Annotated in this window: 57 protein-coding genes (1 of these 57 running past the window's edge); 39 read left to right on the forward strand and 18 right to left on the reverse strand. The window is 37.9% G+C overall.

The genetic code is table 11. The features are described from left to right. The first annotated feature begins 109 nt into the window (after positions 1-109). From A3O17_RS01305 to A3O17_RS01315, 3 genes are all read left to right on the forward strand, one after another. Positions 110-424: a carboxymuconolactone decarboxylase family protein gene (locus A3O17_RS01305; RefSeq protein WP_064212776.1), complete on the forward strand. Its 315-nt coding sequence runs from the start codon at positions 110-112 to the stop codon at positions 422-424. A 221-nt stretch (positions 425-645) separates the two neighbouring features. Next, positions 646-2,094 (forward strand): MFS transporter, encoded by a 1,449-nt coding sequence (locus tag A3O17_RS01310; RefSeq protein ID WP_064212777.1) that lies wholly within the window; start codon positions 646-648, stop codon positions 2,092-2,094. Positions 2,095-2,187: 93 nt separating this feature from the next. Continuing rightward, complete coding sequence (locus A3O17_RS01315; protein WP_064212778.1) at positions 2,188-3,525, forward strand: amino acid permease; 1,338 nt, start codon at positions 2,188-2,190, stop codon at positions 3,523-3,525. Positions 3,526-3,556: 31 nt separating this feature from the next. On the opposite strand, the gene A3O17_RS01320 is transcribed toward A3O17_RS01315, so the two are convergent. Continuing rightward, a complete protein-coding gene (locus tag A3O17_RS01320) occupies positions 3,557-4,123 on the reverse strand; it encodes a sugar O-acetyltransferase (protein WP_064212779.1) in 567 nt (188 codons plus the stop codon). Between the two features lie 60 nt (positions 4,124-4,183). On the opposite strand from A3O17_RS01320, the gene A3O17_RS01325 reads away from it, so the two are divergent. The 8 genes from A3O17_RS01325 (at position 4,184) to A3O17_RS01360 (ending at position 13,141) form a co-directional block, all read left to right on the forward strand. Then, on the forward strand, positions 4,184-4,792 hold the full coding sequence (locus A3O17_RS01325) for a sugar O-acetyltransferase (protein ID WP_064212780.1): 609 nt from the start codon (positions 4,184-4,186) through the stop codon (positions 4,790-4,792). Positions 4,793-4,859: 67 nt separating this feature from the next. Further along, positions 4,860-6,206 (forward strand): FAD-dependent oxidoreductase, encoded by a 1,347-nt coding sequence (locus A3O17_RS01330; protein ID WP_064212781.1) that lies wholly within the window; start codon positions 4,860-4,862, stop codon positions 6,204-6,206. 203 nt (positions 6,207-6,409) lie between these two features. Then, on the forward strand, positions 6,410-7,258 hold the full coding sequence (locus A3O17_RS01335) for a PRD domain-containing protein (protein WP_064212782.1): 849 nt from the start codon (positions 6,410-6,412) through the stop codon (positions 7,256-7,258). A gap of 126 nt (positions 7,259-7,384) precedes the next feature. Continuing rightward, complete coding sequence (locus A3O17_RS01340) at positions 7,385-9,358, forward strand: beta-glucoside-specific PTS transporter subunit IIABC (protein ID WP_064212783.1); 1,974 nt, start codon at positions 7,385-7,387, stop codon at positions 9,356-9,358. 12 nt (positions 9,359-9,370) lie between these two features. Then, on the forward strand, positions 9,371-10,828 hold the full coding sequence (locus A3O17_RS01345) for a glycoside hydrolase family 1 protein (RefSeq protein ID WP_064212784.1): 1,458 nt from the start codon (positions 9,371-9,373) through the stop codon (positions 10,826-10,828). A gap of 81 nt (positions 10,829-10,909) precedes the next feature. Continuing rightward, entirely contained in the window at positions 10,910-11,257 is a 348-nt protein-coding gene (locus tag A3O17_RS01350) for an MmcQ/YjbR family DNA-binding protein (protein WP_064212785.1), read from the forward strand. A gap of 64 nt (positions 11,258-11,321) precedes the next feature. Continuing rightward, positions 11,322-12,161, forward strand: coding sequence for a metallophosphoesterase family protein (locus A3O17_RS01355; protein WP_064212786.1), 840 nt, complete (start codon positions 11,322-11,324; stop codon positions 12,159-12,161). Beyond that, positions 12,155-13,141 carry a cation diffusion facilitator family transporter gene (locus tag A3O17_RS01360; RefSeq protein ID WP_064212787.1) on the forward strand — a complete coding sequence of 329 codons (987 nt, stop codon included), beginning with the start codon at positions 12,155-12,157 and terminating at the stop codon, positions 13,139-13,141. Before A3O17_RS01355 ends, A3O17_RS01360 begins: the two co-directional genes overlap by 7 nt. 53 nt (positions 13,142-13,194) lie before the next feature. Here A3O17_RS01360 and A3O17_RS01365 read toward each other — a convergent pair whose 3' ends face one another. Both A3O17_RS01365 and A3O17_RS01370 read right to left on the reverse strand, forming a co-directional pair. Beyond that, entirely contained in the window at positions 13,195-14,202 is a 1,008-nt protein-coding gene (locus tag A3O17_RS01365; protein ID WP_064207615.1) for an NAD-dependent epimerase/dehydratase family protein, read from the reverse strand. Positions 14,203-14,223: 21 nt separating this feature from the next. Beyond that, a complete protein-coding gene (locus A3O17_RS01370; RefSeq protein ID WP_057827154.1) occupies positions 14,224-14,742 on the reverse strand; it encodes a phosphatidylglycerophosphatase A family protein in 519 nt (172 codons plus the stop codon). A 186-nt stretch (positions 14,743-14,928) separates the two neighbouring features. Here A3O17_RS01370 and A3O17_RS01375 point away from each other — a divergent pair, with 186 nt between their 5' ends. Further along, positions 14,929-16,092 (forward strand): GNAT family N-acetyltransferase, encoded by a 1,164-nt coding sequence (locus A3O17_RS01375; RefSeq protein WP_064212788.1) that lies wholly within the window; start codon positions 14,929-14,931, stop codon positions 16,090-16,092. 405 nt (positions 16,093-16,497) lie between these two features. Here A3O17_RS01375 and A3O17_RS01380 read toward each other — a convergent pair whose 3' ends face one another. From A3O17_RS01380 to A3O17_RS01410, 7 genes are all read right to left on the reverse strand, one after another. Beyond that, positions 16,498-17,085 carry a TMEM175 family protein gene (locus A3O17_RS01380; RefSeq protein WP_064212789.1) on the reverse strand — a complete coding sequence of 196 codons (588 nt, stop codon included), beginning with the start codon at positions 17,083-17,085 and terminating at the stop codon, positions 16,498-16,500. Positions 17,086-17,133: 48 nt separating this feature from the next. Further along, complete coding sequence (locus A3O17_RS01385; RefSeq protein WP_057827151.1) at positions 17,134-18,201, reverse strand: linear amide C-N hydrolase; 1,068 nt, start codon at positions 18,199-18,201, stop codon at positions 17,134-17,136. A gap of 58 nt (positions 18,202-18,259) precedes the next feature. Beyond that, positions 18,260-19,174 carry a helix-turn-helix domain-containing protein gene (locus A3O17_RS01390; RefSeq protein WP_064212790.1) on the reverse strand — a complete coding sequence of 305 codons (915 nt, stop codon included), beginning with the start codon at positions 19,172-19,174 and terminating at the stop codon, positions 18,260-18,262. Between the two features lie 314 nt (positions 19,175-19,488). Further along, positions 19,489-20,652: a DUF4767 domain-containing protein gene (locus A3O17_RS01395; protein ID WP_064207613.1), complete on the reverse strand. Its 1,164-nt coding sequence runs from the start codon at positions 20,650-20,652 to the stop codon at positions 19,489-19,491. Between the two features lie 66 nt (positions 20,653-20,718). After that, a complete protein-coding gene (locus A3O17_RS01400; RefSeq protein WP_064212791.1) occupies positions 20,719-21,237 on the reverse strand; it encodes a biotin transporter BioY in 519 nt (172 codons plus the stop codon). 75 nt (positions 21,238-21,312) lie between these two features. After that, positions 21,313-21,630, reverse strand: coding sequence for a bacteriocin immunity protein (locus tag A3O17_RS01405; RefSeq protein WP_064212792.1), 318 nt, complete (start codon positions 21,628-21,630; stop codon positions 21,313-21,315). A gap of 11 nt (positions 21,631-21,641) precedes the next feature. Further along, a complete protein-coding gene (locus A3O17_RS01410; protein WP_064212793.1) occupies positions 21,642-22,601 on the reverse strand; it encodes a biotin--[acetyl-CoA-carboxylase] ligase in 960 nt (319 codons plus the stop codon). Between the two features lie 315 nt (positions 22,602-22,916). Between A3O17_RS01410 and A3O17_RS07900 the strand changes: the two genes are divergently transcribed. Beyond that, the gene (locus A3O17_RS07900; RefSeq protein ID WP_164477236.1) at positions 22,917-23,054 is read left to right on the forward strand and encodes a hypothetical protein; all 138 of its coding nucleotides are present in this window, start codon (positions 22,917-22,919) and stop codon (positions 23,052-23,054) included. Positions 23,055-23,218: 164 nt separating this feature from the next. On the opposite strand, the gene A3O17_RS01415 is transcribed toward A3O17_RS07900, so the two are convergent. Further along, on the reverse strand, positions 23,219-23,863 hold the full coding sequence (locus A3O17_RS01415; RefSeq protein WP_064212794.1) for an NAD(P)H-binding protein: 645 nt from the start codon (positions 23,861-23,863) through the stop codon (positions 23,219-23,221). A gap of 78 nt (positions 23,864-23,941) precedes the next feature. Here A3O17_RS01415 and A3O17_RS01420 point away from each other — a divergent pair, with 78 nt between their 5' ends. From A3O17_RS01420 to A3O17_RS01485, 13 genes are all read left to right on the forward strand, one after another. After that, positions 23,942-24,454 carry a MerR family transcriptional regulator gene (locus A3O17_RS01420; protein WP_064212795.1) on the forward strand — a complete coding sequence of 171 codons (513 nt, stop codon included), beginning with the start codon at positions 23,942-23,944 and terminating at the stop codon, positions 24,452-24,454. Between the two features lie 68 nt (positions 24,455-24,522). After that, a complete protein-coding gene (locus A3O17_RS01425) occupies positions 24,523-25,338 on the forward strand; it encodes a PfkB family carbohydrate kinase (protein ID WP_064212796.1) in 816 nt (271 codons plus the stop codon). A 20-nt stretch (positions 25,339-25,358) separates the two neighbouring features. Further along, positions 25,359-25,958 carry a TIGR01440 family protein gene (locus A3O17_RS01430; protein ID WP_180752508.1) on the forward strand — a complete coding sequence of 200 codons (600 nt, stop codon included), beginning with the start codon at positions 25,359-25,361 and terminating at the stop codon, positions 25,956-25,958. Next, positions 25,948-26,448: an ECF transporter S component gene (locus A3O17_RS01435; RefSeq protein WP_064212797.1), complete on the forward strand. Its 501-nt coding sequence runs from the start codon at positions 25,948-25,950 to the stop codon at positions 26,446-26,448. Before A3O17_RS01430 ends, A3O17_RS01435 begins: the two co-directional genes overlap by 11 nt. A 240-nt stretch (positions 26,449-26,688) precedes the next feature. Then, complete coding sequence (gene hdhA, locus A3O17_RS01440; RefSeq protein WP_064212798.1) at positions 26,689-27,504, forward strand: 7alpha-hydroxysteroid dehydrogenase; 816 nt, start codon at positions 26,689-26,691, stop codon at positions 27,502-27,504. A gap of 235 nt (positions 27,505-27,739) precedes the next feature. Beyond that, positions 27,740-29,032 (forward strand): adenylosuccinate synthase, encoded by a 1,293-nt coding sequence (locus A3O17_RS01445; protein ID WP_064212799.1) that lies wholly within the window; start codon positions 27,740-27,742, stop codon positions 29,030-29,032. Continuing rightward, a complete protein-coding gene (gene purB / locus A3O17_RS01450) occupies positions 29,032-30,324 on the forward strand; it encodes an adenylosuccinate lyase (protein WP_064212800.1) in 1,293 nt (430 codons plus the stop codon). Before A3O17_RS01445 ends, purB begins: the two co-directional genes overlap by 1 nt. 142 nt (positions 30,325-30,466) lie before the next feature. Further along, on the forward strand, positions 30,467-31,282 hold the full coding sequence (locus A3O17_RS01455; protein WP_064212801.1) for an oxidoreductase: 816 nt from the start codon (positions 30,467-30,469) through the stop codon (positions 31,280-31,282). Positions 31,283-31,293: 11 nt separating this feature from the next. Next, positions 31,294-32,262: a helix-turn-helix domain-containing protein gene (locus A3O17_RS01460; RefSeq protein ID WP_064212802.1), complete on the forward strand. Its 969-nt coding sequence runs from the start codon at positions 31,294-31,296 to the stop codon at positions 32,260-32,262. Positions 32,263-32,535: 273 nt separating this feature from the next. Further along, on the forward strand, positions 32,536-34,938 hold the full coding sequence (locus A3O17_RS01465; protein ID WP_064212803.1) for an LPXTG cell wall anchor domain-containing protein: 2,403 nt from the start codon (positions 32,536-32,538) through the stop codon (positions 34,936-34,938). A gap of 106 nt (positions 34,939-35,044) precedes the next feature. Next, positions 35,045-36,250 carry a glycosyltransferase family 2 protein gene (locus tag A3O17_RS01470; protein WP_081255623.1) on the forward strand — a complete coding sequence of 402 codons (1,206 nt, stop codon included), beginning with the start codon at positions 35,045-35,047 and terminating at the stop codon, positions 36,248-36,250. A 281-nt stretch (positions 36,251-36,531) separates the two neighbouring features. Next, positions 36,532-37,458 carry a polysaccharide deacetylase family protein gene (locus A3O17_RS01480; RefSeq protein ID WP_064212805.1) on the forward strand — a complete coding sequence of 309 codons (927 nt, stop codon included), beginning with the start codon at positions 36,532-36,534 and terminating at the stop codon, positions 37,456-37,458. Positions 37,459-37,587: 129 nt separating this feature from the next. After that, positions 37,588-38,025, forward strand: a complete 438-nt coding sequence (locus A3O17_RS01485) for a hypothetical protein (RefSeq protein WP_064207602.1) — start codon at positions 37,588-37,590, stop codon at positions 38,023-38,025. A 40-nt stretch (positions 38,026-38,065) separates the two neighbouring features. Here A3O17_RS01485 and A3O17_RS01490 read toward each other — a convergent pair whose 3' ends face one another. Together A3O17_RS01490 and A3O17_RS01495 are read right to left on the reverse strand one after the other, a co-directional pair. Then, positions 38,066-38,968 (reverse strand): sulfite exporter TauE/SafE family protein, encoded by a 903-nt coding sequence (locus tag A3O17_RS01490; protein ID WP_098040390.1) that lies wholly within the window; start codon positions 38,966-38,968, stop codon positions 38,066-38,068. Positions 38,969-39,054: 86 nt separating this feature from the next. Then, positions 39,055-39,810, reverse strand: a complete 756-nt coding sequence (locus A3O17_RS01495; protein WP_064207600.1) for a sulfite exporter TauE/SafE family protein — start codon at positions 39,808-39,810, stop codon at positions 39,055-39,057. Positions 39,811-40,366: 556 nt separating this feature from the next. On the opposite strand from A3O17_RS01495, the gene oxc reads away from it, so the two are divergent. After that, positions 40,367-42,049 carry an oxalyl-CoA decarboxylase gene (gene oxc / locus A3O17_RS01500; protein WP_064207599.1) on the forward strand — a complete coding sequence of 561 codons (1,683 nt, stop codon included), beginning with the start codon at positions 40,367-40,369 and terminating at the stop codon, positions 42,047-42,049. Positions 42,050-42,070: 21 nt separating this feature from the next. Continuing rightward, positions 42,071-43,417 (forward strand): formyl-CoA transferase, encoded by a 1,347-nt coding sequence (gene frc, locus A3O17_RS01505; protein ID WP_064207598.1) that lies wholly within the window; start codon positions 42,071-42,073, stop codon positions 43,415-43,417. 68 nt (positions 43,418-43,485) lie between these two features. Here the strand turns inward: frc and gap are convergent, their stop codons facing one another. Together gap and A3O17_RS01515 are read right to left on the reverse strand one after the other, a co-directional pair. Further along, entirely contained in the window at positions 43,486-44,496 is a 1,011-nt protein-coding gene (gap, locus tag A3O17_RS01510) for a type I glyceraldehyde-3-phosphate dehydrogenase (RefSeq protein WP_064212806.1), read from the reverse strand. Between the two features lie 2 nt (positions 44,497-44,498). Further along, complete coding sequence (locus A3O17_RS01515; protein WP_064212807.1) at positions 44,499-45,443, reverse strand: DMT family transporter; 945 nt, start codon at positions 45,441-45,443, stop codon at positions 44,499-44,501. 165 nt (positions 45,444-45,608) lie between these two features. On the opposite strand from A3O17_RS01515, the gene A3O17_RS01520 reads away from it, so the two are divergent. After that, entirely contained in the window at positions 45,609-46,499 is an 891-nt protein-coding gene (locus A3O17_RS01520) for a LysR family transcriptional regulator (protein ID WP_064212808.1), read from the forward strand. 125 nt (positions 46,500-46,624) lie between these two features. Here the strand turns inward: A3O17_RS01520 and A3O17_RS01525 are convergent, their stop codons facing one another. Then, positions 46,625-46,999 carry a methylglyoxal synthase gene (locus A3O17_RS01525; RefSeq protein WP_064212809.1) on the reverse strand — a complete coding sequence of 125 codons (375 nt, stop codon included), beginning with the start codon at positions 46,997-46,999 and terminating at the stop codon, positions 46,625-46,627. Between the two features lie 14 nt (positions 47,000-47,013). After that, positions 47,014-47,745 carry an IclR family transcriptional regulator gene (locus A3O17_RS01530; RefSeq protein WP_064207595.1) on the reverse strand — a complete coding sequence of 244 codons (732 nt, stop codon included), beginning with the start codon at positions 47,743-47,745 and terminating at the stop codon, positions 47,014-47,016. A gap of 157 nt (positions 47,746-47,902) precedes the next feature. On the opposite strand from A3O17_RS01530, the gene A3O17_RS01535 reads away from it, so the two are divergent. Genes A3O17_RS01535 through A3O17_RS01550 form a run of 4 tightly spaced genes read left to right on the forward strand, consistent with a single transcriptional unit; the run spans position 47,903 to position 51,205 of the window. Then, positions 47,903-48,877, forward strand: a complete 975-nt coding sequence (locus tag A3O17_RS01535; protein WP_064207594.1) for an NAD-dependent epimerase/dehydratase family protein — start codon at positions 47,903-47,905, stop codon at positions 48,875-48,877. Beyond that, positions 48,858-49,412, forward strand: coding sequence for an NAD(P)H-dependent oxidoreductase (locus A3O17_RS01540; RefSeq protein WP_064212810.1), 555 nt, complete (start codon positions 48,858-48,860; stop codon positions 49,410-49,412). Before A3O17_RS01535 ends, A3O17_RS01540 begins: the two co-directional genes overlap by 20 nt. 20 nt (positions 49,413-49,432) lie before the next feature. Next, positions 49,433-50,425 (forward strand): UDP-glucose 4-epimerase GalE, encoded by a 993-nt coding sequence (gene galE / locus A3O17_RS01545; protein ID WP_064207592.1) that lies wholly within the window; start codon positions 49,433-49,435, stop codon positions 50,423-50,425. Positions 50,426-50,467: 42 nt separating this feature from the next. Further along, entirely contained in the window at positions 50,468-51,205 is a 738-nt protein-coding gene (locus A3O17_RS01550; RefSeq protein WP_225354687.1) for a DUF4931 domain-containing protein, read from the forward strand. 51 nt (positions 51,206-51,256) lie between these two features. Here A3O17_RS01550 and A3O17_RS01555 read toward each other — a convergent pair whose 3' ends face one another. Then, the gene (locus A3O17_RS01555; protein ID WP_064207590.1) at positions 51,257-51,598 is read right to left on the reverse strand and encodes a hypothetical protein; all 342 of its coding nucleotides are present in this window, start codon (positions 51,596-51,598) and stop codon (positions 51,257-51,259) included. Between the two features lie 163 nt (positions 51,599-51,761). On the opposite strand from A3O17_RS01555, the gene A3O17_RS01560 reads away from it, so the two are divergent. The 6 genes from A3O17_RS01560 to A3O17_RS01585 all read left to right on the forward strand — a co-directional run. After that, on the forward strand, positions 51,762-52,121 hold the full coding sequence (locus tag A3O17_RS01560; RefSeq protein ID WP_064207589.1) for a helix-turn-helix domain-containing protein: 360 nt from the start codon (positions 51,762-51,764) through the stop codon (positions 52,119-52,121). After that, the gene (locus A3O17_RS01565; RefSeq protein ID WP_064212811.1) at positions 52,121-52,573 is read left to right on the forward strand and encodes an ImmA/IrrE family metallo-endopeptidase; all 453 of its coding nucleotides are present in this window, start codon (positions 52,121-52,123) and stop codon (positions 52,571-52,573) included. Before A3O17_RS01560 ends, A3O17_RS01565 begins: the two co-directional genes overlap by 1 nt. A 93-nt stretch (positions 52,574-52,666) precedes the next feature. Further along, on the forward strand, positions 52,667-53,497 hold the full coding sequence (locus A3O17_RS01570) for a LysM peptidoglycan-binding domain-containing protein (RefSeq protein WP_064212812.1): 831 nt from the start codon (positions 52,667-52,669) through the stop codon (positions 53,495-53,497). Positions 53,498-53,623: 126 nt separating this feature from the next. Continuing rightward, complete coding sequence (locus tag A3O17_RS01575; RefSeq protein ID WP_064212813.1) at positions 53,624-54,979, forward strand: phage tail tip lysozyme; 1,356 nt, start codon at positions 53,624-53,626, stop codon at positions 54,977-54,979. A gap of 537 nt (positions 54,980-55,516) precedes the next feature. Beyond that, on the forward strand, positions 55,517-56,665 hold the full coding sequence (locus tag A3O17_RS01580) for an MFS transporter (RefSeq protein ID WP_064207585.1): 1,149 nt from the start codon (positions 55,517-55,519) through the stop codon (positions 56,663-56,665). Between the two features lie 310 nt (positions 56,666-56,975). Continuing rightward, positions 56,976-57,671, forward strand: partial view of an acyltransferase family protein gene (locus tag A3O17_RS01585; RefSeq protein WP_064212814.1) — the beginning only. It continues 1,191 nt past the right edge of the window; 696 of the gene's 1,887 nt are visible here — the first part of the coding sequence; it begins with the start codon at positions 56,976-56,978; its stop codon lies beyond the right edge, outside the window.

Genomic DNA, 57,671 nt, shown 5'->3' on the forward strand with positions numbered 1-57,671 from the left:
AGATGTGTATAAGAAACAGGTACCACACAGTACTAAAACAAAAAGATTATTTTTAAGGAAAATCATCGTGAGATGATTACAAAACATATATTACGAGGGAGGATTCAAAATGAAAAAGCAAACAGCCGGTCATGATCAGTTAGGCGACTTCGCTCCCCAATTTGCTGAATTAAATGATGATGTTTTATTTGGTCAGGTTTGGGCGCGTGAGGACCAACTTAGTCCGCGTGATCGCAGCCTGATTACAATTGCAGCATTAATGACAAATGGTGATTATGAACAACTCAAGCATCATTTGCAACTTGGAAAAGACAACGGAATTACAAAGAATGAAATTGTTGAAACGGTCACCCAATTAGCATTTTATGTAGGATGGCCTAAAGCTTGGACTGTTTTGAAAATGGCCAAGGAAATTTGGAAATAAAGTAAAAAAAATGGAAGTCAATTTAAAATTGAAAGTTGACTTTTAAACAAGCTAAATAACGCTTTTAAGAAGATTGTAAGTAAATTCATAATGAAGGTCGGGGAAATCCCGATCTTCTTTTTGCATTAAAATAAAAAAATATCCAGATAAACGTTCACGTTATTCTATTCCATCGATATAATAGAAGATACAAAACAAGATAAGTTATAAGAGGGATTAGAATGACAAAAAGACAGCGAAATTGGGTAATGGCATCGTTGCTTTTGGCAAGTATCATGTCCGGCTTGGACGCAACGATCATTAATACAGCGTTGCCAGCGATTATCTCGGATTTACACGGAATTCAGTATATGGGCTGGATCGTGGCCGTTTTTCTTTTAGGGATGGCCGTTTTTTCACCGCTTTGGGGGAAACTCGGCGATCGAATCGGAAATAAGAAGGCTTTTGGATTATCGATCTTAATTTTTATCGTTTCATCAATGATTGAAGGAACGGCCGGTAATATCTGGGTATTTATTATTGCCCGGACTTTTATGGGAATTGGTGCTGGCGGCATGGGTTCGATCCCGTATATTATTTTGGCCCAATTATACCGGAACATTCACCGACGGTCGCAGGGCTTAGCTTATATTTCGGCTGCATGGAGCGGAGCCACAATTATTGGACCGTTAGTCGGCGGTTGGATCGTTGATACGTTAAGCTGGCACTGGGTATTTTACATTAACCTTCCAATTGGAATCGTTACGATCTTAATTTTGAATGTCTTCTTTAAGGAACAGGTTGAAGTAATTCAAACGCCATTTGATTATCGGGGGTCAGTCTTTTTGATCATCGGTTTAGCATTTGCATTAATGGGGATTCAACTTCTCGGAATGGTTGCGTGGTATTGGATTGCCGGTTTACTTTTGATTGGCGGAATGTTATTGATTCTATTTTGGAAAAACGAGCGCCGGGTCAATGATCCAATTATTCCAACCCATCTTTTTAAATCTTCGAAATTGGTCAAAGACTTAGTAATTTTTGCGCTGGCATGGGGCGGAACAATTTCGTTCAGTATCTATGCCCCAATGTGGGCTCAAGGGTTGCTTGCAATGACTGCGCTGGTTGGGGGAATGACCCAAATTCCAGGCTCGATTTTTGACTTTGTTGGTTCTCAGTTAACGCATTCGTTTCGGAGAAAGATTGGCGATCAAAATACAATTACCTTGGCATTAGTGATTGCCTTTCTTGCGCCGCTTGGAATGTTGTGCAGTAAAGTTAACGCCGGCATTGGATGGATCTGCTTCTTCAGTATTTTCTATGGCTTTGGCGTTGGGGTGATTTTCAATATTCTTCAGATCAAAGTACAACAAGATGTTGATCACCGGGATGTGGGAATTGCAACGTCAGTGAGTTATTTGATTCGGATTCTTGCGCAAACATTTATGTCATCAATTTACGGCGTGATTATGAATATGGCGCTTGCTCGGGGTGTTCGGCCGACCCATGGGAAAATTACGGTCGCAATGATGGATAAACTAAGCGACAGTGCAACGGTGTATGAATTACCAGCTCATCTGCTTCCGCAAATGCGAATGATTTTACATAGCGGGCTGCAAGACATTATGCTCGTTTCATGTGGATTGCTGGTTATTGCAATCGGATATAATCTTTTGAAAAAAACGGATTAAAATTTTTGGCATGTTTCACATGAAACATGCCAAATTTGTTTGTAAAATACGGTATAATTAAACTAATCTCGAAAATAATGGAGCGATTAGAGAATGGAAGAGAATAAACTTGCACGCAAACTATCTTCGCGGCACGTTCAAATGATTGCCCTTGGCGGGGCAATCGGGACCGGATTGTTTTTGGGTTCAGGAAATGCAATTCATCAAGCCGGTCCGATTTTGTTAGTTTTGTATTTAGTAGCTGGAATCTTTTGTTTCTTTATGATGCGGGCAATCGGTGAACTTGTTCTTTCAGATACAAGTAAATCATCATTCATTGAATTTGTTCGCGCTTATCTTGGAGATCGATTTGAATTTGTAATTGGGTGGACATACTGGCTTTGCTGGGAAAGCATTGCAATGGCTGATCTAACAGCCAGTGGAATTTATATTAAATTCTGGTTCCCGCATGTACCGCAATGGCTAACGGCATTGATTATTGTCTTTGTCCTTTTGGCATTTAACTTATTAAGTGTTGAACTTTTCGGTGAACTTGAATCGTGGTTCTCAAGTATTAAGGTTTTTGCAATTATTGCATTGATTGTTACGGGGATCATCTTGTTAGTGTGTCACACGAAGGTTGCGGGACATGCAGTTTCAGTCAACAACCTTGTAAACTATGGCGGTTTTATGCCGAAGGGAATCAAAGGAGCATTGTCGGCGTTCCCGATGGTAATTTTTGCCTTTACCGGGATTGAAATGGTCGGTTTGACCTCGGGTGAAACGGCCAATCCAAAGCGTGATTTACCCAAAGCAATCAACACGTTGCTTTTCCGAATCGCTTTATTCTACGTTGGGGCGATGTTTGTTTTGATGTGCATCTATCCGTGGAATAAGGTTACAACTTCGGCTAGTCCGTTTGTTCAAGTCTTCAGCGCATTAGGGGTGAAGATTGCTGCCGGGGTGATTAACTTTGTTGTTTTGACGGCGGCCTTATCGGCATGCAATAGTGCGTTGTTTAGTACCAGCCGGACACTGTTCGTTCTTTCACACAGCAAATTTGCACCGCGAAAAATGGGCGAAGTCAACAACCGGAGTGTACCAGTCACATCGTTAGTTTTCTCATCATTAACGTTATTGATTATTGTTGTTTTAAACTTTATTCTTCCAGCCAAAATTTTTGAAATTATTTCAGACATTTCAACGGTCTGCTTCATTTTTGTCTGGTTAACGTTGATTTGGTGTCATTATAAATACCGGCAACAAAATCCAGAAGGAACAAGTTTTAAAATGCCGCTTTATCCAGTTTCTAATTTTATTACAATGGCATTCTTCATTGGAATTTTAGGACTATTGTTATTACAAAAGGAAATGGCATTTGCATTGCTTTTTGCGTGCGGATGGGTCGTTTTAATGTTTATCGCGTATGGAATTTATCGAAGAAAAGCGTAATAAAAGAACCCGGGAATTTTCCCGGGTTCTTTTATTTAATAATTCGAATAACTTTTGCCGGATTTCCGACGACCACGGCGTTATCGGGAACATCATGGTCAACAACGCTGCCAGCGCCAATAATTGCATTGTTGCCAATGGTGACGCCGCCAAGAATACAGACGTTGCCGCCAATCCAGACATTGTTTTTGATGGTAATTGGCCGCGCAATCATAATATGATGTTCACGCTTTTGTGGATCAAGGACAGGTTGGGCGGTATACATGCCAACTTTCGGGGCAATGTTTGCTTGGTTGCCGATTGTGATTGGGGCATAATCCATTAGGGTACAATCATGATTTAAGAAAATCTCATTTCCCATTGTAATGTTAAATCCAAATTGGCAATGAAAATCTGGTTCAATATAAGGATCAGTTCCAATTTGATGGAAAAGGGTTGTTAGTAATTCTAAATTGTAACCGTGATTTTGATCAACTTGCTGGTTATATTTAAAACACAGATTAAATGCTTTTTGATGGGCAGCCATGATGCGGGAATCACGGGCATCAAATGCTTGGTTATTGATCAACTGGTTAACTTCTTCAATTTTTTGTTTCATGTGAAACTCCTCTTTAAAGGTTTATAATTATCTTAAGTATACCGCATTGAAGGTGAAATTTTGGACTTAGAAATCCACCAGGCGTTAACGGCTGAAGAAATTGAGCATGTTAAGCAAATTACAAATACAGGAAATTTGTACTATGATTATGACCCGCTAATCGAACAGGCGCGCAACCATGCTTTTTATGTTTGTCGCCAATTTAATCAAACGTTTGCGCAAACCGGTCATGGTGAAATGCAGCTGATGATGGATCTTTTTGGTGATTTAGGGAACCATGCTGAAATTGGCAAAGGATTTATTACTGAATTTGGGTTTAATCTGCACGTTGGGGATCATTTTTATGCCGGGCAGAATTTAAAGGTGATTGATTGCAATGTGATCAAAATCGGCGATTACGTTCAGGTAGGCGATAACTGTGGTATTTATACTTCAAATCATGCATTTGATCCGCAAAAGAGGGCAGATCATTGGTGCAGTGATCATCCAATTACGATTGGCAGTCATGTTTCAATTGGAAATGACGTTACGGTTTTACCGGGAATCACGATTGGTGCCAATACGGTCATTCGTTCAGGAAGCATTGTAACGCATGATCTTCCGGCAGATGTGGTTGCAGCCGGGACGCCATGTACAGTGATTGAAAATCTTTCTGATAAAGCAGAGTAATCATTTGCAAGTTGGAACCTCTTTAAGTATTCTTAAAGTGAAATTACATATAAAGAGGTGCTGACAAATGAAAATCAGTATTATTGGTGCAACCCACGCAGGAACATTTGCAACGATGCAAATTTTAAAAGATCATCCTGATTACGATGTCACGGTTTTTGAAAGAAACGACAACGTCTCATTCCTTTCATGCGGAATCGCATTATGGGTGGGCAATCACATTGCAGACCCGAATAAAATGTTCTATTCAAGTCCGAAAGAGCTTGAAAAAATCGGGGCGCACATGAAAATGCAACATGAAGTTTTGAACATCGATCCTAACGCTAAGCAACTAAAGGTTAAGGATTTGAATAGCGGGAAAGAATTCGTTCAAGACTATGACAAACTGATTATCACCACCGGTTCATTACCGGTCGTACCTCCAATCAAGGGCATTGATAATCCTAAAGTTTACCTTTGCAAGGATTATGGCGATGCTCAAGTTTTACGTGAAAAGTTTGCGGGAATTGACAAGGCCGTGATCATTGGGGCCGGCTACATTGGCGCTGAACTTTCAGAACAGGCAACGACAGCCGGAAAAGATGTAACCTTGATCGATGCATTCCCACGGGTTTTATATAAGAACTTTGATAAGGAAATCAGTGACCGAATTGAACAAGAATATCGGGATCACGGTACAAAGTTAGCATTAGGACAAAAGGTTCAATCCTTTGAAGATGCGGGTGACCAGGTCATCGTGAAAACCGATAAGGGCGAGTATGAAGCTGACATTGCGGTTTGGTGTGCCGGCTTCAAACCGAATACCAAGTTAGCAGAAGGCAAGCTCGACATGCTTCCGAACAAAGCTATTCGGACAAATGAATACATGCAAACCAGCGATCCGGATATTTATGCTGCCGGTGATGCAACTAACGTTCATTACAATCCAACGGGTAAAGCAGATTACATTCCATTGGCAACTAATGCGATCCACCAAGGAATTTTAATTGGGCAAAATATTGATAAGCCAACCGTCAAATACATGGGAACGCAAGCGACCTCAGCCGTTGAATTATTCGGCACATGTATGGCAGCTTCTGGTTTAACGGTTGAAGGTGCCGAAGCACGGGGGCTAACAGTTGATTCAGTGACGACTGAAGAAAATTACCGGCCGGAATTCATGCTTACAACGACGCCAGTTGTTTCCCGGTTAGTTTGGGATCCAGCGACGCACCGAATCTTAGGTGGAGCCGTTTATAGCAAACATGATGTATCACAATCGGCCAACGTATTATCACTTGCAATTCAAAACAAAATGACAATTGAAGACCTTGCCGGTGTTGATATGTTATTCCAACCAAACTTTGACCAGCCATTAAACTGGTTAAATAAGGTTGCGATGGCAGCCGTCGATAAGGCAAATGAAACGAAATAGTTAATGGTAAGAATAGAAGAAAGAAATTTCTTCTATTCTTTATTTTTAATATTGACAGCGCTTACAATTATATGTAATATAATCTTTGTAAAGGACGTGTTACTGATTCGATCAGGCATAAGTCTACAAGTTAAGGGTAGCTGATAAACTAATTTGATGTACTCTTAGGTTGTAGACTTTTTGTGTATTGAGGAGAAAAAGTTATGAGATATCTCAAGAATTTCAATAACAACGCAGCATTAGTTGAAGATGATTCCGGAAAAGAATATGTAATTATTGGGAATGGAATCGGATTTGGCAAACATCCGGGAGACTTAGTTGATGAAGGGAAGATTGAACGGCGGTTTGTTCCATCTGATTCAAATACGCCTGAAATTGAAGAATTCAAAAATATCCGGCCGCAAGCCATTGAAGTAACTTCAAAGGTGACAGCAATGCTTACTCAAAAGGGGAACCTTAATTTTTCCGATTATCAATACTTTGTGTTGGTCGATCACATTGATTTTGCATTGAAACGTTCTTTAGATGGAATTGAAATTCCGGATGGAACTGTCCGGTGGAACGTCAAGCATCTTTTTCCAAACGAATACAAATTAGCGTGTGAGGCAATTCAGCTGATTGAAAGCGAGTTTTCAGTCAAATTACCGGTAAGTGAGCAGATCTTTATGACTTATCATTTGCTTGATGCTGAAAGCGATGGAACCAAGTTGCAAGATACCGTTAAAATTACGCAGTTGATTGCGGGAATCGTTTCAATTGTCCAGTATGATTATCATATTGAACTTGATCATGATTCATTTAACTATAATCGGTTCGTGAACCATTTACGGTCACTAATGATTCAACATCTTAGTGGTAAATGGCATCAAGGACAGGAACTTGATCCTGCGGTTTTGGAAATTATGCGGCAACGTTACCCGCAAGCAGCCGAAACGGTTGAACGAATCAATACGTTTCTTACCAATAAAAATGGTTGGCAGTTAAATCCAGATGATAAAGTTTACTTAATATTACATGTTTGGCGGGTAACTCATCGTCAGACAGATGATTAAATTCGCGTGTAACTATTCAATTAGGCATTAGCTCAGATTTAATCAATTTATATGGAATGATCAGCATGATGATTCTATATAATGCGGTTAAATTTGGGCTTTTTGTTTTAAAAGGAGGAGTTTCAAATGGCATATCAAGATTTATGCAAAAAGATTATCGCCGGCGTTGGCGGTAAGGATAACGTAATCAGTGTGGTTCACTGTACGACCCGGCTACGGTTTAAGTTAAAGGATGAAAAGAAGGCCAATGATGAAGAGGTCAAAAACATTGATGGCGTCATCTCAGTCGTTAAAGCAGGCGGCCAATATCAGGTTGTAATTGGAAATAACGTTGCCGATGTTTATGATGAATTGATCAAAATCGGTGGCTTTTCCGGCGGTGGGGAAGTTCCGGATGACTATGAAGATACAAGTAACATGAGTTTGCTTGATCGTTTTATCGATATAATTTCAAGCATTTTCACCCCGGCCTTAGGTCCGTTGTGTGCTGCCGGAATGCTCAAAGGCTTTGCCGCGATGTTTGCTTCATTGGGATGGATTGCCAAAACTTCGGGGACATATCAAATTTTGTATGCGATTGGGGATAGTTTCTTCTACTTCCTGCCAATTGTTTTAGCATTAAGTGCATCAAAGAAATTTCACCTTGATAAGTACATTGGATTAACGATTGCGGCTGTCATGTGTTATCCATCGATTGTTGCCATGGCAAACAGTCATCATGTTCTCTTTACGTTATTTAAAGGAACATTCTTACAATCTGAAATTCACGCAACGTTCTTAGGAATTCCGGTGGTGGCTGCAAGCTATACTTCATCAGTTATTCCGATTATTTTAGCGGTTTGGTTTGCCGGTCATGTTCAAAAATGGATGAAGAAGATCATTCCAGAAACCGTTAAGTTATTCTTAGTTCCGTTCTTTACATTGTTAATTGCGGTTCCAGTTAGTTTGATCGTGATTGGACCAGTGGCTACTTGGTTAGGTGACATTATTGGCTTTGCATGTAAAGCAGTTTACGGCTTTAGTCCAATTTTAGCTGGATTATTATTAGCTGGTTTCTGGCAAGTCTTTGTTATGTTTGGCCTTCACTGGGGAATCGTTGCCGTTGCGATGGCTAATTTAGCAGCTTTAGGATACATGCCAATTTTACCTTTATCATACACGGTTTGCTTTGCCCAAATTGGAGTTGTTTTAGCAATTATTTTCCAAACTAAAGATCAAAAGTTGCGTTCCGTTGCGATTCCAGCGTTTGTTTCCGGAATCTTTGGGGTTACTGAACCTGCAATTTACGGGGTAACCCTTCCACGGAAAAAGCCATTTATTTTAAGTTGTATTGCCGGGGCTGTTACTGGTGGAATTATTGGTGCATTCCATGGACTTGGATATATGATGGGTGGAATGGGAATCTTTGTATATCCATCAATGATTAACCCAAAGGCTGGAATTGGCATGGGCTTCTGGGGAACAATTATTGCTTCCGTTGTTGGTTTTATTCTCGGGTTCCTTCTTCAAGTTCTCTTTGGTAAAAATGCGGTTGATGGCCCAGAAGTTGCTGCTGCCGTTGAAGCTCCAGCACCAGTGGTTGATGAAGTTTATGATCATGACGAAACTCAAGGTGCTCAACCGGAAAAGCAAAATGTTTGCTACAACCCAGCAACAACTTTGGCAAGTCCAATCAAAGGAAATGCCGTTCCGCTTGCAAGTATTAAAGATGAAGTGTTTGCATCAGGTGCGATGGGTAAGGGCGTTGCCGTTGAACCATCAGATAATGTAATCGCCGCTCCTGATGATGCCGAAGTTTTGATGACGTTCCCAACTGGACACGCAATTGGGTTACGGACGAAAGACGGTGCTGAAGTTTTGATCCACATTGGAATGGATACCGTTGAACTTCAAGGAAAAGGATTTGAAACATTGGTTAATAAAGGTGACCACGTAACCAAGGGACAACAGTTAATTAAATTTGATTTAGATGAAATTAAAAACGCCGGTTATGACACTACAATTCCGATGGTAATCACTAACTCAAAGAATTATCACGAAATCAAAGCCGTTAAGGAAGGTCAAGTGAATGCCGGCGACGAATTACTTAGCTTGAAATAGGAGGTTTGAGAGATGAGTTTTCCAAAGAATTTCTATTGGGGCGGCGCAACGGCTGCTAACCAAATTGAAGGTGCATATAATGTTGATGGTCGGGGACTGGCCCGGACGGATGTAACCACGGCCGGTTCGCTTCATCAAAACCGTCAAGTAACATATAAGTTTAAGGATGGGCGAACAGGAAAGGGGTCATTTATTCCGAGTGATGCAACTGGGGCCGTTTTGCCCGGCGAATATTACCCGAACCAGGAAGCAATTGATTTTTACCATCACTACAAAGAAGACATCAAACTTTTTGCTGAAATGGGCTTTAAAATGTTCCGGATGTCGATTTCATGGTCGCGGATTTTTCCAACGGGTGAGGAAGACAAGCCGAATCAAGCAGGACTTGATTTTTACCGGAAAGTCTTTGAAGAGTTGCATAAGTACAACATTGAACCGTTAGTTACAATTTCGCATTCCGACGATCCGCTTGCAATGGAAGAAAAGTACCATGACTGGGGTAACCGGAAAGTCATTGATTTATATGCTAAGTTTGCTGAAACATTATTTAAAGAATACAAGGGATTAGTTCACTATTGGTTAACGTTTAATGAAATCAACAGTACGGTCATGTTCATGCACTTTGGCGGTCATCAAGCTTCCGATGAAGAATACCAGCACGCATACCAAAAGTTGCATTATCAATTTGTTGCAAGTGCAAAAGCCGTTCAAATTGGACATCAAATCGATCCTGATAATCAGATTGGATGCATGATCTGCGGAATTGCAACTTATCCGTTGACACCGGATCCAAAGGACATCCTATTAAATGAACATGTGTGGGAACGTGACATCTATTATTGCGGCGATGTGCAATGCAAAGGAAAGTATCCAACGTTTGCTCACCGGTTATGGGATAAGCATCATGTTAAACTTGATATTACTGATGAAGATCGTGAGATTTTGAAAAACGGAACGGTTGATATGTATACTTTCTCGTATTATATGTCGAGTGCGGTTACGACCCATAAAGATCAGGAAGAAGTTGGCGGAAACCTTTCAACCGGCGCCCGGAATCCATACCTGAATTATTCCGAATGGGAATGGGCAGATGATCCAGACGGGTTGCAATACTACCTTGAAAAGATGTACGACCGGTATGAATTACCGATGATGATTGTCGAAAATGGATTAGGAGCAATCGACAAAATCGATGCTGATGGTAAAATCCATGATGACTACCGGATTCAATATTTGAAAGAACACATTGAAGCCATGGACCGCGCAATCCAAAATGGAGTTGATTTACGCGGATACACGACTTGGGGATGCATTGACTTAGTTTCAGCTGGAACAGGGCAAATGTCAAAGCGTTACGGATTCATTTATGTTGACTGCGATGATCAAGGTCATGGAACAATGAAACGGATGAAGAAAGATTCGTTTGATTGGTACCGGAAAGTAATTAAATCAAATGGTGAAGAATTATAATCATCAAGAAGGTTCTGGTGGAAGCCAGAACCTTTTTTATATAATGTTTCATGTGAAACACAAACGGAAAAGGGTGAAACATTGGAACGGCAGGAATTAATTGATTTGGTATTAGCTAATACAGATGGTTATGAATGTTATCCGTTTAACGGACCGAATAGTCATGAAAAAATCAAATGGACGGTTATCAAACATCAATCGAATAATAAAATCATGGCGCTGATTTTTGAAATTGACGGTCAATTATTGATTGATATTAAGCTTGATCCAGATAAAGGTGACATTTTAAGACAAAGTGAAACGGGATTTTATCCTGGATATCATATGAATAAAGTTCATTGGAATACGGTTGCGGTTAATTTGACTTCACTGACGGCAGATGAGCTCTTAGGACTTATCAAAGAAAGTGCAAAGTTAACAGCCAAGTAATTGTCAATTATTAACGGAATGATTAAGATTAAAAGTAAAGATCAAACTAAAGCGAGGGATTGAGATGCGAAAATTAGCATTGATCGGCGATAGTCATGGGAACTATCAAGCATTGAAGGCTGTATTGGAAGATGCCCAAAAACAAAACGTTGATGATTACATTGTTTTAGGTGACATTACGAATCGCGGGCCAGAGCCGTTGGAATGTGTTGAAGCCCTTCAACAGGTTAACCCGTTAACGTGGATCATTGGGAATCATGAGGCGGTTTATCGAAGTTTGATTGATCATCAATTCACGGATTTTGAAAATAATCCAAAAGCAATTATGGCGATCATTACTTCGACGTATGACCGGGAAAAACTTGGAAAAGCAAAATTTGATTGGTTATCCCAATTACCATTGAGACAGGAAATTAAAGTCGAAGAAATTACTTTTAATATTTTTCATTCGACTCCAACTAAATGCCGCGGCGGTTTCAGTTATCCAACAAATGAACAGGCTAATTTTGACGAATTGATGAGTCAAACTGATGCGGACGTTGGAATTTACGGCCATACGCATCGTTCAATTTTACGGATGACGAATGATGGCCGGTACATTTTCAATCCCGGAAGTGTTGGAATGCCAGTATCTGATCGGTTAGAAATCAGTGGAAAAGCCAGTTACGGCATTTTAACGATCGATCATCGAAGTGTTTTAAGTTGGGATCAGCGTAATGTTCCTTATGACTTAGAAAAGGAATTGCAAATTGCCCATGAACGGGAAATTCCATACTATGATCTATATGAAGAATTATTGCGGACCGGAAAGTTTACGTTCAATCAAGCAAAAGTTGCTGCTGAAAATCAAAAGTGCGATTACTTAACGCAAGCATTATCAAACGTGGAGAAGATTGAATGGTAAAAAAAGATAACTCATATGAAGAAAATGAAAGTGTGACGTGGGAAAAGTTGCAATCGGAACAATTCAAAAACTATCGCGTCGTTAAACGTAATTTGTTTTTTAATGTTCTGACGTATGTTTTAATTTTCCTGATCGAATATTGGCTTGCAATCCAGAGTGAGGCGGAGGTTTTAAAAGCGGATGCCTTTAATAACTTATCCGGGGTGATTTCGACGTTCCTATTGATTGTTGGAATTCACATTGCCAGTGATGAAGATGAAACGCGGCTGATTGGATTTCCGGTGAGTGATCAAAATGAGTTGAGTAACCAGAAAAGGGTGCGCTTATCACGCTTCCGTTTTGAAACGATTTTTACGCTTGTAACTTCGATTTTGATGATTGGAATTGCAGTCAATATTATTAGCGGCGGGATTCACGCATTAATGAATCTTAAGACACAAAAAATCCCGAATCCAATTGGAATTGTTGGAGCTGGGATTTCCGTTATTTTGATTCTTTTGATTTATATCATTAATTATTCAAGTGGCAAAAAAACGAATAGTGCGGCGTTACTTGCTTCGGCTCAGGATAGTTTGGGCGATATTTTAACAAGTGTTGGAACCGCCGTTTCGATTTTTGTGATGTGGAAGTTTGGCATTCGGTGGATCGATAGTGTTGCCAGTATTGTCATTGGCTGTTTCATTTTGTATTCCGGATTTAAGATTTTCCTTGAAAGCAGCTTGAACCTTGCTGATTACTTTAATCCGCGAAAAGAGGAAAAGTACAAGAATGTTATTTTGGATAATCCGCAAATTAAATCCGTCCCGGGCTTAACGGCACACTATAATGGAAGTTTGATAACCGTTGAAGCTGAAGTGACGGTCAGCGGGAAAATGACGGTTAAGGAGTCATTTATTCTTGCCGAACAGATTGAAGAAATTTTGAAGCAGCAGTGCGGGGTTTCTGATACGAAAATTATTTTTTATCCAAATGAAATTTAAAAAGCGATGGGCAAAATTTGCTCATCGCTTTTTGGGTGTTTCACATGAAACATTTACTGTTGATTTTCGAGTTCAATAATATACCGGATCGTCTTCCGAAGTTCTTCACGAATATCTTCGCGTTTCACGTGTAACTTTGGGAAAGTATCGGCCCAGTTTAAGTAACAGAATTTCTGTTGAACGTGGGCAATCATTTCCATGTGAATGCCGCTTTCGCGATTTTGGTCGGCGAGATTCCGATCAAGTTCTTTGTAGGTTGGTAAGCCTTCTTCAAGGGTGATGACTGGAATTTGGGTGTTTGTTCCAAGTTCATCTTTAATGATATTGGCGAATTCTTCGTAGGTCATGTTAATGTCACCGATGGCAAATGTTTCCCGGTGGTGACCATAGAGGAGAGCGCCGACCGCAGCTTCACCAACTTGGGTAGCAGTTACACATGCAGTTCCACCTTTAAAGACTGGATAAACATCATTGTCGCGAATCCGGTCAACAAACATTTGCCATAATGGCATGCGTTCCTTCATTGTTCCGAAGATGTATGGTAAGCGTAATCCGCAAACTTCCATCTTGCCTTCGCCTTCAGCAAAAGCAACTTGTTCCTGGAGAAGACGGGTATTGATGTACGGTGAATCTTTCAAACCGGTTTCAGGATAACGTTCAGCCATTTCAGCAAAGTATGAGCCAAAGACAACAAATTTTTTCAATCCTGCTTGACAGGCCAGGCGAACCATCCGTTGCGTTGGTAAAACATTTGCCTCATAGTAAAATCGTTTTGCTGGAATTTCAGCTTGAATTCGTTCATCGGCTCCGGCAGCATAAATAAAGCCATCACAATCGCTTAACATCTCAACGACTTCGTGGTCATTCATTTCATTGATATTTCCAACGAGACATTCAACATTGTCCATACCTTCAAGGGGATTATCTTCTTTGATTACCGTATCTTTTTTAGGTGGAAGTGAAAGGGTTTTGACTTTAATATCATTATTTAATAATTCTTTAATTGTATGGTATCCAAGAAAACCGGTTCCACCGAGAACAAAAACTTTATTAAATTTCATTGAAATCTCCTCCTTCATTCATTATTCCATATCGCTTGCGCTTAAATTATGGGCTAAATAACCTTCAGCACAGGCCTGAATGGCAGAAATGCAATCATCGAGCATGGTTGCAATTTGGCCGCCATTTTTTTGCGCGGTATCAAGCTTTTTGGCTGCATTTGATTTATGAACATCCAGGTAACCGAAGTTTGAAACGGCGATTGACCCGTAAAGTTGAGCAATTCCGTTAATGGCAAGCATTTCATCGACCCCAAAACAAGGATTGTCTTCAGCAATAATTGTCTGTAACGGCTCGGGCAATTGATGCGCGTTTGCAAGGTTGTCGATTGCGAGGGCCACCATAATAGCATTGCGAACTTCCCGTTTACTTAGAACTTTTCGTACGGCCATTTCGGCTTCGTCAATCGTCAATTCATGATTGAATTGACGTTGATGTTCCCAAGCATGGGTGGCAATTTCGTTAAGCGAGATATCGCGTTTTTCAAGTTCGGTTTGAATGTAATTCCATACTTCCTGATCAGGATAAACATCCTTTGACATAAATTTCACTTCCCTTAAACTTATTCAATCAGCATTATATTAAATAAGCGCTTCCAGAGCAATTATTTGAACTGGGAATTTCATTCAACAATTTAGTTATTATTGAGTTAATTTTTTATTGAAATTGGTATATACATTTAATCAAGAAAGCGTTATTATTTCGTTATAAGAAAGGAGGAATCTTAAATGGAAGATTTAGTTTTACAGCTGTCAGAGCGCGAATCGCTTTATCAACTTTATCTGTACGCTTTTAACCGCCAAGATTCACCCGCGCGGAAAGCGTTTTTTATGGATCGGGTTGAACATGGAAAAGTTTTTCGAATCAAAGATGGCGATCAGATTGTCAGTGGTTTGTATCGGCTGCCGTTTGAACTTCGAATTGGGGATCAGCTTTTTCAAATGGGCGGAATTGGCGATGTGATGACTTATCCGGAATACGGCGGACATGGGTACGCAACTACCTTATTAAAAACCGCTTTAGCGGACATGAACGCCGATGGATATGAATTGTCATTTTTAGCCCCATTCTCGCAACGTTATTATCGCCGGTTGGGTTATGAGCAGGCTGTCAGTGCGTTTACATACGAAATTGATGCGCAAAAGTTTCGGCCAGCCAAAGTAGAAGCTCAGCGCAAGGTCGAACGAACACCGCTTGCAAATTCCGTGGATGAGGTTGCTGAATATTATCGCCAAACGGTTGCAACGCAAGATGGAAAGATCAACCGGCAGCCATGGTGGTGGCATTACCTCACCTTGAAAAATAAATGGAATGTAGCGAAGGTCTATGATTCAACTCAAATGACGGGTTATGCAATTTATGAAATTCAGGGGACGAATATCGTTGTTTCTGAAATGAATTACCAAGATTGGGATACGTACCAAACGCTGTTGAATTTCATTGCGGCGCATTCAAGCATGGTTGAACGGTTCATTTTTAAGGATTACAGCAATTTTTACCAGGGACACTATTCACTTGAGCCAGGTGAAATGAATGTGCATGTCGAGCCGTATATGATGGGCCGAATTGTTAACTTTAAACGGTTTATTGCCAAATATCCGTTTGAAAATGAGTTTGGAACAATGTTCATCAAGATTGAAGATGATGTTCTTCAATCGAATAACGGCGTTTGGAAGGTAAGCAAAGCGGGAATCGAACAAGAGTTTCAGGAAGATCATTGGCAAATCAGGGGGAAGATTAATGATTTGTCAGCCTTTTTCTTTGGACAATTGTCTTTAAAACAAGCGGTTCAACTTCATCGAATTCAAGTGCAAGCAATTAATGACGAGCAATTAGCGCAGTTTGATTCGGCAGTGAAGAAGAATATTTTAGGGTTTAATGATTACTTTTAATTATTAAGAGATTGTTAGAAAACTCAGCAATCTCTTTTTTTTATGGTCGTAATTTAAAATTTTAAAGGGCTGTAATCCATTGCGACTGTAAGGATTAAGCGATGGAAGATAAGCTTACAGCGAAACGGTGATTGGGAATTAAGAATTCAATTAGAAATCGAGCTAAAGGCTGGGGTAGCTTAAGGTGCGGTGTTAGGATAAAGGTGAAATTAAAGGAAAGGTTGAAGGAGGGATTCCAATGAAAAAAGTATTAAATTTCTTTGTTAAGAAACATGATTTAGCTTCAATCACCGCATTGATGCAGAACTTAAAGTACAACCGTAATTTATAGAATTTGAAGGAATACAAAATGGATTCACATAAGTAAAAACACTCACGAGATATTTAAATCTGGTGAGTGTTTTTTTAATGCTGATGTTGTTTTTTGATAATTTGCTCAGCCCGGCGCTCTGGAATTATCCAAACGGCGGTTGCAAGGATCACCGTAATGATGATTGCTGGCGGGTAAAAATATCCGCAAATGAATCCTATAATTTGGATCAAAAAATAAATTGTAAATTTCCGTGGCCGGTAAATCACTTGGAAAAGCGCCTTATTGGATTTATCTGCCCAGTAAAGGGTAAAACAAAGTAAGACATACATCAGTGAAATCAGTAAAAAGACGATTCCAAAGAAGAATTCCGCAACCCGCGCAAAAAAGTGATCACTGACAAAAGTGGTTACGTATGGGAAAAACGAAATCATAAAAAGTAACAATGAGTTTGCCCACAAAACACCGCCGTTAATTTTACGAACGACTTGAAATGTGTTGTGCAGATTATGCCAAGTAATACATAAAACAAAAAATGAAGTTGCATATGTTAAGTATTCCTTATGCAATGCTAAAACGGCACTTAGCGTCGCAGCGGCTGGTTGCTTTAAGCTTAAAACTAAAACCGTCATAACGATCGCAAGCACAGCATCAAAAAACGCGGTCAACCGGTCCTTACTCATTTAACAAGTTTCCTTTCAGATTAAATTAACCAGTTTAGTTTAGCATAGTTAATTAACGTTTTTAAAATCGGGGGTTTCGTTATTCAACGGGAAACTCTTAACTTCCGTATTATTCAGTTCATGATTAAGGTCAACGCATTGAACCGTTGAATTTTTGTATGATTTCCAGTAAAACTTCAGTGATTCAGCGCACATTGCAGCCGAATAGATCGTTTCATCGTAATCTTGTTGATTTCCATGATCAGCGACTTTGACGATTCCAAGCGGCATGGCCACGTTATCGAGCAAATGGAATAGATATTGAATTCCTTCTTCTTCATTTTGACCCTTGATGCCATAATATTTAAGAAATGATGCCCGAATAAAACGCGATTGCGAAGTGAAATCACCAGGTAATCCGAGGGCACCGGTTCCCTTAAATGGTTTTTGAACTTCGATGCCATCCATGTTACGGTCAGGGAATTCATCGTTTTTAACGTTCAAGTAACTTAAAAGGTTTTGCTTGTGCCAACGATAATCGGGACTGTTGGTCATTACGCCAGCAGTATGCCGGTAAATGGTCATTTGTTGGTTATCAGGTTCGATAATGATCGTTTCCCCGGAACGGTCAGAAAAGACCCAGTGAACGGTTGCGGTTGAACCAGCAAGTGATTGGTTAACGCACGTTGCCTTTTTTGTAAGCAGGTCAACGACTTCATCAACGGTTGCACATTGAAGAAGCGCATGGGTAACAACATAACCCGGGTTAAGTTCTTGGCTATTTGGTCGCGGAACATCAGGAAATGATGCGAATCCAGCATAGAAAAGCTGACCGCCCATTAATCCTTTTTCGTTGATTCCTTCGTAAAAGACGGGTGTAACCTGCATGGCCATTGTTCCGACACCGACTGCCGCGTATTTTGACGTTACAATGTTTTCTTCACTTAAATTATGATCATAAGGCGTTCCGGCAGTATAGTATTTTAAGCCGCGCGGAACAACGGTTGTTGCTGATTCGGCAATCGAATTGAAATCATAATTCCGGCCCCAGATGTGTTTGCCGTCTTGGGTCTCCCACGCAATACTTGAACATCCGGCATTTAGTTGTTTTGCGACTTGACGAATCTTTGAATTCATATGATCAGCTCCTATCTAATTTCATCTTCGTTATAGCATAACGGACCCTAAAAGGTTATTAGTCCAACTTTTGGTAACCTTCTTTTAATAATTGAGCCAGACCATCATCATGAAAATCATAAATTTGGCATACGTCTTTAATGAACGCAAAGGTCGCTTTCAAGTAGTCTTTTGAGTCCGTTAGCTGCATGATTTGAATTGCTTCTTTAATGTTTTGCAGGCCAATTGATTGTCCTGAAAGAAGAAAAACAATTCCTGAAAAGAGCTTATAAAGGGTCTTTTCAAAGAGCATGTCTGCGTGAAGCGAAAAATTAGCCAACTTGCTGACGACCTTGATGGCAGCCATCAAATCTTGATGAGAAATATCAAACGCAAGAATTACGCATAAGCTGCGGAAACTTTCATTTCCATAAATATGCATTAATTCGTAGCTATCTAAATTGCGGATGATTCGCTTTTCCATGGCGTTAACGGCTGACGGTTCAAAAATAAAAATTACACTATTGAAAAGGGTGTGCTCGTAATGAGTCCACACGTCGCATTTCAAAAGGTAATTTAAAAGAATCTTCTTGGATTCCTGATCAAGTGGTTCATTTTGAAGCGAATTTAGAATAAGGGTCGTGACGCATTTAAGATGAAGGTAAGTCTGGTTATTTGGATTTTGTTGTGCATAAGTGGAAATTGTTGCATGAATTTCCTGCATTAATGGAATGTTTCTGGTAATCGTCGCGTCCCGAATCTGCATTGCAATTTCGTTGAAGTAGTCTGGTTTATACCCGCGTGAAATGTAGAGAAATTCCTCGAAACTGACATGCAAGTTTTGAAGCAAAGTCAAAAAACTGTTAACGGAAGGCTGCGTTTCACCATTCACGAACCGGTTATAAGAAGATTTAGTAATGGTGTTATTGGTAATTTGTTGGATTGAAATATGTTTGTTTCTTCGAATATTTGAAATGGCTTTTCCAAAATCCATTTGATCACATCCTTAAGGCAATTTTTCAATTTAATGATATCGTTTTCACAATTTAGTTGCAAATTTGACAACGAATTCCCAATAGTGGTTATCTCACCCATTTAAAGAAAATAATTTAGTTATACTTAAAGGGTAGGGAATAGCAAATAAAATTAATAATCACGGAGAAAGTAATTAATGTTTCGGTCTTTCGTAGAACGGATTATTGATATTCGGGTCTTGGGAAGCAGATCCGAGTTCAAAAATCGTTATTCCTGAGTACAAGTGTTATGGGGATAAAAATGGTCTGGATTAGTGGGATCCAGACCATTTTTTTAGTTGTTATTATTATCGTTATCATCACTCATAGTATGTTGACCGGGATAAGTTGTATCCTTTTGTTGCATTGCAAGGTCTTTTGATCTGTAATAGTTGGCGTCAACTGTAATATTAGCTCCGCCAGCATCAGCTAGAACTGGGACATTTTGGCCGTTAATATTTTGATTTGTAACCTTAAGGAAATCACCATCTCCAGCACCTTGATACCATCCATAGATATTTAACCAACCATCAATGTGATTAAAGTAAGCCCAGTTTTGTTTACTACTATCAGCCGCGCTTGGATTTGCATTTTGATTAGCCTGTTTTTCTGAATCCGTAATCTTATGAACTTCAGTAACATCATTAGGGTCTTCAGAATCAGTTAATTTATTGCCGCTGATTGTAATGGATGTAACTTTGTCATCGGTTTTATCATAGGTATACCATGTTCCTTGCATATTTGCCGGAAAGTTATCCGGAGCATCTAATTGTGAACTAGAATTTTGACTAGCATTATTGCTCGTCTTTTGGCCATTCAATTTAGGCGTCTTTCCATTTGCGATTGCCTTGAACCCGTTACTCAAATCTTGGTTAGCCGTTTCCTTGAAGTGTAACCCGTCATCTGGACCATTATTGGCAGATTTCGTTACATTTCCGTTAGTTTGTTGGGTAATTAAAACAACCGGATTACCATTATGGAAAGTAAAGAGGTAAAGGTGTTCGTCCATCGATTGAGCAGTATCACTATCACAGTAAATTGCGACCACATTGTAGTCTGCATTCCCTGTTCCGTCATTTGACCATTTCATTGAAACAGTTTGGTTATCAACCTTTAACAAAGTTTGATCGAACTGTTGCGGAAATGCGATGCCGTAAAAATTAGTATTATTTCCCGGGCCATAGCTCTTATATTGCTGGTTCATGGTTGCACCCCATTTTTGCATGAATGAAGCCAGCTTTTGATTTTTCGATTGATTCCACAATGACTGTTCTTGTTGGTCATTAGTTGTCGTTGCAGTCGTTGCTGATGACTGATTCTTTTGGTTATTTTGATCAGCGACCTTATTGGTTTTAACTGCATTGTTTTGATGCGTTGAGTGACTAACTTGTGAGTTCCCACAACCGCCAAGTAAAACAGTGGAAGTTAAAAGTGGAATAAGAAGGAATCCTTTTTTCATGTGATCCACACTCCTTAAAATTATTTACATTGTTAGTATATCAAAAATCAAAACAATTCAACGAGGTTATTTCTTTCTGATTTGGGCGGCGATCCGCGGGCCAATCAAAGCGGTTAAAATGGCTTTGATCGTATCTCCCGGAATGAAGACTAAACTCGAAATTAAAGTTGAGGTTAATTTGGCGTGAGTATACCATGCTAGCCATATTCCACCCGCAACGTCCATAAACAGAACACCCCATAACCAAACGATGACGAGGGTCAATGAGAATCGTTGGATGTGAAACCGCTGCAAACAAAAGCCAATTAGAAATGGGACAATTAACCAAGTATAAAGATAGCCGCTTGTTGGACTGAAAAATTGGGCGGGCCCACCGGTGATCAATGAGATGAGCAGGAACAGGGCAACACTGGCCGTTCCTTTTTTCGGCCCTAAAATAACCCCTGCAAGCATGATCCCAAGGTTTTGAACAATGATCGGAACGGGAAGGATCCCGGTCGGAATCGGTGGGATAAATCCTAAAACTAAAATACAGGCGGCCATTAAAGCGACCTGAGCAAGACTGATTGTTGATGAATGTTTCATAAAAAAACTCCTTAAAATATGATTTAAGGATAGTTTTACACATTGTTAACCATAAATCAATATTAGAGTTAACAATTATCGTAAAAACAAATTGCCTAAATTTGCAAAGCCATTCTCAGCAATGCGTTTTTGGGCAATTTGATTTGCAACTTGGTAAAGGTGTTTGACTTCAGGGGTAAACTTAATGTTTTTAATATGCTGGTCGATCAAAATATAGGTTGAAAAGTCATGGATCAGTCTTACGCAACAGGTAATTGAATCCATTCCATGATTTAAATTTTGAGCAGCTTTTAAAATCGCTTGTCCAAGTTGTCCGTTTTGGTCACGATCAGGAAGTGAGTTATATGCGGCATCAATCAGGCCGAACAATTCTTGATTACTTATTTTTTCCATGATGTTTCTCCTTAAAAATAAATTTTTTGAACTTCCCCTGAATAATATGTTTGAAGATGGTTTTGTTTGTCCTTAACGACTAAGCCGCCATCATTGCTAAGATCGACAACTTCGCCATGTGTCAGTTCCGGTCCGACTTGCATATCAATTTGCTTGCCCATTAGGTTTAACCGTTGGCGGTATTCTTGAAGGTAATGGCCGTCTTCATAATCGGTGAGAACACTGAGTAAGTTATTGATCAGTTCAGCAGCAATGAGGTTAAGGTCAGCTGGAAGACGATCACTGATGGCTTGGACCTTTGATTTTAATTCTTCAGGAAAATCCTGAGTTGTTAAATTGATGCCGACCCCAATCACTAATTCGGTTGGTGCTAAGGATTCAAGGTCAGCGGTTGCTTCCGTTAAGATCCCTGCGATTTTTTTATGATCAATGTAAAGGTCGTTGACCCACTTTACGCTGAAATTTTGTTCTGGAAAGAATTTTTGTAGGGCGTGAACGACCCCGATCGCAATGCTGGTTGTTATCAATGAAGGATTAAGCGGCTGATTGTTTAATGGAACGGCAAGACTTAAATAAATTCCACCATGGTCCGGCGAATAAAAGTCACGTTTAAACCGCCCGTATCCCTTTGTCTGTTTTTCGGCGATCACCGCTAACGGTTGGGTTAACGAGTGAACGCTGAGATATTCCTTGAGATACGTGTTAGTTGAATTGATTGTTTTAAAAGTCTGGACATCAACCGGTTGGTCAAGTTGGTGTTCAATCAGTTCATTATTTAATGCATACCCGATTTCAAGCTGGTAACCGGCACTGCGTTTACTTTTGATTTGAAAACCGTCATTTTCAAGGGCTTTAATATATTTCCAAACCATTGTGCGGCTGATATTGAACTTTTGGGCCAGTTCGTCGCCCGAGATCCAATTATTTTGTGAAGTAAAAAGCAAATTTAAAATTTCCTGTTTAAAATCCATGATCAAACTCCATATAGTTATTCTTGTAAACATTATACAGCGATTAAGGTTAATAAAAAACACCCGCGATCAGTCTGTGTCAAGATTAGAGGAAATTAAATGATCTTAGGTGTTTTAATGTGTAGGATTGAATTGTAATATGAGATGTAACTACCTCATCTCAAAGATAATGAAATCCGCATTGGAATTCAATTCTTTTTGAGCTCAAATTATTTGCATCAAAAATTAATTCTTTTTTCTTGATTCAGCTGACAAATGCGTTATAACGAAGGTGTAAGGAATCTTAATTCCGAAATTGGAAGAAGGCGAGTAGTTATGGCTAAGACTTTAAGTAAGGAAGAGCGGAAAGAACTTGCTCGGAAAGCAATGGAAGCTCGTGCTAAGGAACCAGCCAAGAAACAAGGAGCCGGGTTCGCACAATTGGATGCTGACGCCAAAAAGTTACAAAATTAGAATTTGAAAGTTAAATAAAAAACGGATCTCATTCGAGATTCGTTTTTTTACATTATCAGGTTATTTCTTTAGAAGATCAATTACCTTAGAAGCGACTCCTTGGTATTTAGAAACATTAGTAACGACAACAAGTGCTTTTTTATTCATAACTGAATTTCCTTTCTTTAATAAAACGATGGTTTATTGAATTCTGTATTCGGTTCGACAACAGCCAAACTTTGATTGATATAGTCTTGATTATTAGCAATGATTTTTACAATGACATCGGCAACTGCTTGGCGGGTAACTTGGACATCGTTGACCGTTTGACCTTGTGGAATTAATTTGAAGTGATGATTTTGAGGATCATTGTATAGCCAAGCAAGACGTAAAAGGGTATATTCAAGGCCTGACTGTTCGACGGCTTTCGCAGATCGAATTTCTTCATCAATGTAAGTAGAGCTCAAATTTTGCTTTGTCCATTTGCCAATTTTTTTGCCAAATTCATCATATATTCCAATAATTGTTGCACCAATAATTCGGTTAACGTGTTGCTTTTTTAAAGCGGCGATGATATTTAAAGTGCCTTTTTCTGAAGACATTGAATTTAAATAAACAATGTCGATGCCTTGGAGAGCATCTGAAAGACTTTGTGAGTCGTTAAAATCACCGTCGATAATTTTCTCACGATTTGGATCAGCGATTGTGATTCGTGAAGATAAGTTTCGACCATATAAAACAAGGTTTGCGTCTGTATTCGATAGCAAATTTTGCGTAACTATCCGTGCAATTTGACCTGCAGCACCTAAAATTAATACATTTTGAGCCATTAGTTTCATCTCCCATGTGATTTTGAATGTATAATATTACCTATAGTATGGTATAGGTCAAGCAAAAGAGGAAAAATTATGGAAAAAAGTTATACGATTGGGCAAGTTGCGGATAAGCTAGGAATTAATATCAAAACACTCTATTATTATGACCGTGAAGGACTACTTCCATTTGTTAAACGTGATGAAAAAGGGAATCGTCAATTTACGGTTGATGATTTGGAGATGGTTTTAACCATTCTACATTTGAAAAATGCAGGGGTGAAGTTGAAGGAAATTAAGAAGTTTATCGATTGGCGAATGGCGGGCGATTCAACTTTAACTCAAAGATTATCCTTTATTGAAAACCAGGAAAAGATATTAAAGAAAAATATTGAAAATTTACAGCGATCATTACAAATTTTAGAGTACAAAGAATGGTATTATAAAACGGCGGTCGATGCAGGGACAGAGCAGATTCATTTAATTCCTGGAACTTTTCGCTATAACCGTGAAGCTGCTCAGAAATTTATTACAAAAATTGATAAAATGTCTACAATGGAAAGAGAATTGTTTGAAATCGAAAAATCAAATTCAAATAATTCTGATTAAGGTTGTTTTTTGAGATAAAAACATATAATCATAAGAAAATTTACTAACCAAATTAAAGAAAGAATATTATGAAGAACGCATTTATAATTGAAGATTTATCAAGTTTAAACAGCATTTCAATGAATGTTGCCGGACCAATTATCGCAAGTTACGGTTTGCGGGCGTTGCAGATTCCAGTGCAAGATTTCATTACCCAAACTGAAATGGACGGTGCAATTCAAACGAATTATTCCGCTGAATGGTTAAAAGCAATGTTTGAAACCGCCCATCATCAGTTTAAAAATACCGAAAATATTGGATTGATTGGTTACTTAGGAAAGATGGAAATCATTGATTTAATTGCGAAAAGCGCGTTAATAAATGATTTTCGGTTTCTTTTAGTTGACCCGGTAATGGCTGATAACGGGCATTATTACCCATTGTTGGATGCAACCTATTGTCGGCAATTAAAACAACTATTACCATTTGCCGACGTGATTACACCAAATGTAACTGAATTGGCGTTTCTAACAGGAAATCAATATTCAACTGCATTTACAGAAGATCAAATTGCGGCAATGGCCAGTCAACTACGCACGCTTTTGAAAAAGGACGCAACGGTGGTGGTAACCGGAATCGAGACTCAAGATCAAGTCGGCTGTTATTGGGACGATGGCGTTTCATGTGGAATAAATTATTTGCGCAAAGTTGATGGTCATTTTTATGGAACGGGGGATGCGTTTGCAGCTGCACTCCTTGGGGAACTCAGTGAACATGCTCAGTTGAGCGATTGTTTACCGCAAATCATGGAACGGCTTCAAGCAAGCATTCGCAATACCCTTTTAAGTGAAAATGATTTAAAATTAGGGATAGATATTATGCCATTGCTTCGGCGGAATGATTAATTGTTTTAAGGAGGATTATCATGATTGATTTAGCAGATATCAAGGAAAACTTGTCAGATGTACTAACTGATTATTTTAATAATGAAAAATTTGATTTGAAACCTGGATCACTATTTGTTGTTGGATGCAGTACAAGTATGATTCGGGGCGAATGGATGGGAACCGATTCTGCATTATCAATAGGGAAAGCTGTTTATGAAACTTTGCAGGCATTCTTAAAACCACGGAAGATCGATTTAGCAATTCAAGGTTGTGAACACATCAACCGGGCATTATTAATGGAACGGGAAGTTGCTGAAAAGCATAATTTCGAAATCGTTTCAGTTTGCCCATCAATGCATGCGGGTGGCGGTACCCAAGTTGCAGCTTATGAAGAAATGAATGATCCCGTTGAAGTTGAACACATCGTTGCCGATGGCGGAATTGACATCGGGGGAACGGATATTGGAATGCACGTTAAATTTGTTCAGGTTCCAGTTCGGTTAAAGCACCACACGATTGGAGCAGCCAACGTTACTGGTTTATACACCCGGCCAAAATTGATTGGTGGGCAACGTGCATTGTACACATTTTCAGATAAGAACAAAATCGATACATGGGATAATTTAAATGAAAAGTAATAAATTAAAATTAATGACCGTGACCGCCTTATTGACGGCATTGAACATTGTAATTAGTCGAATTTTGATTATTCCGATTCCGTTTACCCATGGAAACATTAACCTGTGCGATGCAGGAATTTTTATCATCGCAATGTTATACGGACCGTGGCCGGGGTTATTTGCCGGTGCCGTATCAGGATTTTTATTGGATTTGATTTCAGGATATAGTCAGTATATGTTCTTCTCGTTAATTGTGCATGGGCTTGAAGGATTGATCGTTGGCCTCCTATTCCAACGGCTGCATGCGGAGAAGTCAAAGATGAAGCAAATTGGGATCATGCTTGTTGGAACGATCATTATGGTGGCCGGGTATTTCTGTTCGGATTCGATTTTATACAACGTTCAAACCGGATTACTTGGAATTCCGATGAACTGCATTCAAGGCGTTGTCGGATTGATTGTTGCGTTGTTATTGACACCGCAGTTACGGAAGATAATTAAATACTAAAATATGAAATCTAACTGGGAATTAACCTGGTTAGATTTTTCTTATTAAGATAGATCGGAAAAATCGTAATTAAAACAGTTTAATTGCCATTGATTTGGCGCGATTGGGAATTGAATTTGGTTAAATTTGTCATATGATATAAATAGATTTTGGTACGAACCTTTTACTAAAAAGGTTGCTTTATCAAAAAACATATTCTAGAATAGGTGCAACCATAAAATTATTGGAGATGAAAGAGTTATGAGTAAGAAGTTAGAAAATAAAGTTGCCATTGTTACGGCGGCAAGTCGCGGCATTGGTCTTGAAATTACACATAAGTTGGTTGAAGAAGGCGCAACGGTTTACATGGCAGTCCGGGACAGTGAAAAGAACCGGAAGTTAACTGAAGAATTAACCGCCGAAAATAAACAATACCAGTCAGTTTTCTACGACGCATTTGACTACCCTTCATACAAAGAAGCCGTTAAAAACGTTGTCGCTGATGCCGGCCGATTGGATATTTTAGTAAATAATTTTGGCTGGACTGATGTCAAAGCAGATACAACGTTAACGGATGGCGATCCGGATGCTTTTAAGAAGATCGTTGATGTTAACATTATGAGCACGTATTACATGTCAAAATATGCGGTTCAACAAATGAAGACGCAAAAGACGGGCGGCAACATTGTTAATATCTCATCTGTTGCCGGAAACACGCCTGATATTGCCCGCTTAGCTTACGGGGTTTCAAAGGCAGCAATTAATTCATTGACCCAACAAACAGCGGTTGAATACGCTCGTGATAATATTCGCGTAAATGCTATTTTACCAGGATTAGTTGCAACTGATGGGGCATTGGACAACATGTCAGATACATTCTTAGATACATTCTTGAAGCATGTTCCGTTGAACCGGATTGCTAAACCGCGGGACATTGCGAATGCAGTTGCATTCTTGTTAAGCGACGAAGCCAGCTTTATTACTGGTGAATTGATCCCAGTTGCCGGTGGTTTTGGCTTGCCAACTCCAATTTACGGTGACTTCCAAGGAATGCAACATCAATCACAAACAAAATAATTGATTTAATCTGATAACAGCTGGGCTTTGAGGCTCAGCTGTTTTTTTTGTATTTTATTAAAACAATGTTCGTGTTAATCAATTTATAACTAAAGACGATAATTATAAGTTAATTAATAATTAAATAATTGGTTTTTATTTCAAATAATATTCGTATTTTTATTGACGGTTATTACTTAAAATTGGTAAACTTACATCGTAATCATTGATTTAGGAGAAACAAGGAGATTTTTATATGTCATCGATTGTAATTATGGGAAGCCAATGGGGCGATGAAGGAAAAGGGAAAATGACCGATTGGCTGGCACAAAAGGCGGATATGATCGTCCGTTATCAGGGCGGAAATAATGCTGGCCATACAATTGCATTTAACGGGAAGACGTATAAATTGCAATTGATCCCATCTGGAATTTTTGAACCGCAAAAAATCAATGTGATTGGGAACGGTGTGGTGGTTAACCCGAAGGCACTTTTAAGTGAATTACAGATGCTTAAGGACGCCGGGGTGACCCCTTCAAACCTTAAAATTTCAAGTCGGGCTCATTTGATTTTGCCATATCATATTCAACTTGATATTGCCCAGGAAAAGCAACGGGGTGATCAAAAGGTTGGAACGACTCACAATGGGATTGGCCCAGCATACATGGATAAGGCCGCTCGAATTGGGATTCGGATGTGTGATCTGCTTGAAAAAGATACATTTGCAACAAAGTTGAAAGAAAACTTAGCACAGAAGAATGCGCTTTTTGAAAAGATCTATGATGAAGAACCATTTGATTTTGATTCATTATTTGATGAGTATTACGAATATGGTCAGCAACTGAAAGACTACGTTACAGATACATCGGTTCTTGTAAACGAAGCAATCAGTGCAGGCAAGAATGTCTTATTTGAAGGTGCTCAAGGCATCATGCTTGATTTGGACCACGGAACATATCCGTATGTAACATCTTCAAACCCGGTTGTTGGCGGAGCCCTTGCCGGAGCAGGAGTTGGTCCCCAATCACTTACGAAAATGGTCGGAGTTTGCAAGGCATATTCAACCCGGGTCGGTGAAGGACCATTTCCAACTGAATTGACAAACGAAACGGGCGATTGGATTCGGGAAAAGGCCCATGAATACGGAACAGTGACGGGCCGACCACGCCGAATCGGTTGGTTTGACGCGGTTGCAATGCGCCACGCTAAACGAGTTTCCGGAATGAATTGTCTCAGTTTGAATCTGTTAGACATCTTTACCGGATTAAAAAAGGTTAAAATTTGTACAGCTTATATGCTTGATGGCAAACAAATCGACTACTATCCAGCAAGTTTGAAAGAACTTGAACGGTGTGAACCGGTGTATGAAGAATTTGACGGCTGGACAGAAGATATTTCCACGGTGACGGAATATGATCAATTACCAGCAAACGCCAAGAAGTATTTGAAACGAATTGAAGAATTAACGGGCTTACAATTGATGACGATCTCAGTTGGCCCAAGTCGGGAACAAACGATCACGTTGAAGGATGCATGGGAGGATCGGTAATGTTAGCAAGATATTCACGCCCAGAGATGGCAAAAATTTGGACAGATGAAAGTAAATACGGTGCTTGGTTAAAGGTTGAAATTGCGGTTACAAATGCATGGGCAAAACTTGGAGTTGTGCCGCAAGAAGACGCCGAAAAGATTGCCAAAAACGCTTCGTTTACGGCAGAACGGGTGGCTGAAATGGAAGAGGTTACCCACCACGACGTTGTTGCGTTTACCCGGACGGTTTCAGAATCCCTTGGCGAAGAAAAAAAGTGGGTCCACTACGGTCTTACAAGTACTGATGTGGTTGATACTGCACAAGGTTATTTGTTAAAACAGGCTGACCAAATTTTGCGACAAGACTTAGAAGAGTTAAAAGAAACGATCAAACAGATGGCATTGAAATATAAAAATACCGTTATGATTGGCCGGACCCATGGTGTTCAAGCCGAACCAATGACCTTTGGCTTGAAGATGTGCCGGTGGTATACCGAAATTCAACGCGATATTGAACGGTTTGAACATGCTGCTGCCGGCGTTGAATGTGGTGAAATCAGCGGAGCAGTCGGAACCTACGCGAACGTTCCGCCGGAGGTTGAAAAGAGCGTTACGGAAGAACTTGGATTAAACCAGCAACCGGTAACAAGCCAAGTATTGCCCCGGGATCTCCATGCGGAATACATTGCTACATTGGGCTTGATTGCAACCAGTTTAGAGGAATTTGCAACTGAAATTCGCGGCTTACAGCGGTCTGAGATCCATGAAGTGGAAGAACACTTCAACCCGGGTCAAAAGGGCTCATCTGCAATGCCGCACAAGCGGAATCCGATTGGATCAGAAAACATCTGCGGAATGGCACGGGTTTTACGCGGCAACATTGTAACGGCATACGAAAACGTTGCGTTGTGGCACGAACGTGATATTTCGCATTCATCAGCCGAACGGGTAATTTTACCAGACTCAACAATTGGCTTGGATTACATGTTGCACCGGTTCAACAAGATCCTTTCAAGTTTGGATGTATTCCCTGAAACGATGAAGGAAAACATGAATAAGACTTACGGTTTAATTTACAGTCAACGGCTATTGCTGAAGCTGATCAATACGGGAATGTCCCGGGAAAAGGCCTATGACATGGTTCAAAAGTTAACTGCTAAATCATGGAATGAACATGTTCAATTCCGTGAATTAGTTGATCAAAGCGAAATCGCAAATATTTTGCCGAAAACTGAGATTGATGATGCGTTTGATTACAGTTATCATTTACGTCATCTTGATGAGATTTACCGGCAAGTTGGAATTGAATAGAAAATGATAAACAGCATCTGTAATTTTTGCAGATGCTGTTTATTTGGCATCAATTGCATATTAGATGACGCCGATTGTTATTAAAATTACGTGAATTGTTATTTAGGGTAAATATATAAATTGTTTAAGGAGCGACGATAACATGGCAAAGGTAATTTTAGTAACAGGTGCAACGGATGGGATTGGACGGCAAGCAGCAATCATGCTTGCAAAGCAAGGGTATACGGTTTATGGTGGCGGCCGGAATCCGCAAAAATTGGAAACATTAAAGGACGAGAAAATTATTCCGATTAAATTGGATTTAACCCAAAATACAACGTTAATTGATGCAGTTCAAATGATTTTAAGTAAAGAAAATCGGATTGATGCATTGGTCAACTGTGCGGGCTACGGGTCATATGGTGCAATCGAGAATGTTACAATGAAAGAGGCAAGACGGCAATTTGACGTCAATCTTTTTGGACTTGCTGAATTAGTAAAACTTATTCTTCCGCAGATGCGTAAACAACATTCGGGAAGAATAATTAATGTTTCATCAATGGGCGGGCGATTAACAACGTATTTTGGAGCATGGTACCACGCTACAAAATATGCTTTGGAAGCTTTTAGTGATGCATTACGAATGGAAACCCATCAGTTTGGAATTGACGTATCAATCATTGAACCCGGCGGAATTAAGACAAATTGGGGAATTATTGCGGCAGACCATTTGCAAGAATCTTCACGAGGAACGGTTTATGAACAAGAAGCCGATCGAACTGCTAAAATGATGAAAGCAGAATATAATTCAAATATGCTTTCGAATCCGAAGATAATTGCAAAGGCAATTAGTAAAGCTGTTAATTCAGGTCATCCGAAAGCGCGTTATCTTATTGGCTTTGGAGCTAAGCCGCTTGTTTTGATGCATTCAATTATGCCAACTAAGGTATTTGATTGGCTAATGAGAAAAATCGGTTAGGAGATTTTAAAATGAAGATCACGATTACTCGTCAATTCCAACAGTTTTTGAAAGAAATCGGCTTGCCGTTAGGAGACTTACTAGAAAAGACAGGAATTCCAAATTTACTGTGGAAAGAAGAGCTTAAATTAACCCTTGATCAGTACTATCAACTTTTAAAAGCATTTGATGAAGAAATTACTGATCGGCAGTTATTACAGTTCAGCCAAATTGATAACTTGAAAACCTTTATTCCGCCATTTTTTGCAGCATTATGTTCGGCTAATGGAATGAGTGCAATAATGCGAATACAGAAATATAAAAGTTTGGTTGGCCCGGTGAAAATTAAATTTACTGAAACTCAGCAGACGATAAGTGTCCACTACGAATTTGCAGATTCTCAGCGAGATCTTCCCCGATTCGCAGTTATTAATGAACAGTTATTATTAATCAGTACTTTAAGAAAAGGGACAGGAAAGAAAATTATTCCCCGGGAAATAACCGTTCCATTCAATTACAGTGATTGTTTAACGCAATATGTCGGGAATAAAGTTCAAAGCGGAAATGAGAATCAAATTGAATTTTATAAATCAGATTTAGCCCTTCCATTTTTAACGCAAAATAATAGTATGTTACAGTATCTTGAGCCTGAAATGCAGCGACGGATAAAAGAAAATGAAGATCGAAGCAACCGGGGGATTGTTAGACAGTTATTATTAAAAGCAATTCCAAGCGGTCGGTATAGTATTAGTGAAATTGCTCATCAAATGGGGCAAAGCGTTCGCAGTTTACAACGGAATTTGAAAAAAGAGGCAACGACATATAATCGCGAGGTTAAGGATGTTCAATTCGATTTAGCCAAAAATTACTTAAGGGATGAACAAATGACAATAACCGATATTTCATATTTGGTTGGGTATAATGATCCTAGTTCATTTTTAAGAGCATTTAAACGATGGACAGGCATGACATCGTCTGAATATCGCGAATTAAATAGCTAGTTGAAGATTCAAGAGCAGAAACGCGGCTCTTGGATTTTTTATTTTTTAAGGTCTTAATAAAAATTTAACCTTTTTCATGAATTCAGATTGCGATGATACCGGCTATTCTCAGTGATTATTAAAGATCCTTTGCAAAAAATTAAGGTTAATTTATAAGATTTAAAGCAAAGGATAACATTTTGTAAAGCTGTGTATTAAAATATCTCAATTGTGGGGTCAAAAATGGGATAAGTGAGAAAACGTTAAACTAGTTCAGGTGAGAGGATGATTTTTATGGGTAAGATAGTTCAACGTTTTTCACGAGTGTTTATCATGATGCTGATGATCATGAGCGTTCCTTTCTTTTTTAACTCATCAGTATCAGCGGCAACAATTCAGGTAAATGGTCTGAATGGGAATCAGGCAATTGTTACGGATAGCAGCGGAAAAAGAGTTTCGGATACCCAGGGGCTAAACGAGTATAACTACTATCAAGTGAAATATAACTGGTCGATTCCTGATTCAGTAACCATCAAACCGGGCGATACAGCTCAATTTACATTACCATCTAATATCCGGGTTCGCAGTACGGAAACGTTCAATATTACGGCTAGCCAGGGCGAAGTTGTTGGACACGCAACAGTCAATGCTGTAGCGTCGACTGGAACGATTACCTTTACTAATATTCCAGCGTCATTTCGCTATAATCGCCATGGAACATTAACTTTTTATGGTCAGGGGAAAGTGGTTCCCAAGACGGACGTTAATTCATGGATGATCAATAAAGGCGGCTGGGTCGATAATAAGACCTTAAACTCAAAGGGCAACCCAACTCAGTTATATTGGAACGTTGTGTTAAATCCTGCAGGGAAAAAGTTAACGGGAGTATCATTTACCGATAAGCCGCAAAAGGGGCAAACGATTATTTCAAATTCAGTTGAGGTTTATCAAGTCAATTCTTCAAATAAATTAGGAAAGAAATTATCACCTAAAATTACAATGAATTCTGATGGGTCAATGTCGCTTGACCTTGGGAATATTAGTACACCGATTTATATTGAGTACAAGGTCAGTCTTAGTAAAGATGTTTCAAACTCAGCAACAACTGAGTGGGAAAATGTTGGGATTATAAATTGGAATGGCGGCAGTTCTGCACATACAACAGCGCTGGTTCGGCATGGTGGTTCCGGAACCGAAATTGGTTATAACGGATCAGTTGAATTGCATAAGGTTGATGCAATTACTAAAAAATCATTAGCTGGAGCAGTTTTTGATTTAGAAAGTCAATCAGGGAAAGTATTGCAATCAAATTTAACAACGGATTCAAACGGTAATCTGATTGTCAAAAATTTAAAGGACGGTAATTATCAATTTGTTGAGGTTAAAGCACCTCAAGGTTATCAAATTAATTCAAAACCAATTAAATTTACAATTAATGACAGTTCGTCAAACGCTGTTTCAGTAAAAGTTACGGCAGAAAATCAACCGCTTAAGAGTTCATCAAGCAAGAAATCAAGCTCAAGTGTGAAGGCTTCAAGTAACAATAAGAATTCATCAAGCAAGAAGTCAAGTTCAAGCAAGATTTCAAGTAGTAGCAAGAAGAGTTCGAGTGTAAAGAGCTCATCAAGCAAGAGGTCAAGCTCAATCAAGAGTTCAGCAAAGAGCTCAAGTGAAGCTTCAAGCAGGAAGAGTTCAATGATCAAGTCATCAAGCAGGACCTCATCAAAGAAGGCTTCAAGCTCAAGCAAGATCTCAAGTAGTAGCAAGAATAGCTCAAACATTAAGAGTTCATCAAGCAAGAAATCAAGTTCAAGCGTGAAGGCTTCAAGCAGTAGTAAGAAGAGTTCAAGCTTAATTAAGAGTTCAGCAAAGAGCTCAAGTGAAGCTCCAAGTAAAGAATCTTCAGTTGAATCAAGTAGTAAAGAAGTTGCAAGTTCATCATCAATGAAGTCAACAACAGCTAAGAGCCACCGTGGTGGGGCTCGTCCTGTAAAGAGTTCATCATCAGTTGAATCTTCAAGCAACATCAATACTGAATCAAGTTTAACAATGAACACTGTTTCAAGCTCAGCTAACAAGCCAAGCAAGGATACTGAAACAAGCGTGAAGGTACCATCAAAGACTTCAACAATCAGTTACGTAGACAAGTCAACTGAAAAGTCAGTTCCGGTAACTGTAAGTAGTGAAACGAACACAATGATTGAAAGTTCAATTTCATCAGCAGTACGGACAGGATCAGGTTCAAGTTCATTTGGAAGCTCAATGGTTTACAAACCAACGTTGGTATCAAGCTCAATGAACGTTCCGGCAACAAGCTGGTCAAAGGAAATTGTGAACGGAAGTTCAGCAACAACGGTGGTCACATACTCCCAAAGTGAAATTCCGAATACTAATAAGGAAAGCAACCGTGTGATCAACAAACCAACAGCCAACACCGCAACAACACACAATGTCCAAAACACAACTGTAATTAATAACAACAATAATCACAGTGCAAACCAAGGCGGAGTAACGGTTGTTGGAAATAACAATAACAACGGCAACAACGCTCAAGGTAATAAGAGTGGTAAAGGCAATGGCAATGGTCACGGTGAAGGCTTACCACAAACTGGTGAAGCAGCTGCAACCGCGGCAGTTGGCTTAGGAATCGCATTGATCGCAATTTCAGGAATCGTTGTTTTTGAAAAGAAAAATTAATCTTGAGTAAAAAGTTGAACGAATAGGTATTGGTAATTTTTTAGGCGACTTCTTCACGGGGGCCGCCTAAAAATTTTGATGATTCTACAATAAGGAGGATTTTCCATTGTTTGGAGGTTTTGAACTTTATTATCCAGTTGTTATGTCATTTGTTTGGATAATTGGTGCGATTTTCTTTAACTTTTGTGAGCAGAAATTTACCAATATGAGATTAAAAAGGCAAGATGAAGGGCCGTTTGTTGAAATCTTTATGTCTTGCTATAACGAAGAAGCTGTCTTGGAGCGTTCGATTGCTTCATTGGAGAAACTGATATATCAAAATTATCAAATTGTTTTGATTGATGATAAAAGTTCTGATAATACACTTCAAATCATGCATTCACTTGCAAAAAAATATTCAAACATTAAAGTTAAATCCCAAAAGAAAAATATGGGGAAAGCAGCAGCTTTAAATCGTGCTTTAAGTGAAAGCAATGCTGATTATATTTTATGTGTTGACGCAGATACAGTTTTTAAGAAGGACTCGTTAAGTTATCTAGTTGCTGTCCTGGCTGCTGACGAACGAATTGCGGCAGTAACTGGGCGCCCAATTGTTAAAAATGTTTCAACATTGATGGGAAAGCTTCAGTTCCTCGAATATATTCTTAATATCGATATGATTAAACGATCACAGTCTTTTTTTCTAGGTCATATTATGACAGTCTCAGGAGTTCTAACGCTTTTTCGGCGTTCTGCCCTAGAAGAAATTGGTGGATGGAATACTGAAGCAATGACAGAGGATATTGATGCTACATGGCGGTTGTATGATAAAGGCTACTATTGTACCTATCAGCCACGAGCTTTATGCCAAATTTACGTTCCTGAAACTGTTCGTGGGTTCATTAAGCAACGTGTTCGGTGGGGGCGTGGTGGTCTTGAAGTTTTACGTAACCATTTTAGAATGCTTCCTAACCTTTCATGGGGTCAACGATTGTTAGCAATTGATATGTGTTGTAGTTATACATGGATTTTTCTTGTAAGTTTTGCAACTTTTAGAATTTTCTTTGAGTTTCTTTTTATGCGTAACTTACGAATCAATCTTGGGGCACTTGTTGCTTATTATGGAGTAACATTATTATTTTATGGTTTTTCTAAAATATTTAATTGGGAAAATAGTTATATTAAATATAAAAATTATTGGCTTTATTTACCATTTTTCTTTTATGCTTACTGGCTAAATAACATTGTTGTTGTTTTTTCAGCGTTCTATCATCTTTTTGATTCTGTTGAATTTGCAGCATGGGGAGCGTCAGATCGGGGGCATATTAAATGAGACGTTTAAAAAAATTGGGGGAATTCATTTATTATATTGTTGGAAATATTATTCAGATTTTTATTGTAATTATCTTTGTTGATTTCATGTGCCACCGTTTTAAGGAGTGGATGATTGACTTTTATGTCGCAACAAATTGCAACTATACAGTTTTTGACAAAATGATTATTTTACTGACGATTTCAGTGTTAGTAATTGCGGCATTAGGAATTGCTCGATATTTCTGGTTCAGGTTTTGTTTCCTAAAAAAGAAAAGGATAAAGAAAGAGTAGGTCAATCAAATGGATAAGGTTAAACGGTTTTTCCAACATACTTGGCATTGGATTTTTATTACTTTATGTTTGATTATTATTGGAATTTCCTGCTATTTAGAATATCAGGCAGAAGTCCAGCAACAACACGTTGATCGGGAAGTCAGTGATGGAAAGCTGTCAGATCAGCAGCTTCATGAAAATGGAATTTTGGTTTTGTGCTACCATCGGGTAGTTAATAGTCGTTTATTTGCTGATAAGTTCGCTCTTGCACTTTCGAATAATGATCAGCTTCATGAGTACAGTATGCCTGTTAGTAAGTTGCGTTATCAAATTCATTATCTTAGAAAGCATGGTGTTCGTATTATCTCAATGGAAACGGCAATTAGGCTTATTAAGACAGATCAACCATTAAAGCATAAATATGTTGTTTTGACTTTTGATGATGTTGATGAGACGTTAACTTCAAATGTATATCCATTATTTAAAAAACTTGGTAATATTCCATATACTGTGTTTGTTGTTACTAGTAATACCGGACGTTATGATAATGGAACACGATTAGCAACTTGGCGCCAACTTCATAAAGTTCTTGGAAATTCTAACGTCACAATTGGTGTCCATACCAATAATATGCATTACCTTGTTAATAATAAGCCAGTTTTAAAATATGCTAAAAATTACAATCAGTTTAGAAAGGATTATCAAAAATCGGAAGAAATTATCAAGAAAAAAACAGGACACTATACCCCTTATTTTGCATATCCGTATGGTGAGGGAACAAACCGTGAACAACGTTATTTAGTTGATCACGGGATGATTACTTTTTCACTTGATAATGGAATCGTTACTCAGAGATATGACTTAAGCCAACCCCTTCCACGAACGATGGTTGATAATCATTCATGGAAAAATGTTATAAAAAAATGGGTAAATACTGATCCTTCAAATAATTAACTAAATTCAAATCATTTTTTATGCACAAAAACTGGGCATTTCGGGGCTTTTACTACATGTTAGCTGACAATCGCCTTACTTTATGGATAGAGGGTTCAAGGGCCTCAAAATAAAAAGTAAGGAGAGATTATTATGGATTATGCCAAAAGACAATTAAAAGCATTAGGTCGGATTTCAAAGAAGATTATGGATGCTGAAAACCACCTCACCAAGATTGAAGATGGGGTTGATGAAAAGAAGCATCGGACAGCTCAACACGAAACGATCAAGGACATCAAATCGATTTTGAAACACGCAGTCAAAGTCGATAAGGATGAAATTAAGATCATGGTTCACGAGGATGAAGGGCATAAAGACTCAACTGAAAACCATTATGTTTACGTTGAAGACGAAGAAGGAGTGATCGACCATCTTCGTGAAGAATTTGCAGAACTGGATAAAAAACTTGAAGAGTTGAAAGGATCAGAAGGCTACGAGGTTAAAGCATTTTTAGCTGAAAAGGATTACCTTGAAAAGGCCAAGAAAATCCTTGTTGAAGCTCACAAGTTTGATCCGGATGATGAATAACAATAAAGCGGACGTTTTACGACGTCCGCTTTATTAGTCATTATTCAACATTTTCTTGATCATAACTTGATTCTTTTTTTGCTCGAATTGAACTGCTCCATAATGAAATGGCGGTGAGGATACTTACAATGACGATCAACCAACTAAGAACGGTGAACGACATTGATTTAACAAGGGTTGCAGCAATGATAACGCCAATCACCCCACCGATGACAAATCCGAAGATTCCCCGCGTTGAGAAACGGTTACTTTTAACGAAACTAAAGCTTGTGAACGGCATCAATAATGCACATGAAAGCATCATGATTGGAAATGCCGCGATTGGTTTTAATCCAAGCAAGTAGATCATCACCATACATGGGGCATACAGCCCAACGCCGGCAGCCATTAACCCGCCAAGAATGAAGTTCCCGATTACTCCAATTACAAGGGCCCAACCATGTAATCCGTCCGCATTATTTCCAACAGCCAAAATGTTGATCCACCCCATTTTATTTGCAACCATCAATAATGAGGTGATTACAAGGGCAATTGCCATAAACCGTTGGACGATCACGGAGCTCATTTTAACAACCAAGAAACTCCCGATCGTCGCCCCAATTACTGATGCAAGTACCATTGAAATCAAGGTCAACGGTTGAACGGGAACAGCCGTTACAAAAAAGAGGGCTTCAACAATTGTTGGAATTCCATGGGCAATGTTCAGTGTGCCAGGTAAGTCCCGTTCATCTTTTAAATAATGGGTCATCTGAAACATCGTTGTCGTTGTGATGAAACTCCCAATTCCGAGGGTATCTCCAAAATCGGCAATTCCAGCAATCCCCATTCCTAAAAGATTGTCTTTCAAATTAAACTTCTCATGATTTCGCTTGACCTGCCGAATGATAACCAAGGCCAGGTAAAGAATACACAAAATTAAAATTCCAATAATTATTTTTACCACGATTCGTTGCTCCTCAAAATATTTATGATTTTAGTTTAGCACTCCAAAAATAGCTTGTGCGAATTATGACAAAAAATTCATTGCTTTTAAATAAATGGTTTAATTCCCATATATAAAAGAATAATCGCAATCAATGGTTTCATTACCCGGGAAATAAAATTCCGGTTGCGCTGACCGATCAGCCGCATCATTAACGGCGCACATGCAGCCCCTAAAGCTGTGCCAAGGGCCATGAAGAGAACCGGATGCCAAGCGATCGTCATTGTATGCCAATGAAGCCCCACTCCTAAAAGAGTTGTCCAAATTCGGATATATGAAGACGTTGCGGCTGCTTGGGCAACCGGAGCATCAAGCAGCAGCATTCCAGCAACTAATGGACCGCCACCTGACATTCCAGCTAATCCGACCATGACACCGCTGATAATGCTGGCAAATGGAGGAAAATATTTTGCAGTTAATTTTGAAGATTTCTTTTTACGAGAATGTGAAATTGAATTCCATAAAATTGTGGATGCCAGAATAATTAAAATAACACTAATGATCAATTGATAAAGATCATGATTGGTAAATGGAACGATCAAACTGCCACCGATCGTTCCCAATAACGCCCACTTTAAAAGGAAATTTCCACGGTGATAATCAATCGTATGGGTTCGATGATTGATCAGGGTCCCAATGATCAATGCAGGAAGCGTAACGACGAGCGCACTTGCTGCCGCCGTTTTGGCGCTGAGATGGAAAATTGTGATGAGACATCCAATGTAAAGGGCGGCTCCCATTCCAAGAAAGATTAAGATAAAACCAATTAGAAAACCGCACAAAATAAGTAATCCAATATGCATGCGATTACCTCCTTGGTCTTTATTATAGGAGTAACTTTGATAAAAGTTTACTAATGTAGTCGAAATGAAACATTTGCAACCGAGTTTTAATCTATGAATTTTCGGTTAATTTTATGAACTTTTTATATTTGGATAATTAAAATCAAAAAAACCTTACTATCAACTGATAGTAAGGCCGAAACAAAATAAGCCTCGAATACGAAGGACGTATTCCAACTAATAGGATGGAAATTCGTATACCTGTGTAAAGCGAAATTGAGGTGGTTAGTCAAACTCCCAAATGACCAACCACCTCAAGTCTATGATTTTTCGAAAGGGGTTTCAAACAAAGATTCTTTGCAATCACGCTTAATCGGTTAATATCAGTGTTTTTAAGGAAAATTCAAAATTTTTCAAGTGTTTTTGTGAACGCTTTAAAGACAATGGAACTATATTAAAAGTTGAAGAGAGTTATTTGAAAACTAACGCAAGTTGCTCTTCAATAGCCCGCTTGAAAGGGGGCTTTGATGATAAATGATTATTCATCAAGGAAATCAACAGATTGGAGGAAACATGAATGAGTGAACAAGTTACAGGTGCGGAATTATTAATTGAAGCACTGAAGAAAAACGACTTAAAAAATGTTTATGGTGTTGTTGGAATTCCAGTAACTGATTTAGCACGGATGATGCAACGCAGTGGGATGCGGTATTTTGGGTTCCGTCGTGAAGATTCAGCAGTAAATGCGGCTGCGGCTTCCGGATTTTTAACAGGAAAGCCCGGCTTAGCATTGACGGTTTCAGCTCCCGGATTCTTGAATGGATTGGTTGCATTAGGCGAAGCAACGAAGAATTGCTTCCCGGTAATTATGATCTCAGGTTCATCTGAACGCCACATCATTGATTTGAACCGTGGCGATTATGAAGGCTTGGATCAATATAACATTGCCAAGCCATTCTGTAAGGCTGCATACCGGGTCGATCGTCCAGAAGATATGGGATTAGCAGTTGCCCGGGCAATCCGGTCAGCAGTTTCAGGCCGTCCGGGTGGAGTTTACCTTGATTTACCAGCTGACACGATCGGGGCTTTGTTAGATGAAAACATTGACCCTGAAGGCACCTTGATCAAAGAAGACGACCCCGCACCGCAACAACGGCCATCAGTTGAAGCCGTTGATAAGGCAGTTGAAGTTTTGAAGAATGCCAAGAAACCATTGATCATTCTTGGCAAGGGGGCTTCAATTGCCCATGCTGAAAATGAAGTCCGCGATTTCATTGAAACAACCAAGATTCCGTATTTGCCAATGTCAATGGCAAAGGGCTTATTGCCGGATGATCATGAATCATGTGTTGCAGCTGCCCGGTCACTTTCATTTAGCGATGCCGATGCGATCATGTTAGTTGGGGCCCGGCTGAATTGGATGCTTTCACACGGTGAAAAGTTCAATCCGGACGCTAAGTTGATTCAAATTGATGTTGATGCAAATGAAATCGACTCAAACAAGAAGATTGCTGCTCCATTAGTCGGTGATATGAAGTCCGTCTTCAATGAATTAACACCAGCAGTTAAGAAAGCTGGAATTAAGGCTCCACAAGATTGGCTGGATGCATTGAAGGCGAAGAAAGACGAAAACTTTGCCAAGATGCAAAAGCGGTTAACAACGCCACGGTCACCAATGGGCTATTATGGCGCACTTGCTCCAATTAAAGAGCTGATCAAGAAGAACCCAGATACTTACCTTGTAAGTGAAGGAGCGAATACCCTTGATATTGGACGGAACGTCATTGACATCTTTAAACCGCGTCACCGGCTTGATACTGGTACCTGGGGTGTCATGGGTGTCGGCTTAGGATATGCAATTGGAACTGCCATTGAAACGGGCAAGAAAGTTGTTTGCGTTGAAGGCGATAGCGCATTTGGATTTGATGGAATGGAAATTGAAACGATTTGCCGGTTGCATCTCCCAATTACGATCGTGGTCTTCAATAATGGCGGAATTTACAACGGTGCTGAAAAGGATCCGGCAGGCAGTGATCCGGCCCCGATCACGTTGGATGCCAAAGGCCGGTACGACAAGCTGGCTGAAGCCTTTGGCGGATTAGCATATAACGTAACGACTCCTGAAGAATTAGATAAAGCCTTGAATGAAGCATTTGATGCTGGCAAACCAGCAATTATCAATGCCGTTATTGATCCTGCTTTAGGAAAAGAATCAGGGCATATTGGCAACCTGAATCCGAAGTTGGGAATCAAACACTAAAAAGCGAAAAGAGGAATTAAAATGACTGAAGAAAAGAAAACATCAGAATACGCACCATTAAAGGGAATTAAGGTTGTTGACTGGACTCAAGTTCAATCAGGACCATCATGTACTCAATTATTAGCCTGGTTAGGGGCTGATGTTATTAAGATCGAACGGCCAGATATCGGCGGGGATCCAACCCGGAATCAATTATTGGATATCAAGGATTCATGGGGAATGTACTTCTTGCAATTAAATGCTAACAAGAAATCATTGACCTTGAACATTAAAACTGATGAAGGTCACAAGATTATGGAAGACCTTTTGAAGAAGGCCGATGTCTTCATCGAAAACGTTAAACCGGGTGCTGCTGAAAGAGCAGGTTTCGGTTGGGACGATGTTCACAAAATGAATCCACGGCTGATCATGGCTTCATTAAAGGGATTCAACCAAGGATCACGGTTTGAAAACGTTAAGGCTTACGAACCAGTTGCTCAATCAGCCGGTGGGGCTGCTTCAACAACTGGATGGAACGAAGACGGCTTTAATGTTCCAACGCAGTCAGCCGGAGCTTTGGGTGATACCAACTCAGGAATGCACATTACGATCGGAATTTTAGCCGCATTGTTCCAACGTGAACACACTGGCGAAGGCGTTTATGTATACCAATCAATGCAAAACGCCGTTATGGATCTTTGCCGAATCAAGTTGCGTGACCAAGTCATGCTTGATAATTTAGGAGCATTGCCGCACTACGCTGTTTACCCAGACTTCAAGTGGGGCAAAGCTATTCCACGTGCTGAAAACACAGAAGGTGGCGAAGTTATCGGCTGGACGTACAAGGCTAAAGGTTGGGAAAATGATCCAAACGCTTACGTTTACATTGTTATCCAAAACTCAAACAAGAGTTGGGAAGCAATTGCCAACACAATGGGTCACCCAGAATGGATCAAGGATGAACGCTTCAAGGATTGGCAACACCGTCAATTACACAAGAAGGAAATTTATCCATTGATTGAATCATACACAAAGCAATACGACAAGTATGAATTAACTGAGAAGTTAGGTGCAGCCGGCATTCCAGTTGGTCCAATTCTTGACTGGTATGAATTGGAAAATGATCCTGAATTGAACGAAGACGGAACGATCGTTACGATCGACCAAGGTGGTAACCGCGGCAAGTTCAAGACATTGGGAATGCCATTCACGATGTCAAACTACAAGCCAGATTACAAGCGCGCCCCTGATTTGGGTGAAAACAACAACGAAATCTTAAGTGACTTAGGTTACACTGAAGATCAAATCAAAGGTCTTGAAAAAGACGGAACAATCATCCCTGCTCAAAAGCCAAAGAACCCACGGCGTGAGGTTATTAAAGGTAAATAAAAGGTGAATAATATAGAGTAACCCTCCCGGTATTTTTACTGGGAGGGCTATTTTTATTCATTAAATTATTAGATTAATTCTGAAAGAACTGTTAATGTTCGAATCATTTGTGATACAAAGCCATATTCGTTGTCATACCATGAAACGGTTTTAACGAGTTGTAAATCATCAACGGTTGTAATTTCTGTTTGAGTAGGATCAAAGATTCCACCAAAGGTTGTATCAATTACATCTGATGAAACGATTGAATCATCATTGTAACCAAATGATGGGTTATTTTCAGTGTGTTTTTTAAGGGCTTCATTAACTTCTTCTTCAGTTACCTTTTTATTTAAAACAGTAACTAATTCGGTGATTGATCCGTCAATTACTGGGACCCGTTGAGCATGACCTTTTAATTTACCATCTAATTCAGGAATTACTAAGCCGATTGCTTTAGCAGCTCCTGTTGAATGAGGGATTGTATTTTCAGCAGCTGCACGGGCCGAACGGACATCCTTATTAGGACCGTCTTGAATTTTTTGAGTAGCTGTATATGCGTGAACAGTTGTCATGGTTCCGGCTTTAATTCCAAATTCTTGGTTCAAAGCATATGCTAATGGGGCAAGACTATTAGTTGTGCATGATCCAGCTGAAACGATTTGGTCATCTTTTTTTAAGATATCGTGGTTAACATTGTAAACAACGGTCTTGATTTTACCAGCAGGGGCAGAGATTAAGACCTTCTTAGCACCTGCTTCAATATGTGCTTGAGCTTTTTCACCTGAAGTATAGAATCCAGAGCATTCGAGAACAATGTCAACGTCATCGTTCTTTACCCAAGGAATTTCTTTAGCGTCAGGGAAGGCGTATACGTTAATTTGTTTTCCATTGATGTAAAGTGCTTTATCATCTGCACTTACTTTGCCATCAAATGTGCCATGAATTGTATCATACTTGAATAAATGTGCTAATTGTTGTGGAGCACATAAGTCGTTGATTGCGACAACTTCTAATTCAGTATCCTTTAAACTTAAAATTCTCCGTAAAGCTAAACGTCCAATTCTTCCAAAACCATTAATACCAATTTTTACTGTCATAATTAATCAGCCTCCACTTGTTGTTTTTTGTTTGATTTGTATCTGTTATATAAGTTATTTGCAATTAATGCGATGATTACAAGTAAGCACCCTACCAATTCGAATGCTGAAATATGATAACCGCCAATCACGGTAATTACAAAAGAAGTTACTGGAACCAGGTTCATGAAGAGGATTCCATTGATTGGTCCAACAATTCGATTACCAAAGTTCCATGCAAATACGGCGATTACGCCTGCAAGAAGTACCATGTATACTAAAGTGCCGCTAACGCCTTGGATTGCATGCATTGTTGGCATTTTTAGCCAGCCTGCCATGGTTGCAACGGCAATAATTACGCATACAGAAATCATGCCGTAAATAGTTGTTAACGCTGTATAGCGCAAAATTGACCAACCAGAAAAATCTGGAACTCCGGAAGTGTAAATTACCCAGCATAATGCCCCTAGTAAGATTAAGAGGGTTGCTGAAAAGGTGTTGTTACCGCCGAAAAGTGCCGAAATATGTCCTTTAGTTACAACCATGAATACACCGATGATAGCAACTACCATTGAGAGTAATGAAAATTTTGTTGGTTTTTGCTTTCGCCAAACCCACGCAACTAATACTCCAAGAAGTGGCTGAATTGCCATCATTACTGATGCAATGATTGATCCAGATGGCCCAGCAATTTTTTGTCCGAGGAACACTAAGAAACTGAATCCAGCAAATGCTGATGTTCCAAGAAGCCATAGTTTTTTGAAATGACCTTCAGGATTAAATGCCTTTGGTCCTTCAATAAAGAACAATAAAATTGCGAAGATAATTGCCACTGATCCATAACGGAATAACGTAAAATAAAATGGATCCATGATTTTTAAAGCAGGTTCCATAATAGGAAACATTCCACCCCAGGACAAAACGGCAATTAGACACATTAATAAACCTAAAATTCCTTTTCTTTTCATCTCTTTACCTCACTAATTAATAATTTTTTATGAATTTGAAAAATTCAGTTCATAAGCATCGCCTCTTCCTTTCAACGGTTTTAGATTAAGCCAATTATTTACCTACGGGAATAATCAATATATAATACCTGTTATAATGAGCCGTTATATGTAAAGGGAGTGAAGATGTTGTTTGATTCTATAAATATTGATTTACTATATGTGTTCGTTACTGTGAGTGAACTGAAGAGTATTAACAAAAGTAGTGATGTATTATTACTATCACAGCCAGCAATCAGTAAGAAAATCAAACAACTAGAAGAATATTTGGGACAAAAATTATTAATTCGATCATCAAAGGGAGTATCACTCACTTCAGAGGGAGAGATCTTTTATCAAAAGGCGAAAAAGATAATTCGTGAATTTGATTCATTGCATTATCTAAAGAATGAACAAGATTATAATTCTTTTAATTCATTAAGGATTGGTTCACTCGATAGTATTTCATCTTTCAAATATCCTAATTTTTTCATTAATGCTTTGAGTACTGTTAAAGAAGTTGTTCTTACTAATAAGATTTCAGATTTAATAGATCCATTTAATAATGGAGATCTGGATGTTATTTTGATGGATTCACAATTTAAAAATGCTCTTACATGTGATTATGACGAAGAAGTTTTATATGAAGAACCGTATTATATTGTCTATTCAAAAAATAATCAGAATTTGTTTAATTTAAGAAAAGAAAAGATTTCAGCAAAAGATTTGCAGAAATATCAACTGCTGTTATATCCGAAATATTGTCCAATTCATAATCGGATTGCTCAGATTTATAAAGAACTAAAATTAAAATTACCACCAATTTACGAGGTGAATTATAGTGAATCAATAATCTCGCTTATTAAAAACTCTGATTATGTCACTATTTTGCCTAAATCACTAGCAGTCAATAAAATCAAGGATGATGAGAATATCCTTGAAACCAGAGAATTAGATATTGCTTTTCAAAGAAAGGTTTCAGTATTTTCCAATAAGAAAGTTTCATTAAAACAAATTGTTAATAAACTTGATGGTTAAAATTGAATATTGTGAGTAAAAATAGGTTACACAAACTGTAAAAAATAAAAGCCTAACTGTTTAGTGAGCAGTTAGGAATTCAGCAAAATTGTAAGATGATACAGGACTAAAGTTATAATTACTTTTTAATTTAAATGCTTGCTTAAAAAATCTAAAACAGTACATGCCGTGGCATAGTTAGTTGCAAGAACGACATTATCTAGTATTGATAGCCGTACTAAAGACTGAATATCATTTTCATGGCAGTGACTACTTAATGGATCTATCAAAAAGATTAAGACATCTAATTTTTGATCAACTACCATGTTGGCGATTTCAATATCACCGCCAGTAGGACCACTTTTTACCTTATTGACTTTGATATGGAATTTATTCTCAATCATTTCCCCGGTTTGTCTTGTTGAAAAAAGAGTACATTGCTCAAGCAATTCTTTATATTTGTCAACTATCGATAAAATTTCTTCTTTTTTATTATTATGAGCAACTAAAGCTAACTTCATAATTCTCTCCTTTGTTAAAATAATCGATTGCTAATTATTGACGATGTCGCTTTCATTTTATAGGCAAGATTTTTAATCATCGAACGCTTTAATTCATTTGTAGTGCCAGACATTCCCAATGTTGCAATACATTTGTTTTTTACAATTATTGGTACCCCTACGCATCGTTTACCTTCTTGTGTTTCCTCATCATCAATAGCATATCCTTGATCATGAATGATTTGAAGACTGTTTATGAAAGCATTCATATCAGTTATTGAACTGGGAGTATTCTTTTTCAAATGGATTTTGCGTAGTAGATTAAGTAATTCATCAATTTCGAGGCAAGCCAATGCACATTTACCCATTGCGTTGGTATTTAAAGGCCGCTTCTCGCCAAGAATAGCGTAGTCCTCCGGGTGGTCTTTTCTCGGAATTATTTGAGAGTAAGTGATGTATTCACCTGTAGGAATACCAATATATGCTGACAGGTTAAATTCTTCCACTAATGGTTTTATGTAAGGAATTACAGACCAATCTAATATCTTGTTGTCAGGTTGAAGAAGATTATAAGCACAATTCATGTAGTATTTATTATCAGATTTACATATTAATTCATACTCGCATAGTGTATATAACAGTCTAAAGGCAGTAGTTTTACTTATACCGGTTTTGTTAGAAATTTCAGCTAAAGAAAGCCCGTCTTTATCAGCTAAAAGTAATAACACATCAAGCCCCTTAGCAAGAGTTCTGGAAATATAATCCATGTAGTTCACCTCATTGGAGATAATATATCAATTTAAGTCAAAATCAAAATTTTCGTGTGATGTTTCAATATGTGAAATATCATGCGTTTTTTTGTCTTGTCTTATTTTATGGATTAGTCTTTTACACGAAAAAATAAAATTTTGGAGGACTTTTAACATGAGTAATGTATTAATCACAGGTGGTGCAGGTTTTGTAGGGTCAAACCTTGCAGATCGGTTAGTAGCACAAGGGGACAAAGTTACGATCGTTGATGATTTATCAATGGGGTTAGTTGAAAACATTCCGGATTCAGATTTAGTAACATTCTACGAAGAATCAATTACAAATAAGGAATTCATGGAACACTTATTAGTAAAGAACAAATTTGACTACATTTACTTGTTTGCCGGGGTTGCCAGTGTTGCCGATTCAGTTGCACGGCCATACGAAACCCACCAGGTAAATCAAGAAGCAAATGTTTTCTTATTAGAAATTATTCGGAAGCGTAAATTACCGGTAAAGAAGATCTTATTTGCATCTTCAGCAGCGGTTTACGGTGATGATCCACAACTTCCAAAGACAGAATTATCACGGATCAAACCATTGACGCCATACGCAATCGATAAGTTTGCTTCAGAACGTTACATGATCGACTATGGCAACTTATATGATCTTCCAACCGTTGCAGTGCGGTTCTTCAATATCTTCGGCCCAAAGCAAAATCCATCTTCACCATATTCAGGAGTAATCTCAATTATTACGGATTGCATTCGGGAAGGAAAGACATTCAATCTTTACGGCGATGGTGAACAAGTCCGGGACTTTACCTATATTGATGACATTATAGATGCATTATTGTTGTTAACAAGAAGCGACAATGCAAGTAATACCCACGGAACATATAATGTTGCAACGGGAATGAAAACAAGTCTTAAAGATATGATTTCAATATATGAAGATATTGCTGGTAAAAAGCTTGATATTAAGTATTTAGAAAGTAGAAAGGGTGATATTAAGTATTCATATGCAGATACTAGTAAGTTATGCAAATTAGGATATAAGCCGAAATATAGCGTTGAAATGGGCTTAAGAAAATATTGGAAATATGTCAATGAAAAGGGAGGAAACGACTATGAAAATTTTAATAATTAATGGATATGAAAAACATGTTGATAGTAATGGAATTTTAACTAAAACATTATTTGATACATATTTAAATGAACTAAGACAAAAGAACGATGTTCAAATTTCGTGGGTTGAATCTTACGATCGAGTACAAGAACAGAATAAATTTTTATGGGCTGATCTAGTAATTATTCAATTTCCAATTTATTGGTTCCAAGTCCCTGGGAAACTAAAACTATATATGGATGATGTTTTCGGATTCTACGAATTTTATGGTTCAGGCAAACGATACGGTCAAAATGGATTGATGAACGGCACAAAGTATTTATTGTCTACGACATGGAACGCACCTAAATATGCATTCAATGATGAAAAGGAATTCTTTGGCGGAAAAGATGTCGATGATGTACTTTTCCCAATGTACTGTGCTTTCAAATATTGTGGTTTTAAACCCTTTGATGAGAATAGACGAACACTTTCATTTCATGATGTTATCAAGAATCTTAAAGTTGATGAGTATATTAATGAAATAAAAACTTTTGTAAAAAAGCATAATCTTTAGTAGGTGGAGGTAATTTAGCAATGAAAACAGTAATGGTAGCAGGTGGAGCAGGCTATATTGGTTCACATATGGTTTATCGGCTTTTAGAAAAAGGATATGATGTGGTTGTTGTTGATAATTTATCAACTGGCCATGTGGAAGCAATTGATAAAAAAGCACGGTTTTATCAAGGAGACACTCGGGATAAAGACTTTATGGATAAGGTCTTTAGTAAAGAAAATGTAGATACGGTTATTCATATGGACGCTTATTCAATCGTCCCTGAATCAGTAAAAAATCCGCTGAAGTATTTTGATAATAACTTAATTGGAGTTATTAATTTACTTGAAGAAATGGATAAACATCATGTAGACAAAATTATTTTCTCAACAACTGCGGCGGTATATGGAAACCCAGAAAGAACACCAATTTTAGAAAGTGATCGTAAAGATCCAATTAATCCATATGGCGATAGCAAGCTCATGATGGAAAAGATTATGAAGTGGGTAAGTAACGCAACAAATATTAAGTATGTGGCATTGCGTTACTTCAATGCGGCAGGAGCACATCCTAAAGGTATAATTGGAGAGGCTCACGATAATGAAACTCATTTGATTCCTAATATTTTAAAAGTTGCACTTGGAAAACAAGACATGTTCCATATTTATGGGGATGATTACAATACTCCTGACGGAACAAATATTAGAGATTATGTTCATATTTTGGATTTAGCAGATGCTCATATCTTAGCGATGAAATATCTTGAAGAAGGTAATGAAAGTGCAGCGTTTAATTTGGGGTCAAGTACTGGATTTTCAGTTAAGGAAATTTTAGAGGAAGCCAAGAAGGTAACTGGAATGGATATCCCAACGGTCATTTCACCACGTCGCGGAGGGGATCCGGATATTTTGGTTGCAGATAGCACAAAGGCCCGTGAAGTTCTTGGATGGAAGCCGCAATATGAAAATGTTCATGATATTATTCAGACAGCTTGGACATGGCATCAAAAACATCCAAATGGTTACAATGCTTAGGAGGAAGATCGTATTATTGATGTAGCAACATTTAATTTTAATATTGGTAGCAGTAAAACCAAACAGTTGAGTGATGAATGTCCTTTTTGTAAAGTAGAAAGTCTTGAAAATATTTACTATCAAAAAGATGGTTTAGTTTTATTAAAAAATAAATTTTCGACTTTAGAAAATACTGTTCAATTAGTTTTGATAGAGTCTTCTAAGCATGATACAGATATTCCGTCCTATAGCATAAGCGAGTGGACCAAAATACTGGAATTAGCTGTCCAATTTTGGAAGAGAATTATGGATTCCGATAAGTTTAAAAGTGTTGTCCTTTATAGAAATCATGGCCATTTGTCAGGAGGAACGCAATCTCATCCACATATGCAAATTGTAGGTTTTAAAGATATTAATGTTTTTTCAAAGATTAGCTATGAATATTTTGAAGGACTACAGGTTACTCATGAGAAAGGAATAGAACTGAATGTATCGACTAAACCTATTATGGGTTTGTTGGAATTGAATGTTAAGTGGAAGAATGATCAGCAATTGCCAAGGGTTGCAGAATTAATAAAAATCAGCGTTAAATATATTCTTAAAGACTATTACAACGGACTTTGTAGTGATTATAACGTATTCTTTTATAAATTAAATGATGATTATTTTTGTAAAGTTATACCACGATTTGTAGTTTCACAATATTATGTGGGATATCAATTATCTCAGTGTTTAGATATGGATAGCTTGTCTAAAATTGAAAGTGAAATTAGAGAAGATTATCTTAAAAACAGTAATTAAATGAAAGAGGAGCACTTATTAATCTTATTGGTTAATGAGTGTTCCTCTTACTTAATGTACAAAAATCTTGGCATATTCTGTTGCAATTTTTATAAGTGCTTTATCACGTAATCGATAAACTGTACTTCTACCGATAAAAAGAGTGCTTGCGATAAAGGTAGATGTCTTATGTTTGAAGAACTGTAGGTATAAAATCTTCCGGCTCAAGGTATCCAATGAATTAAATGCTTCTTCAACAGTTTTAAAGAATATATTTTTAATGTTGGAGTCTTTTACTTTGTAATTTGAACTAAAAATAATGGTAGATGAATTTTTGTAAAGAATAACGGAGTATTTGTAATCCTTTAGTAATGTTTCTCCCAAATCAATTAATTGATTACTATTTAAAGACATAGTTGTTCCTTCTTTTTGATAAAATAATATTAAATTGGTTTTCAAAACTTATATTTTATTATAAAATATACACGAAAAGAAAAAATAATTCAACTATTTTTGATATTAAAATATCAGAATTTAATAATAAATAATTACTTTAGTATAAAAAGGATGAAGAAGGATGTTCGAAAGATTAAAGAAAACGGCAAAGGAAAAAGGGTATTCGTTATACGAATTAGCCGATAAGGCAGGGCTAGGAGCAGGTACAATTTATAGTTGGAAAAATAAAACACCATCAATAAAAAAGCTATCAAAAGTAGCTTCTATATTGGGCGTGACAACTGACTATTTATTGAAAGGTGAAGAAAATAAAGTAAATATTGAGCCAATTTTAAATGCTAATCAATTGTATATGAAAGATAAGGCATTAAGCGATAGAGATCGTAAGATTATTCAAAATATATTAAAAGGAGTTTTAGAATCAACGGAAGGACAAGAAAGGCTCAAAGATAGAGGCTATACAGGAGAAAGTGATGATTAGTGAAATATCGATCATTAAATGAGATTTTTGAGAACTTAGATGAAGATGTTACTGATCCATTGCAGTTAGCCAAAGACTTTGACTGTAAAGTGGTAGAAAGTGAGTTACCAAATCATATTCAAGGGTTTACAGAACCTACATCACAATATATTTTTATCAATCGGAATATGAATGAAATGTTCAAAAAATTTGTGATAGCTCATGAATTAATTCATGCATTATTAGATAGTGGCTCTTCGTATTTATTAGAAAACGAAAGGGTAAGTACTTTAAAGACGGAAGCAAGAGCAAATAAGGGAGCTCTCTTTCTTTTGCTAAGGAATTATTATCATATATTAAATATTGATGGGTTTAATATTTGTAATTTTATGAGCTTTTATCATATTCCTGAGAAGTATTTTTATTTTTTTAACGAATGTTTGATTGATTTGAAAACGATTAAGAAAAAATAAATAAGTTTTTGTGCCATTTGATTTCATTTGAACTATGATTAGGTCGTAAAGGATATATTACTTTACTTAGTTAATCTTTAGGGGATGAGATAGATGAAGAAAAATAATATCTTTCTTAATTCAGTAGTATTAGGTACCTTACTTGTATCAGGAATGACTACTACAGGAGTTATGGCTAGTGATTGGCATGCTAATACTCCGAGCGAAATCGCTGAATTAAACAAAAATGGAACGTATACTGTACGTTCAGGAGACACAGTATGGGCAATTGGAATGCACTATAATATTAAGCCAAATGTTATCGAAGAGATGAATGGGATCAACAACCCATATGAATTACAAATTGGTACTATTTTACACTTGCACATTTACGACCATGGAGAAAAGGCAGAGTTTACTGTAACTAATCCAGAGGGTGTCGCAGTAAAAAAGACTTTAACAACAAAAGATAAGTTAGACAAAAATAAATCATTTGGCCAAAGTGTTAAAAATACCAATTTGACTAAGAGTGAAAAGAAAGCTAAAAAGAGTGATCTTTCTTCAAATAAGAGTCAAAAGCAAAGTGAAGCTTCGTCAATGTTACAGGCTAAAAGTAGCTCTCAACAGGTCAATGTATCATCAGTTCAAGCAACAACTAATAATAACAATGAGGTTCAGACCCCAGAACAAGCTATTCAAGTTGCAATCAATAAATATGGTACAAATAATGGTAATTGGCGTTGGGCATGCATGGCAACTGGTGGCGTTAACAGCCCACAATATAAATGGTCTGGAAATTCAAATGTAAGTAATAATGATTCTAACGGTTACTTTGTTGTAAGAAACTATTTGAAGAATGATCCAGATTCTACAGATGGTGGACTAATTAACACATATATTGTTTATCCAAACGGAACAATTACACCAGATAATGGACAATGGTAAAAAAAGATGAGATCTAGCAGTCAGCTGCTAGATCTTTTTTGTTAGAGGTTGGGACACTGTATCAATGAATTTTAAATACTATATAACTGTCAGCTGATAAAGATATTTTTTGAAAGGATGATAGTTATGTATACAAATTCAGAAATTCAAGTTGCAGAACAGGTAAAGGAATATTTCATTAATCAAGGTTGGACACTTCAAGCCATTTGTGGACTTATTGGTAATATGTATGGTGAATCTGCCTTGGACCCATCAGCATGGGAAGTTCCGGGAAATTCAAGTTATGGAATTGGCTTGGTTCAATGGACTCCTGGTACAGAATTACTTAATTGGAGCTCTCAAAACGGAAAGAATCCATACGCAGTAGATACTCAATGTGATTTGATTGAATCACAACTCGTTAACGGTGGCCAGTATTATTCAACATACGCATATCCATTAAGTGCCACAGAATTTATGCATAGTACAGCGAGTCCAAGCTATTTAGCAGATGTTTGGGTTCACAACTATGAGAGACCAGCTAATTACAGCTCAGCCCCTAAACGTGAAGCAGCAGCTGAATACTTTTACGGATACTTTAATGGAAATCCGTCAAACGTATCACCAGCCCCTTCTAATGGGAATGGGGGAAGCTCTAATCCTAAAACATACACTGTACAAAGTGGTGACACATTAAGTGGAATTGCAGCACGATTTGGTGTAACGGTTCAAGACTTATGTAATTGGGATAATATTTCAGATCCGAACAAGATTTATGTGGGCGAAGTATTGAATTTAACTGGTCCAAGTTCAAATCAATCATCTAATTCCGCTCCTCAGACGTATACAGTTCAAAGTGGTGATACGTTAAGTGGAATTGCAGCACGATTTGGTGTAACGGTTCAAGAACTTTGTGATTGGAATAATATTTCTAATCCAAACTATATTTATGTGGGCGAAGTATTAAAGCTGAGTGGTGGTTCTACATCTTCAAATTCTAGTTCATCAAATCCCACGACATACACTGTACAAAGTGGTGATACTCTTAGTGGTATTGCCCAAAAGTTTGGAGTTACTGTCCAAGAACTTTGTGATTGGAATAACATTTCTAACCCTAATTATATTTATGTTGGTGAAGTTCTTCGAGTAAGTGGCAACACTGGCTCAACATCGTCAACTTCAACATCATCAAATGCTCAAACATACACTGTACAAAGTGGTGATACATTAAGTGGAATTGCAGCAAAATTTGGTGTAACAGTTCAAGACTTGTGTAACTGGAATAATATTTCAGATCCAAATAAGATTTATGTTGGTGAAGTATTACAAGTAAGTGGCAATACCAGTTCACCGACTACAAATCGCCAAACATATACTGTACAAAGTGGTGATACATTAAGTGGAATTGCAGCAGAATATGGTGTAACAGTTCAAGATTTGTGTAACTGGAATAACATCTCAGATCCGAATAAGATCTATGTTGGTGAAGTTCTTCAAGTTTAGTCTAGGTTTCTAACAAGTATCTTTAAACGACTTCGTTTTATGACGAAGCCGTTTATTTTTTTATTAAGTAAATAGGTTTGTTTAACCGATTAATAAATTGAGTTATTTTGTATTCAAACGAGAAATGCCCAGATGAATATACGTATAAAATTAAGAAGTTGATTAATTTTAATTCGGGAATTATAATTGTTTTTGTGTAAAAAGCACAAAAAATTTAAAAAGAGGTATTTATTATGAATTATGATGAGTCGATTTCTACTTTTAACTCTTTAGCAAATACGTGGGATACTAAACATGGTTATATTGACAAAATAAAAGGGCGGTTATTGTTGATTTTACTTTAGATCGAGATACTACTGAATTTAGTACATTAGAACATTCAAAGAAAGAAGAATATGGAGCAGGGGTTAATTATTATACACAAGAAGAATTATCTTCTATGTTAAAAGATTGTGGTTTTAATGTTATAAAGGTTGAACAAGTAGGGGAAAAAAGAGAACTTAACCATACACTTTTTTTAGTAGAAAAGAGAGATAAATGAGTAAAAGGCTATTAGCGTCACGCGTATTTAACGATACGGGAGACTGGTTTTATTATTTTGTGATTGTTGTTATTATTTATACAATGTCGAGAAACCCGATCATGATGGGAATATTATCAGCCTCCTACACTTTACCGGGAATTTTGGTCAGTAAAAAATTATCAAATATTATTAATAGGCTAAATGACCGTACATCTTTGATTATGTTTGACCTATTAAGAGTTGTTGTCTTAATAGGAATTGTTCTTACGAGTAATGTATGGGTTGCACTAATTTGTGTATTCTTGGAACAAGTTTTTGCGATTGGAAGTAATCTATCTTTCCAAAGAGTAACCGTGGATATAGTCCAAGATAAAGAGGGACTTCTAAAGTTTAACCGTCAGCTTAAAGCATTTTCTAATATAAGTCGCTTATTAGTCATTCCATCTTATTTGCTTCTGCATCGGTTTGTTTCTAATAAATTCGTTTTAGGGTTAGATATTTTCTTTACAATAGTTTCGCTTTTTGAAACTGTTAGAATTGAAACTACACATTGTAAATCTTCAGCAGAGAATACAGGATCGTTAGAACTGAAAGATTTTCATTTTGGAAAAATAACAACAATGATTTTAGCTTTCTCAGTATTGAATGTTTTTAGATCATTTGTCGACGCTTACGGAATTATGTATATTGGCAAAATATCGAAAAACGTTAGTGTGGGCTATGCAGCACTTGTTTTTATACTAAGTATTGCTGATTTGTTGGGAAGCCTGATGTCCAAAAACATTATTGAAATCGAAAATCTTAGTCAAAATAAAGTATTAATTTGGTCATTTACTAGTATTTTGGTGCTGTTTACTATTCCTTCAGTGATCCATAATGTGTGTTGTTTTATTATAACAATCTTTTTGATTCGACTCGTATTATCGATTTTAGGTCTTTTTGTACTTTATAATATGCAATCGAGCGTGCCAGAAAAGATCCACCAGTATACTGCTTTGCAAACGATGGCAGTTGATGGTGTATCACTTGTAAATTCAATTGCAGGTGGATTTGTTATTCAGAAAATAAATATATTTAATTACATGGTAATAACTATATTGATAGTCTTTCTTTTAGGAATCTTTCTTTTAAAAAAGAATATGAGTAAGAATGTAAAAGATTAGTTATTCTAAGAAGTTTAAATTGTTAGCTGGTTACTAATGGTTTAAGCTTTTTTGTTTACTTGAAATTGTCAATCCAAACGCAACACTTTAATGTTGTTTTATAGATTACTGGTTTTGTCTTGTTTTGAAAAACGTATAAAAACCCCCCAATCTTGGATTTATTTTGTCCAAGATTGGGGGGCATATCAATGCCAAGCAGAGATTTTTTTATGCAAGTAAATTAATTTTGCGCCTTTTCAGTATCAACAATTTAGTTAAAAGGGAGTATAATTTAACAGGTATTACTAAGGATAGAGCGGAGTATTTTGCAATGGAGAAACGGCTGAAAAAAAGCAGGTATATTACTGGATTTGACGGAATTCGGACCCTTGCAGTTGTTGCGGTTATTCTGTATCACATTTTACCTGGAAGTTTGAAGGGCGGCTTTTTAGGGGTGCCCATCTTCTTTGTATTATCAGGATACTTGATTACCGACCTGCTTCTTCAAGAATGGGAACAATCTGACAGGATCAGCATTAAAGACTTTTATAGCCGGCGGATTCACCGGCTATATCCCGGCTTGGTAACGATGGTTTTAGGAACAACCGCTTATATTACCCTGTTCCAACGATCATTATTAAAGGGAATTAAAACCACGATTCTGGCCAACTTAACATACGTTTATAACTGGGTTGAAATTGTGCACCATCAATCATACTTCAATAATTTTGGCGCGCAATCACCGTGGACGCATTTATGGTCATTATCAATTGAAGGTCAGTTTTATTTAATTTGGCCGGTTGTCTTAGTGCTGTTCTTACGACTTTTACATAATAAAAAGAATTATTTGAAGATTGGTTTTGGCGTTTTTGGCGTTGCGATTCTTTCGGCAATTTTAATGGCCGCTTTATATCACCCGGGAAATGATCCTTCACGGGTGTACTACGGAACCGACACGCGGATGTTCTCAATCCTGATGGGGGTTGGCCTTGCATGTATTTGGCCAAGTACCCGGTTGAAAAAGGAT

The organism is Ligilactobacillus aviarius (assembly GCF_001654615.1).
Taxonomy (GTDB): Bacteria; Bacillota; Bacilli; order Lactobacillales; family Lactobacillaceae; genus Ligilactobacillus; species Ligilactobacillus aviarius_B.

Coding starts and splice junctions, on each gene's coding strand:
- A3O17_RS01305 (WP_064212776.1), top strand. CDS start 110: ATGAAAAAGCAAACAGCCGGTCATGATCAGTTAGGCGACTTCGCTCCC.
- A3O17_RS01310 (WP_064212777.1), top strand. CDS start 646: ATGACAAAAAGACAGCGAAATTGGGTAATGGCATCGTTGCTTTTGGCA.
- A3O17_RS01315 (WP_064212778.1), top strand. CDS start 2,188: ATGGAAGAGAATAAACTTGCACGCAAACTATCTTCGCGGCACGTTCAA.
- A3O17_RS01320 (WP_064212779.1), bottom strand. CDS start 4,123: ATGAAACAAAAAATTGAAGAAGTTAACCAGTTGATCAATAACCAAGCA.
- A3O17_RS01330 (WP_064212781.1), top strand. CDS start 4,860: ATGAAAATCAGTATTATTGGTGCAACCCACGCAGGAACATTTGCAACG.
- A3O17_RS01335 (WP_064212782.1), top strand. CDS start 6,410: ATGAGATATCTCAAGAATTTCAATAACAACGCAGCATTAGTTGAAGAT.
- A3O17_RS01340 (WP_064212783.1), top strand. CDS start 7,385: ATGGCATATCAAGATTTATGCAAAAAGATTATCGCCGGCGTTGGCGGT.
- A3O17_RS01345 (WP_064212784.1), top strand. CDS start 9,371: ATGAGTTTTCCAAAGAATTTCTATTGGGGCGGCGCAACGGCTGCTAAC.
- A3O17_RS01355 (WP_064212786.1), top strand. CDS start 11,322: ATGCGAAAATTAGCATTGATCGGCGATAGTCATGGGAACTATCAAGCA.
- A3O17_RS01360 (WP_064212787.1), top strand. CDS start 12,155: ATGGTAAAAAAAGATAACTCATATGAAGAAAATGAAAGTGTGACGTGG.
- A3O17_RS01365 (WP_064207615.1), bottom strand. CDS start 14,202: ATGAAATTTAATAAAGTTTTTGTTCTCGGTGGAACCGGTTTTCTTGGA.
- A3O17_RS01370 (WP_057827154.1), bottom strand. CDS start 14,742: ATGTCAAAGGATGTTTATCCTGATCAGGAAGTATGGAATTACATTCAA.
- A3O17_RS01375 (WP_064212788.1), top strand. CDS start 14,929: ATGGAAGATTTAGTTTTACAGCTGTCAGAGCGCGAATCGCTTTATCAA.
- A3O17_RS01380 (WP_064212789.1), bottom strand. CDS start 17,085: ATGAGTAAGGACCGGTTGACCGCGTTTTTTGATGCTGTGCTTGCGATC.
- A3O17_RS01385 (WP_057827151.1), bottom strand. CDS start 18,201: ATGAATTCAAAGATTCGTCAAGTCGCAAAACAACTAAATGCCGGATGT.
- A3O17_RS01390 (WP_064212790.1), bottom strand. CDS start 19,174: ATGGATTTTGGAAAAGCCATTTCAAATATTCGAAGAAACAAACATATT.
- A3O17_RS01395 (WP_064207613.1), bottom strand. CDS start 20,652: ATGAAAAAAGGATTCCTTCTTATTCCACTTTTAACTTCCACTGTTTTA.
- A3O17_RS01400 (WP_064212791.1), bottom strand. CDS start 21,237: ATGAAACATTCATCAACAATCAGTCTTGCTCAGGTCGCTTTAATGGCC.
- A3O17_RS01405 (WP_064212792.1), bottom strand. CDS start 21,630: ATGGAAAAAATAAGTAATCAAGAATTGTTCGGCCTGATTGATGCCGCA.
- A3O17_RS01410 (WP_064212793.1), bottom strand. CDS start 22,601: ATGGATTTTAAACAGGAAATTTTAAATTTGCTTTTTACTTCACAAAAT.
- A3O17_RS07900 (WP_164477236.1), top strand. CDS start 22,917: ATGGCTAAGACTTTAAGTAAGGAAGAGCGGAAAGAACTTGCTCGGAAA.
- A3O17_RS01415 (WP_064212794.1), bottom strand. CDS start 23,863: ATGGCTCAAAATGTATTAATTTTAGGTGCTGCAGGTCAAATTGCACGG.
- A3O17_RS01420 (WP_064212795.1), top strand. CDS start 23,942: ATGGAAAAAAGTTATACGATTGGGCAAGTTGCGGATAAGCTAGGAATT.
- A3O17_RS01425 (WP_064212796.1), top strand. CDS start 24,523: ATGAAGAACGCATTTATAATTGAAGATTTATCAAGTTTAAACAGCATT.
- A3O17_RS01430 (WP_180752508.1), top strand. CDS start 25,359: ATGATTGATTTAGCAGATATCAAGGAAAACTTGTCAGATGTACTAACT.
- A3O17_RS01435 (WP_064212797.1), top strand. CDS start 25,948: ATGAAAAGTAATAAATTAAAATTAATGACCGTGACCGCCTTATTGACG.
- hdhA (WP_064212798.1), top strand. CDS start 26,689: ATGAGTAAGAAGTTAGAAAATAAAGTTGCCATTGTTACGGCGGCAAGT.
- A3O17_RS01445 (WP_064212799.1), top strand. CDS start 27,740: ATGTCATCGATTGTAATTATGGGAAGCCAATGGGGCGATGAAGGAAAA.
- purB (WP_064212800.1), top strand. CDS start 29,032: ATGTTAGCAAGATATTCACGCCCAGAGATGGCAAAAATTTGGACAGAT.
- A3O17_RS01455 (WP_064212801.1), top strand. CDS start 30,467: ATGGCAAAGGTAATTTTAGTAACAGGTGCAACGGATGGGATTGGACGG.
- A3O17_RS01460 (WP_064212802.1), top strand. CDS start 31,294: ATGAAGATCACGATTACTCGTCAATTCCAACAGTTTTTGAAAGAAATC.
- A3O17_RS01465 (WP_064212803.1), top strand. CDS start 32,536: ATGGGTAAGATAGTTCAACGTTTTTCACGAGTGTTTATCATGATGCTG.
- A3O17_RS01480 (WP_064212805.1), top strand. CDS start 36,532: ATGGATAAGGTTAAACGGTTTTTCCAACATACTTGGCATTGGATTTTT.
- A3O17_RS01495 (WP_064207600.1), bottom strand. CDS start 39,810: ATGCATATTGGATTACTTATTTTGTGCGGTTTTCTAATTGGTTTTATC.
- oxc (WP_064207599.1), top strand. CDS start 40,367: ATGAGTGAACAAGTTACAGGTGCGGAATTATTAATTGAAGCACTGAAG.
- frc (WP_064207598.1), top strand. CDS start 42,071: ATGACTGAAGAAAAGAAAACATCAGAATACGCACCATTAAAGGGAATT.
- gap (WP_064212806.1), bottom strand. CDS start 44,496: ATGACAGTAAAAATTGGTATTAATGGTTTTGGAAGAATTGGACGTTTA.
- A3O17_RS01515 (WP_064212807.1), bottom strand. CDS start 45,443: ATGAAAAGAAAAGGAATTTTAGGTTTATTAATGTGTCTAATTGCCGTT.
- A3O17_RS01520 (WP_064212808.1), top strand. CDS start 45,609: ATGTTGTTTGATTCTATAAATATTGATTTACTATATGTGTTCGTTACT.
- A3O17_RS01525 (WP_064212809.1), bottom strand. CDS start 46,999: ATGAAGTTAGCTTTAGTTGCTCATAATAATAAAAAAGAAGAAATTTTA.
- A3O17_RS01530 (WP_064207595.1), bottom strand. CDS start 47,745: ATGGATTATATTTCCAGAACTCTTGCTAAGGGGCTTGATGTGTTATTA.
- A3O17_RS01535 (WP_064207594.1), top strand. CDS start 47,903: ATGAGTAATGTATTAATCACAGGTGGTGCAGGTTTTGTAGGGTCAAAC.
- A3O17_RS01540 (WP_064212810.1), top strand. CDS start 48,858: ATGAAAATTTTAATAATTAATGGATATGAAAAACATGTTGATAGTAAT.
- galE (WP_064207592.1), top strand. CDS start 49,433: ATGAAAACAGTAATGGTAGCAGGTGGAGCAGGCTATATTGGTTCACAT.
- A3O17_RS01555 (WP_064207590.1), bottom strand. CDS start 51,598: ATGTCTTTAAATAGTAATCAATTAATTGATTTGGGAGAAACATTACTA.
- A3O17_RS01560 (WP_064207589.1), top strand. CDS start 51,762: ATGTTCGAAAGATTAAAGAAAACGGCAAAGGAAAAAGGGTATTCGTTA.
- A3O17_RS01570 (WP_064212812.1), top strand. CDS start 52,667: ATGAAGAAAAATAATATCTTTCTTAATTCAGTAGTATTAGGTACCTTA.
- A3O17_RS01575 (WP_064212813.1), top strand. CDS start 53,624: ATGTATACAAATTCAGAAATTCAAGTTGCAGAACAGGTAAAGGAATAT.
- A3O17_RS01580 (WP_064207585.1), top strand. CDS start 55,517: ATGAGTAAAAGGCTATTAGCGTCACGCGTATTTAACGATACGGGAGAC.